At 42.1% G+C, this 45,322-nt stretch carries 39 protein-coding genes; 22 read left to right on the plus strand and 17 right to left on the minus strand.

Features of this window, described 5'->3' with window-relative positions:
• Positions 1–1,218 (minus strand): NADP-specific glutamate dehydrogenase (gene gdhA / locus PR833_RS18480; protein WP_272526408.1); only part of this gene is annotated, 1,218 nt, incomplete at its 3' end.
• 265 nt (positions 1,219–1,483) lie between these two features.
• Positions 1,484–1,918: a universal stress protein UspA gene (gene uspA / locus PR833_RS18485; protein WP_004916030.1), complete on the minus strand. Its 435-nt coding sequence runs from the start codon at positions 1,916–1,918 to the stop codon at positions 1,484–1,486.
• 473 nt (positions 1,919–2,391) lie between these two features.
• On the opposite strand from uspA, the gene uspB reads away from it, so the two are divergent.
• Positions 2,392–2,727, plus strand: coding sequence for a universal stress protein UspB (gene uspB, locus PR833_RS18490; RefSeq protein WP_004916033.1), 336 nt, complete (start codon positions 2,392–2,394; stop codon positions 2,725–2,727).
• A gap of 120 nt (positions 2,728–2,847) precedes the next feature.
• Here the strand turns inward: uspB and pitA are convergent, their stop codons facing one another.
• Positions 2,848–4,335, minus strand: a complete 1,488-nt coding sequence (pitA, locus tag PR833_RS18495) for an inorganic phosphate transporter PitA (protein WP_004916035.1) — start codon at positions 4,333–4,335, stop codon at positions 2,848–2,850.
• Positions 4,336–4,812: 477 nt separating this feature from the next.
• Between pitA and PR833_RS18500 the strand changes: the two genes are divergently transcribed.
• Positions 4,813–6,015, plus strand: a complete 1,203-nt coding sequence (locus PR833_RS18500; RefSeq protein ID WP_040132638.1) for an NAD(P)/FAD-dependent oxidoreductase — start codon at positions 4,813–4,815, stop codon at positions 6,013–6,015.
• A gap of 538 nt (positions 6,016–6,553) precedes the next feature.
• Positions 6,554–7,252, plus strand: coding sequence for a pirin family protein (locus PR833_RS18505; protein ID WP_004916039.1), 699 nt, complete (start codon positions 6,554–6,556; stop codon positions 7,250–7,252).
• Between the two features lie 86 nt (positions 7,253–7,338).
• Here the strand turns inward: PR833_RS18505 and pckA are convergent, their stop codons facing one another.
• From pckA to PR833_RS18525, 4 genes are all read right to left on the minus strand, one after another.
• Positions 7,339–8,958, minus strand: coding sequence for a phosphoenolpyruvate carboxykinase (ATP) (gene pckA / locus PR833_RS18510; protein ID WP_004916041.1), 1,620 nt, complete (start codon positions 8,956–8,958; stop codon positions 7,339–7,341).
• Positions 8,959–9,162: 204 nt separating this feature from the next.
• The gene (hslO, locus tag PR833_RS18515; RefSeq protein WP_272526409.1) at positions 9,163–10,035 is read right to left on the minus strand and encodes an Hsp33 family molecular chaperone HslO; all 873 of its coding nucleotides are present in this window, start codon (positions 10,033–10,035) and stop codon (positions 9,163–9,165) included.
• Positions 10,036–10,120: 85 nt separating this feature from the next.
• On the minus strand, positions 10,121–10,528 hold the full coding sequence (gene hslR, locus PR833_RS18520; protein WP_004916047.1) for a ribosome-associated heat shock protein Hsp15: 408 nt from the start codon (positions 10,526–10,528) through the stop codon (positions 10,121–10,123).
• A gap of 51 nt (positions 10,529–10,579) precedes the next feature.
• Positions 10,580–12,673: an IgaA/UmoB family intracellular growth attenuator gene (locus PR833_RS18525; RefSeq protein WP_272526410.1), complete on the minus strand. Its 2,094-nt coding sequence runs from the start codon at positions 12,671–12,673 to the stop codon at positions 10,580–10,582.
• 421 nt (positions 12,674–13,094) lie between these two features.
• Between PR833_RS18525 and nudE the strand changes: the two genes are divergently transcribed.
• Positions 13,095–13,646, plus strand: coding sequence for an ADP compounds hydrolase NudE (gene nudE / locus PR833_RS18530; protein WP_004916049.1), 552 nt, complete (start codon positions 13,095–13,097; stop codon positions 13,644–13,646).
• Between the two features lie 128 nt (positions 13,647–13,774).
• On the opposite strand, the gene mrcA is transcribed toward nudE, so the two are convergent.
• Positions 13,775–16,306 carry a peptidoglycan glycosyltransferase/peptidoglycan DD-transpeptidase MrcA gene (gene mrcA, locus PR833_RS18535; RefSeq protein WP_014657121.1) on the minus strand — a complete coding sequence of 844 codons (2,532 nt, stop codon included), beginning with the start codon at positions 16,304–16,306 and terminating at the stop codon, positions 13,775–13,777.
• A gap of 116 nt (positions 16,307–16,422) precedes the next feature.
• On the opposite strand from mrcA, the gene pilM reads away from it, so the two are divergent.
• From pilM to PR833_RS18595, 12 genes are all read left to right on the plus strand, one after another.
• Entirely contained in the window at positions 16,423–17,265 is an 843-nt protein-coding gene (gene pilM, locus PR833_RS18540) for a pilus assembly protein PilM (protein WP_014657122.1), read from the plus strand.
• On the plus strand, positions 17,252–17,791 hold the full coding sequence (locus tag PR833_RS18545) for a PilN domain-containing protein (protein ID WP_040132636.1): 540 nt from the start codon (positions 17,252–17,254) through the stop codon (positions 17,789–17,791). The genes pilM and PR833_RS18545 overlap by 14 nt, the downstream gene beginning before the upstream one ends.
• Positions 17,784–18,332, plus strand: coding sequence for a hypothetical protein (locus PR833_RS18550; protein WP_272526411.1), 549 nt, complete (start codon positions 17,784–17,786; stop codon positions 18,330–18,332). Before PR833_RS18545 ends, PR833_RS18550 begins: the two co-directional genes overlap by 8 nt.
• Positions 18,322–19,359, plus strand: coding sequence for a secretin N-terminal domain-containing protein (locus PR833_RS18555; protein ID WP_014657124.1), 1,038 nt, complete (start codon positions 18,322–18,324; stop codon positions 19,357–19,359). The genes PR833_RS18550 and PR833_RS18555 overlap by 11 nt, the downstream gene beginning before the upstream one ends.
• 503 nt (positions 19,360–19,862) lie before the next feature.
• Positions 19,863–20,384 carry a shikimate kinase AroK gene (gene aroK / locus PR833_RS18560; protein WP_004916057.1) on the plus strand — a complete coding sequence of 174 codons (522 nt, stop codon included), beginning with the start codon at positions 19,863–19,865 and terminating at the stop codon, positions 20,382–20,384.
• Positions 20,385–20,418: 34 nt separating this feature from the next.
• Positions 20,419–21,513, plus strand: a complete 1,095-nt coding sequence (gene aroB / locus PR833_RS18565; RefSeq protein WP_004916059.1) for a 3-dehydroquinate synthase — start codon at positions 20,419–20,421, stop codon at positions 21,511–21,513.
• Positions 21,514–21,832: 319 nt separating this feature from the next.
• Entirely contained in the window at positions 21,833–22,738 is a 906-nt protein-coding gene (locus tag PR833_RS18570) for an SPOR domain-containing protein (protein ID WP_272526412.1), read from the plus strand.
• Between the two features lie 80 nt (positions 22,739–22,818).
• Complete coding sequence (gene dam, locus PR833_RS18575; protein WP_004916061.1) at positions 22,819–23,703, plus strand: adenine-specific DNA-methyltransferase; 885 nt, start codon at positions 22,819–22,821, stop codon at positions 23,701–23,703.
• Positions 23,704–23,737: 34 nt separating this feature from the next.
• On the plus strand, positions 23,738–24,412 hold the full coding sequence (gene rpe / locus PR833_RS18580) for a ribulose-phosphate 3-epimerase (RefSeq protein ID WP_004916064.1): 675 nt from the start codon (positions 23,738–23,740) through the stop codon (positions 24,410–24,412).
• On the plus strand, positions 24,409–25,101 hold the full coding sequence (locus PR833_RS18585) for a phosphoglycolate phosphatase (protein ID WP_061064560.1): 693 nt from the start codon (positions 24,409–24,411) through the stop codon (positions 25,099–25,101). Before rpe ends, PR833_RS18585 begins: the two co-directional genes overlap by 4 nt.
• Before the next feature lie 19 nt (positions 25,102–25,120).
• Positions 25,121–26,164 carry a tryptophan--tRNA ligase gene (gene trpS / locus PR833_RS18590; protein WP_004916068.1) on the plus strand — a complete coding sequence of 348 codons (1,044 nt, stop codon included), beginning with the start codon at positions 25,121–25,123 and terminating at the stop codon, positions 26,162–26,164.
• 174 nt (positions 26,165–26,338) lie between these two features.
• Positions 26,339–27,076: a 3-oxoacyl-ACP reductase family protein gene (locus PR833_RS18595; protein WP_272526413.1), complete on the plus strand. Its 738-nt coding sequence runs from the start codon at positions 26,339–26,341 to the stop codon at positions 27,074–27,076.
• A gap of 57 nt (positions 27,077–27,133) precedes the next feature.
• Here the strand turns inward: PR833_RS18595 and PR833_RS18600 are convergent, their stop codons facing one another.
• The 3 genes from PR833_RS18600 to PR833_RS18610 all read right to left on the minus strand — a co-directional run bounded on the left by PR833_RS18600 (position 27,134) and on the right by PR833_RS18610 (position 29,706).
• On the minus strand, positions 27,134–28,312 hold the full coding sequence (locus PR833_RS18600; RefSeq protein WP_223854875.1) for a lactate oxidase: 1,179 nt from the start codon (positions 28,310–28,312) through the stop codon (positions 27,134–27,136).
• Positions 28,313–28,364: 52 nt separating this feature from the next.
• The gene (locus PR833_RS18605; protein ID WP_004916073.1) at positions 28,365–28,931 is read right to left on the minus strand and encodes a YceI family protein; all 567 of its coding nucleotides are present in this window, start codon (positions 28,929–28,931) and stop codon (positions 28,365–28,367) included.
• Between the two features lie 97 nt (positions 28,932–29,028).
• Positions 29,029–29,706, minus strand: a complete 678-nt coding sequence (locus PR833_RS18610) for a hydrolase (protein ID WP_004916074.1) — start codon at positions 29,704–29,706, stop codon at positions 29,029–29,031.
• Between the two features lie 266 nt (positions 29,707–29,972).
• Here PR833_RS18610 and PR833_RS18615 point away from each other — a divergent pair, with 266 nt between their 5' ends.
• Entirely contained in the window at positions 29,973–30,848 is an 876-nt protein-coding gene (locus tag PR833_RS18615) for a pirin family protein (protein WP_004916075.1), read from the plus strand.
• Positions 30,849–30,904: 56 nt separating this feature from the next.
• Here the strand turns inward: PR833_RS18615 and PR833_RS18620 are convergent, their stop codons facing one another.
• Positions 30,905–31,816, minus strand: a complete 912-nt coding sequence (locus PR833_RS18620; RefSeq protein WP_004916076.1) for a LysR substrate-binding domain-containing protein — start codon at positions 31,814–31,816, stop codon at positions 30,905–30,907.
• A gap of 186 nt (positions 31,817–32,002) precedes the next feature.
• Here PR833_RS18620 and PR833_RS18625 point away from each other — a divergent pair, with 186 nt between their 5' ends.
• Together PR833_RS18625 and PR833_RS18630 are read left to right on the plus strand one after the other, a co-directional pair.
• Positions 32,003–33,685: an ABC transporter ATP-binding protein gene (locus tag PR833_RS18625; RefSeq protein WP_014657129.1), complete on the plus strand. Its 1,683-nt coding sequence runs from the start codon at positions 32,003–32,005 to the stop codon at positions 33,683–33,685.
• The gene (locus PR833_RS18630; RefSeq protein ID WP_014657130.1) at positions 33,682–35,313 is read left to right on the plus strand and encodes an ATP-binding cassette domain-containing protein; all 1,632 of its coding nucleotides are present in this window, start codon (positions 33,682–33,684) and stop codon (positions 35,311–35,313) included. Before PR833_RS18625 ends, PR833_RS18630 begins: the two co-directional genes overlap by 4 nt.
• Before the next feature lie 5 nt (positions 35,314–35,318).
• Here the strand turns inward: PR833_RS18630 and yiiM are convergent, their stop codons facing one another.
• The 4 genes from yiiM to sodA form a co-directional block, all read right to left on the minus strand.
• Positions 35,319–35,999 (minus strand): 6-hydroxyaminopurine reductase, encoded by a 681-nt coding sequence (gene yiiM / locus PR833_RS18635; RefSeq protein WP_014657131.1) that lies wholly within the window; start codon positions 35,997–35,999, stop codon positions 35,319–35,321.
• Between the two features lie 71 nt (positions 36,000–36,070).
• Positions 36,071–37,534, minus strand: a complete 1,464-nt coding sequence (locus PR833_RS18640) for a J domain-containing protein (protein ID WP_060561501.1) — start codon at positions 37,532–37,534, stop codon at positions 36,071–36,073.
• Positions 37,534–39,231: an Hsp70 family protein gene (locus tag PR833_RS18645; RefSeq protein ID WP_014657134.1), complete on the minus strand. Its 1,698-nt coding sequence runs from the start codon at positions 39,229–39,231 to the stop codon at positions 37,534–37,536. Before PR833_RS18645 ends, PR833_RS18640 begins: the two co-directional genes overlap by 1 nt.
• Positions 39,232–39,438: 207 nt before the next feature.
• Entirely contained in the window at positions 39,439–40,065 is a 627-nt protein-coding gene (sodA, locus tag PR833_RS18650; RefSeq protein WP_014657135.1) for a superoxide dismutase [Mn], read from the minus strand.
• A gap of 423 nt (positions 40,066–40,488) precedes the next feature.
• Between sodA and acs the strand changes: the two genes are divergently transcribed.
• From acs to actP, 3 genes are all read left to right on the plus strand, one after another.
• Complete coding sequence (acs, locus tag PR833_RS18655) at positions 40,489–42,444, plus strand: acetate--CoA ligase (RefSeq protein WP_004916080.1); 1,956 nt, start codon at positions 40,489–40,491, stop codon at positions 42,442–42,444.
• A 67-nt stretch (positions 42,445–42,511) separates the two neighbouring features.
• On the plus strand, positions 42,512–42,823 hold the full coding sequence (locus PR833_RS18660; RefSeq protein ID WP_004916081.1) for a DUF485 domain-containing protein: 312 nt from the start codon (positions 42,512–42,514) through the stop codon (positions 42,821–42,823).
• Entirely contained in the window at positions 42,820–44,469 is a 1,650-nt protein-coding gene (actP, locus tag PR833_RS18665; RefSeq protein WP_004916106.1) for a cation/acetate symporter ActP, read from the plus strand. Before PR833_RS18660 ends, actP begins: the two co-directional genes overlap by 4 nt.
• Positions 44,470–44,547: 78 nt before the next feature.
• Here actP and PR833_RS18670 read toward each other — a convergent pair whose 3' ends face one another.
• Positions 44,548–44,976 carry a hypothetical protein gene (locus PR833_RS18670; RefSeq protein ID WP_014657136.1) on the minus strand — a complete coding sequence of 143 codons (429 nt, stop codon included), beginning with the start codon at positions 44,974–44,976 and terminating at the stop codon, positions 44,548–44,550.
• Positions 44,977–45,322 lie beyond the last annotated feature (346 nt).

Consider the following 45,322-nt stretch of genomic DNA (forward strand, 5'->3'; position numbering starts at 1 on the left):
ATGGATATCTAACATAATATGATGCAAGCGCGCATCAACCTTCTCTGCTTTCCATCCCATACGGGCTGCGTTTTGTGCCATCTCTAAACCGGATGTCGCCACTCCTCCCGCATTCGCGGCCTTACCTGGTGCAAATAAAACACCGGCCTCAAGGAAAAGCTCAGTCGCTGGGATTGTCGTTGGCATATTCGCGCCTTCAGCAACCGCTTTAACACCATTTTTGATCAGCAATTCTGCGGCAGCAGTATCTAATTCGTTTTGTGTCGCACATGGTAGAGCAATATCAACAGGTACACACCAAGGTTGCTGACCTGCTAAGTAGGTTAAGCCAAACTCTTTTGCATAGGCCTCTACACGACCATAATTGTTTTTAATTTCTTCCAAACGCGCTAATTTTTCTGGTGTAAAGCCAGCTTCATCAACAACAGTACCATTTGAGTCGGATGCCGTGACGACCGTTGCGCCAAGCTCCATACATTTTTCAATCGTATACTGCGCAACGTTACCAGAGCCAGATACCGCTACACGCATGCCTTCAAAACCTAAACCATGGCGTTTTAACATCGCATTTGTGAAATACACTAAACCGTAACCGGTTGCTTCTGGGCGAATTAAGCTCCCCCCGAAAGAGAGTCCCTTACCCGTGAAAACACATGAAGTATCATTCGATAATTTCTTCATCATCCCAGCCATAAAACCAACTTCACGACCACCAACCCCGATATCACCCGCGGGTACGTCAGTATCCGCGCCTAAATGGCGATACAATTCGGTCATCAGTGCTTGGCAAAAGCGCATCACTTCACCATAGCTTTTGCCTTTCGGATCAAAGTCAGAGCCACCCTTGCCACCGCCCATTGGTAAGGTTGTCAGTGCATTTTTTAGTGTCTGTTCAAAGCCTAAGAATTTTAGAATGGAAAGGTTAACTGAAGGGTGGAAACGCATACCGCCTTTAAATGGGCCGATAGCAGAGCTATATTGAACCCGCCAAGCCCTATTCACTTGCACTTTACCTTGGTCATCCACCCAACAAACACGAAACTGAATCACTCTTTCAGGCTCAACAAAACGCTCAAGTAGTGCTTGTTCACGATATTTAGGATTATTTTCTAAGAATGGCCAAAGTGAGGTAAAGACTTCGCGAACAGCCTGGAGGAATTCAGGTTGCTGAGGGTCTCTTTTTTGTACAGACTCCAAGAACGATGATAGTGAATTCATCTATATCTTCCTTTTTAAATTTTTTGTTGTGATATTCCTCACTCTTTCTTGTGATAATTTTTGGGGAAATGTGAGGTTGATTTGCATTTGCCTATTGAATATATCACTAGTTTGTATTCAAGTTTCAAGGTTTTTTTTACTCTAATACAAAAAAATTTTTCTTGACCTGACAATAAGTAACTTAATTTAAATTTTTTAAGCCAAAAAAAACGCCTGCATAAGCAAGCGTTTTTAGCGAATAGTTTTTCATTTTTAACTGAATGGATTATTCATCATCGTCATTCAGTGGAACAATCAACATATCAACATGGACAGTATTAATCAACTGGCGAGCTGAAGACATCAACTTGCTCCAAAAATCTTGGTGGTGACCACAGACCACTAAGTCCATATCATATTTTTTAATTGCATCAACCAAGACCTGACCAAGATCACCACTACCGCTCAATGTTTCTTGAATTTCATAACCTGCGCCTGCGGAGAGGTCTTTGAGTGAATTACGAGTTTCATCCGTGATACGCTGTTGCATGTCGCCCAAATTCACATCAATAAGGCCAGTGTAGAGATCTGAGTAGTTCACATCAACATGGATCATGGATACTTTAGCCCCGTAAGGTTTTGCCATAGAGACGGCTTTATCCAGTAATATTTTACTTTCAGGTGATAAATCTACCGCTACGAGAATATGTTTGTACGCCATAAAGTAAACTCCTTCCGAATGCTGATTTTGTGATAAGTTAAGAGCCTATCCTATTCTTAGCCTCTTAACTCACCAATCGCTTATAAATACTATACCTGCATACTATGATAGATAAGTGTCGTTTTGATCACATCTGTGCAGATTAGCCTAGTGAATCTTTCATCACATAACATTTTAGAAAACAATAACATCATCTCTACAATATTAATATATAAACGAGAGTTATGTGTGATATTTTTCAATATAAACAAGCAGTAGCCTATTTCTTAGATAATCATTCTGTTATTACACACTTTTACCCAATATCTCTTTTTTATCAGCTTAAATTCGGATAAAAATCGCTCAAAAATCCTCGAGTTTGCACTTTTTTTAGGCAACTTATTATCCTACAATAAACAATAAGCTAGCTTAACACTGTGTTTGCTTTATTTCCTTTGTAGCAACAGCGCAAGCTGATACCTAAGGAGGTGAGTATGTTCAGTATGGTTGCCTTGTTCTGGGCTTTATGCTTTTTGTGTATCATCAATATGATACGCTACTTTTCTTCCATCCGTGTTTTGCTTTATATCCTACGGGATACCGACCCGTTGCTTTATCAATCTGTCGACGGTAATGGCTTTTTCACAACCCACGGCCAGTTAAACAAACAGCTAAAACTGGTTCGTTATATCAATAGTAAGCAATACCTTGAGCATTTTGACGATGAGGTCATATTACGGTGTGAGAGGATACGCAAACAATTTCTACAAATTAGTCAGCTAAGCATCTTAGTGATTGTTAGCTTAATTTACCTACTTATTTTTGCTTAATAGCAGGGTAAAAAAACAAACTCGATACTCCACGGTTTTCAAGGCAAAAAAATAGTGATGAACTGAGCAGCTCATCACTATTATGTTGTATTCATTCTATCAACAGTTTGTGAAACTGTTCTAGATAATCATCAATGCAATCCAGTACAAACCACCAGATAGACAGATAGAAACAGGCAGTGTTAATAACCATGCCAAAGCAATACTCTTAATTGTCTTGCTCTGAACACCCCCACCGTCAACGACCATGGTTCCCGCAACTGCGGAAGATAATACCTGAGTCGTCGAAACAGGCATCCCTGTGTAGCTCGCAACACCGATTGAAACAGCGGCAGTCACCTGAGCAGAAACACCTTGCGCATATGTCATGCCTTTCTTACCGATTTTCTCACCGATAGTGACAGCAACGCGTTTCCAACCAAACATTGTTCCGAGAGACAGTGCTAAAGCAACTGAAATAATGATCCACAATGGCGCATACTCAACGGTATACAGTAAGTCATTACTCAATTTTTTCAGCAAGCTTGCATCTTGAGAGCTAGTTTCTGGCAGCTTAGCAACCGCATTTGCGGTATCAGAGATACACATTAATAAGCGACGCATATGATTACGTTGCTCTGGTGATAACTCATCGTAGCTTTGTACGCCATTCAACAGCTTTTGAGCTTGGCTCAGAACGATAGCCGTACGTGAGCTATCACAATGGAACTCTTCGCCAATTTCATCGGTGCCAGTCACTGCTGGTGTATTTTCAATTGCATGGTTGAGTGCTGGTTTATGTGTCTCATAGTATTGTTGCAAGTGAACAACAGCATCATGCGTTCTTGCGATATCGTAACCGCTTGAATTCATATTGACGACAAAACCGGCTGGCGCAACACCAATCAGTACTAACATGATAAGACCGATGCCTTTCTGACCGTCATTTGCACCATGTGAGAAACTCACGCCAACGGCGGAAAGAATCAGTGCAGTACGGGTCCAGAATGGTGGCTTGCGCTTACCATCTTTTTTCTCACGCTCTGCGGGCGTTAAGTGAATACGGCGACGTTTTTTCGTACCACTCCAGTAACGGCGTAGAACAAATATCATCAAGCCCGCGATCACAAAACCAATAGCAGGAGAAAGGATAAGGGACATGAAAATACTGATCATTTTGGGTATGTTGAGTGCATCCACAACCGATGAATCAGTCACAATTGCATTGGTTAAACCAACACCAATAATCGCCCCGATTAACGTATGAGAACTGGATGCAGGGATACCAAAGTACCAGGTTCCAAGGTTCCAGATAATTGCAGCCAATAGCAATGAAAAGACCATTGCTAGGCCGTGAGCTGAACTCACATTAAGCAAAAGATCTGTCGGCAATAGGTGCACAATTGCATAAGCAACGCTTAACCCCCCGAGCAGAACGCCAAAAAAGTTAAAAACACCCGCCATAACAACCGCGAACTGAGCGCGCATTGCACGGGTATAAATAACTGTCGCTACCGCATTCGCGGTATCATGGAAGCCATTTATAGCCTCATAGAACAGCACAAATAACAGTGCCAGTACTAACAGTAGGCCGGTGTAAAATTCCAAACCTGTAAAAAGATGTAGCATAGACGTTAAGCCATTTTATGTTGGTCATGAACGCGGCGCATTATCAGTGACAAACGCTAGCGGTGGAAGCAAAATCTAACCTTTTTTTGATTTCACTACTGTTGAAAAAAGTACAACATGATTATTATCCTATAATTATCAGCATATTACACAATTTGTTTTTATTCTGATTTTTTTTCTCTTTTTCGTTAGAATTTCACGCAAATCAGAGTAAATTCATCTTTTTTGGCGAATATCGAACGAACCGCTGATCTTTTAGAAAAACCCTAAAACCAATTTTAGGTCAGCGTCATTGATTAATCACTGACCAAAAAATAAGCCTAAAAGTTCAGCAGACCCTAATTATAATATGTATTCAATACTTTTCATCAGTTGTTACACGATACATGGTATCGCAACGATAAAAGTTTAACGAACTCTAGCCACTCATAAAATTGTAGTGTCTTTTAAAATCAAACAGATAGAGAATTTCTTATTGTGAAAAATTATAACGTCATTATTCTGGGTGCAGGTGCCGCAGGACTTTTTTGTGCATCACTCGCAGGGAAGCGTGGTTTGAATACACTGGTCTTGGATAACGGAAAAAAACTTGGCAGAAAAATCCTCATGTCAGGAGGCGGGCGTTGTAACTTTACCAATATCTATGCCGAACACAGTAATTACCTTTCCGCCAACCCTCACTTTTGTAAGTCAGCACTTGCTCGCTATACACAGTGGGATTTCATTGCGTTGGTTAATAAATATAATATCCCTTACCACGAGAAAACATTAGGCCAATTATTCTGTGACAATAGCGCCCAAGATATTGTTGATATGCTCGAAGAAGAGTGCCGCTTACCCAATATCACCATAAAATTGCGTAGCGAAGTGACTGGCGTTGAAAAAATAGACAACGGTTTTGTGGTAACAGTGAACGGAAATAAAGTGAGTGCACACTCACTTGTTGTCGCAACGGGCGGCCTATCCATGCCCGGACTAGGAGCGACACCTTTTGGTTATCGAATTGCCGAACAGTTCGGTCATCAGATTTTACCGACCCGCGCAGCGTTAGTTCCTTTTACACTGCATAAGCCACTGTTAGAGACGCTACAAGTCCTCTCGGGTGTCTCTGTTGCAGCAACCGTTACCTCCGCCGATGGTACTTTATTTAAAGAAAATATTCTTTTTACTCACCGTGGCCTATCTGGCCCCGCTATTTTACAGATCTCCAATTATTGGAACCCCGGAGAGTTTGTAAGTATTAACTTACTTCCTGAACACTCTCTGACGGATTATTTGGCTGAAGAAAAGCAAACACATCCAAACCAATCCCTTAAAACAACACTCGCCAAATTATTACCAAAACGGTTAGTTGAAGTTTTGCAAACGCTAGGCCAGATACCTGATTGCGCACTCAAACAACTTACCCACCCACAAATTGAGACACTGCATAACAACTTACATCAGTGGCAAATACAACCTAATGGTACTGAAGGCTATCGTACCGCTGAGGTCACTTTAGGTGGCGTTGATACCCGCGAAATTTCATCGAAAACGATGGGCTCACTAAAAACAGAAGGATTATATTTCATCGGTGAGGTTTTGGATGTCACAGGCTGGCTAGGCGGTTATAACTTCCAATGGGCGTGGAGTTCGGCTGCGGCTTGCGCGGAAAATCTGCCGTTACATACAGAGCAATAAACTATTTAAAGGCGTAACCTACGCAAAAAATCATTTAAAGCCACGCAATGGTTTTTGCATAAACATGATTAAACGGGGTAATAGCGAGGCATTCTAACCTCAATAATACCCCTACTTTCCCTATGTATCGTTCAAAAATCTCGCTGAACCTATAAAAAGTTAATCCATTGAAAAATAATGGATATTATTTAATTTGATAGAAATCATATAATTGCGATTTTTATTGTAATTTATACGATTTTGATTAAAAAAAACACTTTACAAACGATAGTGATAACTATTATCATCAAATCACTACCTCGACATCACTGATACAGTCACTGTCTTGGCAGTACGACATTGCTCACATTGCTTCCAGTGTTTAGTTTAGCCAGCCTTGTGCTGGCTACTTTTTTATCTCCTGATCTTGTTCAAACTTTTTGAATTCTATGGTCAATCGTAACGGCTTCTCTCTATTATTAAATTGTTTAAACTGTCATCAACAAATTTAGCACTGTTCCAACATCGGTTGGCGATAGGCTTTTAAGGAGATGACACAATGATCTATTTACGCAAAGCAAATGAACGTGGCCATGCTAATCATGGTTGGCTAGATAGCTGGCATACTTTTTCGTTTGCCAATTATTATGATAAGCAATTTATGGGCTTCTCTGCGCTCCGTGTCATCAACGAAGACGTTATCGATGCAGGGCAAGGCTTTGGTACCCATCCTCATAAAGATATGGAGATCCTCACCTATGTTCTAGAAGGCACCGTTGAACATAAAGACAGCATGGGCAATATGGAGCAGATCCCAGCCGGTGAATTTCAAATAATGAGTGCGGGTACGGGGGTACGTCATTCTGAGTACAACCCTGATGATAAAAACCGCCTTCACCTTTATCAAATCTGGATTTTGCCGGAAAAGGCCGGTATCGAGCCACGTTATGAGCAAAAACGTTTTGATTCAAAGGATGGGAAACAGCTGGTGCTATCACCTGATGCGAGAGATGGCTCGCTAAAAGTGTATCAAGACATGACATTGTGGCGTTGGGCGTTATCGAACAATGACACCCAAACCTATGCGATTGCCGACAAACGCGTTGTTTGGATCCAAGTGGTTAAAGGCAACATCGAGGTTAATGGCCAAACTGCCACAACCAGCGATGGCTTAGCGATCTGGCAAGAAGCTAGCCTCACAATGACAGCGAGTGAAGACAGCGAAATTTTACTGTTTGATTTACCTGCGGCTGACTAATAGATGACTGCATGCAGATTTACCCACTCAATAAAAAACAAAGGCCCTGAATTCAGGGCCTTATAATTATTTGTTCAACAAACCCATTACAGTTTAGGGCCTGCTTTCACTAATGCTGCACCTGCTGGCGTGTCAGTATATTTGTCGAAGTTCTTCACGAAACGATCAGCCAAGTCTTTCGCTTTCTCATCCCATTGTGATTTATCAGCATAGGTATTACGAGGGTCAAGGATATTGGTATCAACGCCCGGTAATGCTGTTGGAACTTCCAAATCAAAGATTGGCAGCTTAATGGTATCTGCTTTTTCGATATCACCACTTAAGATAGCGTCAATAATAGCGCGCGTATCTTTAATAGAAATACGTTTACCAGTACCGTTCCAACCCGTATTCACTAAGTAAGCTTTCGCGCCAGCAGCTTCCATACGCTTAACTAATACTTCAGCATATTGTGTTGGGTGCAGTGATAGGAATGCCGCACCAAAACAGGCAGAGAAGGTTGGTGTTGGTTCAGTGACACCACGCTCAGTACCTGCCAACTTAGCCGTAAAGCCAGATAGGAAATGATACTGTGTTTGCTCTGGCGTCAAACGTGAAACTGGAGGTAACACCCCAAACGCATCTGCCGTTAAGAAAATGACTTTCGTCGCGTGACCCGCTTTAGAGACTGGCTTAACAATGTTTTCGATATGGTAGATTGGGTAAGAAACACGCGTGTTTTCTGTTTTCGAACCATCGTCAAAATCAACGCTACCATCCGCCAGTACCGTGACGTTTTCTAACAGAGCATCACGTTTGATGGCACCATAGATATCTGGCTCAGCTTCTTTAGAAAGGTGGATAGTTTTTGCATAGCAACCACCTTCAAAGTTAAACACACCATCGTCATCCCAACCGTGCTCATCGTCACCGATTAGCTTACGTTTTGGATCTGTAGACAATGTTGTTTTACCTGTACCAGACAGGCCGAAGAAAATAGCGACATCGCCTTTTTCACCAACGTTAGCAGAACAGTGCATTGATGCGATGCCTTTAAGTGGCAGCAGGTAGTTCATCATTGAGAACATACCTTTTTTCATTTCGCCGCCGTACCAAGAACCACCGATTAACTGCATGCGCTCTGTTAGGTTGAAAGCCACAAAGTTTTCTGAGTTCAGACCTTGCTCTTTCCAATTTGGGTTAGTGCATTTTGCACCGTTCATAACGATAAAGTCTGGCTCAAAACCAACCAGTTCTGCGTCAGTTGGGCGAATAAACATGTTTTTAACGAAATGCGCCTGCCATGCCACTTCCGTGATAAAACGCACTTTTAAGCGAGTGTCCGCATTCGCGCCACAGAATGCATCAACGATAAACAAACGTTTACCTGATAGCTGCTCTGTCACTAAATGTTTTAATTCACTCCAAACTTCTTGGGTCATTGGTTTGTTGTCGTTTTTACCTTTGCCCTGATCAGCCCACCAGACAGTATCACGGGTGACATCATCACGCACAATGTACTTATCTTTTGGTGAACGACCAGTAAAAATACCGGTATCAACCGCAACAGCACCTAACGTGGTCACTGTGCCACGCTCATAGCCTTCTAATCCAGGTTTAGTTTCTTCCTTGAATAGCAGTTCATAACTAGGGTTATAGACAACTTCGGCTACATCATGAATGCCATATTGTTCGAGTTCCTTCGGGGTAATACTTTTAGCGCTCATTATTATTGCTCCTGGTAATCATAACTAATCTACAGATGATCATAATTCTTTACGACTAATTAACAGCGATAGCTATCAAAGAATTGAAAATGTATAATTTTTTTTAATTCATTATGAGACTTAGAGCACGTAATAAGCCTTTAAAATTATAAAAAAAGGGTGCAAAATTGCACCCTCGTCACATAATTAGGTTGCTAAATCGTATCAGTGAAGTTGCTGATTTTGCTCATTTTTCAACCCTTGAATATCGGATTCAATAAATACGTAGTGTGAGCCACAATATTCACACTCCATATCAATTTTTCCATCTTTTTGCAACATATCGATAACATCTTCTTCAGGTAAAGTCATTAATGTGCTTTCACAACGCTCCCGTGAGCAAGTGCAACGAAATTCAACGGATTGTGGGTCGTATAGCGTGACATCTTCTTCATGATATAAACGATGTAGCACCTCTTTGACATCCAGCTCACTCAACTCTTCGCCTTTAATGGTCGCGGTCAACTGCACTAAGTGATCAAAGATATCATGGCTACCTTCATCCGCAGCAGGGAGTACTTGCAGTAACATGCCGCCGGCAATCGCTTTACCTTGTGATTCACCAACGCGAATAAACAAGCGCGTTGGTAATTGTTCTGACTGCATAAAGTAAGCATCAATGCACTCTTCTAGCGTTTCACCTTCGATTGCAACAATCCCTTGATAACGCTCCCCTTGATTGGGTGTGATAGTAATGACCATATAGCCATTACCAATCATCTGCTTTAGTGTGCTCCCAGCAACCACGGGGCCATCAACACGCGCAACACCCCGCATTTGTTGTAAGTTATTGCCATTAATAACAGCCAAATTCACTGGGCCATCACCTTGGATTTGTACAGTAATATCACCGTCAAATTTCAATGTTGCGGTAAGCAGGCTGGTAGCAACAAGCAATTCACCTAATAGTCCTTTAACGGCATCTGGGTAGTCATGATTGTTCAGGATCTGCTGAAATGTCTCATCGACAGTGATCATCTCCCCACGTACAGCATGCTGTTCAAAAAGGAAACGGTGGAGTAGGTCTTGTTTAGCCATAATTTCTCTCTATTGCTTATGAGAGGCCTCGTTAAAAACCTCTCACCTTGATTAAAATGTTTTTAAATACGAATAACATCAACGGTTACACGTCATGGGAATTTGTCTGCTTAAATTTTAGCAGGGTTCGACGCTCTTTTTTATCGGGTCGCCGTTCTGGATGCGGCATCGTTAATGCGTTCATCTTCCGAGCTTGGGCCAATTTTTCACGCTGCTCTTGGCTCTCGGGGGTTTCACGATAAAGTAATTGGGCTTCTGGCGCGCCTCTGCGCTGACCACTCACTTCCAATACTTCGACAGTCCGTTCATCATTACCTTGCCTTAGCCTGATTAACGCATTCAGTTCAACAATTTTACCGGGCTTGGTCCTTTGCCCGTTGTAATGAACTTTTCCGCCATCAATCATATCGCGAGCTATCGAGCGTGTTTTGTAAAAACGCGCTGCCCATAACCATTTATCTAGGCGAACTTGTTCTGTAGGTGATTGTTTCATGATGTTATCCTCAGTGCCAATCTTTAAAATGAGGCCTCCATCATTTAGAAACTAACTTTGATTGGAGGGATTGTCTGCCTCAAAGCACTTATCATAATATCGTTTAATATTACGTAATCGCTTTTTATTATTCATGATACGGAATATGACTAAAGTACCATTTAATAACACGCCAATGCCGAGAAAGAGAGTGAATAAGGAACTGATCACATATTGCGACAATACCTTCTCATCCGGTTTGCTATGAAGGGTGATATGTAATGTCCCGTTCGCATCCGTCGACAAATCCGTGATAATACCTTCGACATCAAACGGGGTGTTGATAAGCAAGCCCGCTATCCGTTTAAGCTCCACCCAGCGTTGCAAAGGCGTCATATCGTTGAATGTGCTCCCCACGATAAAATCGACGAGCGCTTTATTTTCATCACTGATCAGTAGCACGCCACCCGGTGGAGGGCTATTCAGTTTTGCAGCCTCTTTTTCAACTTCGACTTTGATAAATTCATATGTGGTGACTTCAACTAGCTTTTCCAAGGCCTCGGCACTACCTGCGCGTAATAAAACATGAGCGCCACTTAATTTCCCTGTGGACGCTTTAACAACAAGTGTTCCCCAATCATCGGTGCTGCCTAAATTGGTTAGCGCACTTTTCAGCTTAGAGCAGGCATGTTCTTGGTAACATAACTCATTGGTTTTCAATATTATTTCAGAGAAATCAAAAATAATATTCATCCCTGATTTCATAATATCACGCTGTAAGCGCGGGTTAACCCCAACACTGTTTTTTTCAGGGTGTAGCTGCTTTTGCACTGTATTAAGTAGCCTAATTGCGCGCTCTATCACTTCAGATTCCGGGTCTGGCGTCAAATTCATATTGTTCCAATACACACCTGAACAATCAAAAGGCGCAAACTGAGCATGATTCGTATCAGACAGATTAGGCGGCCGATAGCACATCCCAACCCCTTTCGCACTTAAACTATCACCAACTTTTAATTTTCGCGTTTCCAGTTCAGCCACATTCATGACCTTGATCTTTTCAGCGCCCTCAAGCCATGCAAACCCGAGTTTGATGGGTAAGCACATGGATTGGTAGGAAAACATCAAAAATAAAACCAGTAAACCAGTTGCGAGTATCAGGAGATTTTTTTTATATCGCCGATAAGGGTAATAGCGCTCCTCTTCGTGCAATGATAGAAATTGCCCATGCCGCAAAACCTGCCCTGACGGGTACATGTCTATCTGAGTCGCTTTGTTTAACTCATGGTGGATATAAGGTTCCCAATGGGAAGGGTAATAGAGATCGATCCCCCCTATAGAGACGGTCGATGATTGCCTTTTATCTAGTTCCCCATACAGTTCCCACCGTTTCGGTTGCCCAAAAACGCACTGCACATCTTGTAATTTCTTAGGGAAGACACGTAAGCGAAAGAGAGCCAATAGGCCCGTAACAAAACAGAAAAAGGCTCCGACAAACCCCCATGACTGCAAAAAAGGAATGGCAATTAGTGCTAAATACCCAAGTAAAAAGCTCAAACAAATCAGTAAAGTGCCTAGCCAACCAGAGGAATGATTTAGCCGATGCTCCTCAATAGTTTCTTTGCGAACACGCAATACTTGAACATTAGGTTCTCCTCTTTCATGAATTGCCGCTTCAGGGGTAACAATTTCCTGAATATCATCAGAGGTCCACTCATAATTAAAATCTTTTAACGAGAAATTATTTAGAGAAATAATTAATGGTAGATGGTTAGTTTCAACTAACTCCATCACATTTTTTTGCTGTAAATAAGGTTCAAGCTGGTGGGGAAGTTTAACTTCAATGGTATCAATAAAATAACGCCAACTATTCGCTTGCTCTTGCCGCAAATTAAATCGAGTGACTGAATTACACACCGTTGCGATCACGGCATTTTTCTTCAATTGCCACGGTGTTTGCTCAGCGCTTTGGGAAGGAAAAGGGTTGGTACGTAAGTACTGAGAGATGATTTGATAGTCGTTATCTATCATCTTCCGGTAAGATGGCTCAGCTTGAGAAGGGATCTGATAGACACCAGAATTCCGCCCCCGCCTGAAATACAGAAAGGAAGCCATTATAGTTAGGCTAATTATAAAAATAGCCATTATAATGACGTAAGTAAGCATTTTTTCCCCAGTGAAATAATATCAAGAAAAGCATAGCAATCACGGCGCTATCGCTATATAAGCCAATTCCTATTCTATTTTTAGTTTTTATGTTAATTTACAATATGTTGTAATTAAAAAATTTTATTTATTAATCTGTGCTCTTTTTATACATTTCATATATACATAAAATAATTCAAGTTGTATGTTTGTATACATGCTAAGTACGCCATTTTAATATAAAAACCTAAGAGACGAAGCACTGTACCTTATTATCATACCTCTCACACAACTAGAAGTGCGATAGGTATACTAACAGCATTTTATCAACCCGATAATCTCTATCAATTTTTTTTGATATGGGTCATAGTTAACAACAGTGTAATAGCGACATTGTAGCGTCGCTGATATTTTTATTCACTCACCCTATTCGGGAATTGTTATGACTGAGCTTAAAAAGCCAAAAATCTTGAATATTCAGGATGTTGCTCATTCCAAGTTATTCAGTATCCAATCTGTTGACCTCGAGTTTAGCAACGGCGAAAAACGCATTTATGAAAGGATGCGTCCAGGGAAACGTGAGGCCGTACTCATTGTTCCTATCATCAATGATAGTTTGATCCTAATCCGTGAATACGCTGTCGGTATTGAAGATTACGAATTAGGGTTCCCTAAAGGCGCTATCGATCCCGGTGAAACCCCAATAGAAGCAGCACAACGCGAGTTAAAAGAAGAAATCGGTTTTGGTGCCAATCACATCACACAAGTGGCGAAACTCACCATGTCACCCTCTTACTTCTCTAGTAAGATGAATATTCTCATCGCAAGCGACCTCTACCATGAAAAGCTAGAAGGGGATGAACCAGAGCCTTTACAACAGGTTAGATGGCCAATTGCACGCATGATGGAGTTACTTGAACACCCTGATTTCAATGAAGCGCGTAATATCAGTGCCTTATTCTATCTTGAGCGTTATTTAAAAAAATACAATTAGCGCCATTTTTCCAAATAGATCACCGATTAATTTTTGCGTTAAAAATAAATAGGAAAATCAATACAACGATTTTCCTATTTAACATTTACTCTCTTGTTAGCTCCCCTTTGAACAGGGAGCCAAACACATTAGAACAGTTCTTGGCTCTCGCCGCCCTCTTCAAAGATAGTCGTTCCAACCTCTTGAATAGCATGCTCTTTAGGCTCAGTACCCTCAATAAAATACTCTTTACGAGAATTGCCTAGCTTACCCGTCCGACTATCAATAGAAACAGCAATGATCCCTTTCGGTGGCTTCATCATCGTAACCGGTACACCTTCTAAGATTGACTTCATAAAGTCATCCCATATTGGTTGAGCGCTTTTCGCCCCCGCTTCACCACCGCTGATTGCAGTGCGCCCTAAGGTACGCCTATTATCATCAAAACCAATCCAAGCCGAGGCGACAACATCAGGGCCGTAACCGGAGAACCAAGCATCTTTCGAGCTATTCGTTGTGCCTGTTTTACCACCAATATCACGGCGACCACCTAGATCTCTCGCTGCACGCCAGCCAGTACCTAACCAGCCTGGTTCACCATAGATATTCGTCATCATTGCATCCCTAATTAAGAACGCTAAAGGTGTGCTGATAACATGAGGCGCATACATATCTTGAGGTGTCGCTTCTTTTGGTGCCGCAGATGTCACTTCCATCGTTGGCTCTTGTTCCGTTGGTTTATCATCTGATTGAGTAATTTCTTCTGTCGACTCGTCATCAACGCCTTTAAGGGCGATCGTACGCTCCGTATTTCCATAAATCACTGGAATATCAGTACAATCAGGGCAAGCTATTCTTGGATTAGCTTCAAAAAGCACCTCACCCTCTGCATTCTCAATTTTTTGGATATAGTAAGGGTCAATCAGATAACCACCATTCACCATCACCGCATAGCCTCGCACCATCTGCATTGGCGTAAATGATGGCGCACCGAGCGCTAAGGCTTCAGTCCGATTGATATTTTCCGCAGGGAAGCCAAAACGTGTGAGGTAATCGGCTGCATAGTCAACCCCCATCGCTCTCATGGCGCGTACCATAACCACGTTCTTTGATTCACCTAACCCTTGTCTTAAGCGAATAGGGCCTGCATAACGAGGCGGTGAGTTTTTCGGCCGCCAATCTGACCCTGCTCCCGCATCCCAACGACTGATAGGAACATCATTTAACAGTGATGCCAGCGTCAAGCCTTTATCCATCGCTGCTGTATACAAGAAAGGTTTGATATTCGAGCCAACTTGGCGTAATGACTGAGTGACGCGGTTAAACTCACTCATATTAAAGTCAAAGCCACCCACTAAGGCGATAATCGCACCATTATTTGGGTTCAATGCCACAAAAGCCCCGTTAACTTCAGGAACCTGTCCCAGCCACCAAATATCTTTTACTTTGCGGATCCAAACTTGCTCACCTGCTTTCATCACCGCATTCACTTTACTTGGCATGGCACCTTGCTGGGTATCGGAAATGAATTTACGCGCCCAACGCACACCCGCTAAAGTGATTTTCTCTGTTGAGCCATCGGCCAATTGTACCGTCGCTTCGCTGTCCGTTGAGGAAAGGACAACAGCAGGTAATAATGGCCCATAAACAGGGGATTTTTTAAGTTTTTCGATAATTTTTTCTGTCGTCCAAGCAGGCTCTCCTGCTGTCCACAACACGTCTGCTGGCCCGCGATAACCATGACGGACATCATAATCAATTAAATTATTGCGTACCGCATCAGTGGCTGCGAGTTGGTCTTTGCGAATAACCGTTGTGTAGACTTTGTAACCGTCAGTATAAGCATCTTCACCATGTTGCTCATACAATGTTTGGCGTGCCATTTCGGCGAGGTAAGGCGCTGAGAAATCAATTTTCGGTGCGTGATAAGACGCTTCAATTCGCTCATTTTTTGCCTGTTCATATTCCGCTTGGGTGATGTATTTTTCTTCTAGCATACGCCCAAGCACCACATTACGACGGCTAATCGCTTTTTCATAAGAGAATAAAGGATTTGATGTCGAAGGTGCTTTTGGTAAGCCCGCGATCATCGCCATTTCACTGAGCGTTAATTCATTGACCGTTTTACCAAAATACACATACGCGGCTGCGCCAACCCCATATGCACGGTTACCAAGGTAAATTTTATTGAGATACAGTTCCATGATCTCATTTTTGGTGAATAACTGCTCAATTCTCACCGCAAGAAAGACCTCTTTTACCTTACGCATTATGGTTCTTTCTGGGCTTAAGTAAAAGTTTCTGGCTAATTGCTGGGTGATTGTACTCGCCCCTTGGGAAGCACGACCCGAAGATGCCATTACCGTAACGGCACGGAAAATACCCACAGGGTCGATACCATGATGCTCATAAAAACGGCTATCTTCCGTTGCAATAAAGGCCTTGATCATCAGGGGTGGGATATCAGCTAATGGCAGCGGAATACGGCGTTTTTCACCATATTGTGCAATTAATTCACCATCAGCACTGAAGATTTGCATCGGCGTTTGTAGGCGGATGTCTTTCATTGTTGCGACGTCAGGTAACTCATTTTCGACATATTTGTACATGCCAAAAATCGAGGCGGTTCCCAAAAAAATGCAACAAATAACAATAATAAAAAAATATTTTACGAACTTCACCGGATAATTCCCATACTCAACAGACAGGAGGGTTTAGATATAGCTGGCGCGTAGTATAAAGCTTATACAGCTCAATAGAAATCGTAATTTATTTGTTGATGATAAGGAAATTATCTATGTATTCACAAAAATGGAACATCGGAATAGACCTTTGCCAAGCCTCAATTCAACTTGTTGCCACAAAACAAAACCGCAAACGGCGGTACTTATGCGAGTGTTGGCAACATAATATTCCAAACGAAATCACCAGCCAATCTGAACATGATAGATACGAGATGCTACTGAAAATTTTAATACAATGGCGTCGGAAATTACCTAAAAATTGTCAGGTCTCAATGGCATTTTCTGCTCTGAGAACATTAAAACAGCAAGTGACTTTACCTGAACAAGTGACTTTAAAGCAACCTGAGCTAGGTTGGTACTTACAAAGCTGCGCCGAAAAATTGTTTCCACTAAGTTCAGAAGATTTGGTGATCGATTATCGTGTGATAGACAATCGAGCCTACCTAAACGGGGTACGTAAGTCAGAGATCGTGTTTTGGCAAAATTTATTACATGACAGTGGCTTCTTGTTAACCGCAATTGATGTCGCCCCTTGTGTCTTACGTTACATTGCACGCTATGCTGGGTTACCCGATGAGAGTTGGCTAATACATTATCGCCAAGGGGAGTGGCTATGGACTGGCCCCGTCAGTCAACCTGCAACTTATAATCAAATCCAAGAAAATGACATCACCACACTTCCACAAATTATCGCTCTACTCAATGAAAACAATGGACCACTAAAATTGCCTCTCTATTATATCGGTGATCACCATAAGTCTCAGGCAGTACATTCATGGAGCCTATTGCAAGCCTTTCATAACCATACCGTTAGGCTCCCTCACCAACTCGGTGATTTTGTGGTTGCAACAGGTTTAGCGTTACGCGATAAGGATCGTGACCATGTATCAAGTTAATTTTTTACCTTGGCGGCAACAGCGTATTACTCGCAATAAACGGCGGTGTTTCGCGCTATTTATTCTGCAAAGTTGTCTAGTCGCGATCGTGGTTATCTACAATTCTTCACAACAGCAGTTCGAACAAACACAGTGGCAGATCACCAAAATGCAACTCGAACAACATGTCGCGCAAAAGCAGCAACAGATAAAGGTGATTAACGAAAAACAAGCCAAGCTCGCTGAATGGCAAACGCACCGACAACACCTTAATCGGCAAGCACAAAGTAACCGAACTCGGTTAAATCTTCTTTATAAGCTACCTGAACTTACACCGCAAAAAAGCTGGCTCGCGAAGGTCTCACTCACTGGTAATAACCTAGAAATAGCTGCTGTTAGCTATGATTTTCACGATATTAGCCAATTGATCACTCGCTTAGAAAGCAACCCGTTATTGCATCAAGTACAACTCATAAAAATGGGGAAAACTCGTCAGGTTAACTACTTGCATGTAAGTGCACACTATCAGGAGGAGACGAATGAATGATAATGCCTCTGGGTTTTGGTATCGCCCTTTTTGGCAACAAACTCTTCCTCTTTGGGTTGCTACGATTGCTATCTTACTGGCTTACACCTTTTTTTATTGGCAGGAAGTGGAGTCTCAACTGACTGAACTTAAAAATAAAACTCAGCATATCGCCTCTCAATCACAACAATATACGCAGGCACTAACACAACTTCCTTCACTCCATCAACTTGAGCAACAAATGGTGGCTCTGGAGCAAGAATTAACATTATCAAAACAAAACGCAACACAATTTGTGGCTCATATACAACACATGGTTACCCAAACAAAGGTCGTACTTAACCGTTTACAACCCTCGCCGGCTGTAGCGGCCAATGAGCAGCGTTATCAGGTTGAAGTTCAAGGTGATTACCCGCAAATTTACCGCTTCATCCATGCCATTATCACGCCCGCATCATACCAAACAGGTCTCATTTCTGAGGTACGTTTTTCGCCTCGCAATGGCGAGTTAACAGCCACATTCACCCTCTCATTTATCAAGGATGATATTAATGAACAATAAACTGTTTTTAGCTGTAATCATTGTTTTTACTATTCCCTTAAACGTGATCGCTCAAGAGATGCGCGACCCCTTCATCCCTCTGCCTTTAGATGAAACTCACCAAAAGCTCGCCTCTCCCTCACCAACTCCCTCTCATCAACCCGTCGAGAATCCATTCATCGAAAAAATCTTTAAACTCACATCCATAAGTGCAACAGATGCCCTCGAACAGTTAAAACACCCTGAAAATGCTTTATTATCGAGCCAAGCTACCGCCATCAGCCACTTTGCAACAAATAGTTTAGTGATAAAAGAGACAAAAACCCGCTTACAACTGATTGAAGAGTGGTTAAAGCAACTTGATGTTCCTAAACAGCAAGTCCAAATTACCGCACACATTATCAGCAGCAGCCGGACAGCCCTGCAAGAGTTAGGCTTGGAGTGGGGAATGTTATCGGGTAGCCCCAATAATAGCCGCTACCAGCGTTATAACCGCTATGACTCTTCATCAGGTCAGTTTAATTTACTTCGGCTGGGCGAAGGGCTGTTAGAACTTAAACTTAATGCTTTAGAAAAAGAAAATTTGCTCTCTATTATCGCAAGCCCTCGTTTGATGGCTTCACACAAACACCCCGCCAGTATTCAGCAAGGGTCTGAAATCCCCTATGTCACTAGCACAGAAAAGAAAACACACGTTCAGTTTAAAGATGCGGTATTAGGAATGGAGGTCACGCCAACTCTCTCACGCGGAGATCACGTTGAGCTACTATTGAAAATCAGTCATAACTCCCCTGATAAAGCGATTACCACCAGTGATGAACACTATTTAGCGATCAATAAGCAAGAAATCGCTACCTCTGTCACGATACGCAACAATGAAACATTGATACTCGGCGGCATTTTTCAACAGAAGCAAGAAAAAACAGAAACAGGCCTACCTTTTCTTTCCAACATTCCCCTTTTGGGAAAGTTATTTACCAATACAGGTGAACATATTGACCGTAGAGTTCTTGTGGTTTTTATCACACCAAAGCTGATCAATATTTAGATAAAAAAATAATATTGATACTTCAAGTAGTTGAATGAATATAAAGGAAATGTGAGCAGAGAAAATTATTTTTTATGCCATAAACTTACCGGATAAATTTGACGCTGACGTCGTTTTAGCATACAAGGTTACCCATTGAGTGTTCTAACTATCAGTAGATTAAAGAACAAGCTATCAGCCGCTTATAAAATAGCCGCAATCAATTTGCTCTATAAATTAACACGTTCCTCTGCTTTTATATGCAGTGGCAATACTGTTAAAACTCATGTTGAACAAAACGTTAGGCAAAATAGACGGCATAATAGAAGAAACCAGTAACACAAATGTGGCACTTTGTTCGCTCAGTGCCACATTTATATAGTTGCAATTCAGGTTGATGTATTGAGATAATTTTCTTATCTGATCTCACTTATCACTCATGAGGTTTCAGTTTAGGTCCCGTCGCTAATTCGATTGGCGGGGCGGGTTATCATTAACGAATAATCGTAGTAATACCAAAAAACATGGCAGAGAAACGCAATATCTTTCTGGTTGGACCGATGGGTGCCGGCAAAAGCACTATTGGTCGTCAATTGGCTCAACAGCTTAATATGGAGTTTTTCGACTCTGATCACGAGATTGAAAAACGTACAGGTGCAGATGTAGGCTGGGTCTTTGACCTAGAAGGCGAGGAAGGCTTCCGCGAGCGCGAAGAAAAAATCATCAATGAGCTTACCGAAAAACAAGGCATCGTACTGGCAACGGGTGGCGGTTCAGTAAAATCGAAAGAAACTCGCAATCGCCTATCTGCTCGTGGTGTTGTTGTGTATCTCGAAACCACTATCGAGAAACAGTTGTCTCGAACTCAACGTGATAAAAAACGGCCACTATTACAAGTGGATGAACCGGCTCGTGAAGTTCTTGAAAAATTGGCATCTGAACGCAACCCGATGTATGAAGAAATTGCTGATATCACCATTCATACTGATGAGCAAAGTGCCAAAGTTGTCGCAAGCCAAATCATTGAGCTGTTAGAAAAAAACTAACTTAACATTACTGATGGCAACAAGGTAAAGCAAGATGGAAAAAGTCACTGTTACTCTGGATGAACGCAGTTATCCAATCACAATTGCTCCGGGTCTTTATAACCAACCAGATGCTTTTTGGCCACTCAAAGCGGGTCAACGAGCTATGTTGGTGACCAACGAGACACTTGCGCCTATCTATCTTGAGAAAGTGACGCGTGCTCTTGAAGCAGCAGGGGTAACAGTAGATTCAATCATTTTACCGGATGGGGAACAGTATAAATCATTGTTCATTATGAACGATGTTTTCACTGCCTTACTCGAAAAACGCCATAATCGCGATACCACCCTCATAGCACTTGGTGGGGGTGTTATCGGTGACCTAACAGGTTTCGCCGCAGCAAGTTATCAACGTGGGGTTCGTTTTATCCAAGTACCAACCACCTTGTTATCACAAGTAGATTCATCCGTAGGCGGCAAAACCGCGGTAAACCATCCATTAGGCAAAAATATGATCGGGGCATTTTATCAGCCCGCCTCTGTCATCATCGACCTTGATTGCTTAAAAACGTTACCGAAAAGAGAGCTTTCATCTGGTCTTGCTGAGGTCATCAAGTATGGCATCATCCTTGATGGGGAGTTTTTCAGCTGGCTAGAAGCGAATATCGACGCTCTAATGGCTCTTGATAATCAAGCCATGGCTTACTGCATCCGTCGCTGCTGTGAATTAAAAGCACAGGTCGTCGCGGCTGATGAGAAAGAGACTAGCGGCTTAAGGGCGCTACTTAACCTTGGCCATACTTTTGGTCATGCTATTGAAGCCCATATGGGCTATGGCGTTTGGCTGCACGGTGAAGCCGTTGCAGCAGGTATGGTGATGGCGGCTAAAACGGCAGAACGCATAGGCACATTCACCGCACACCAAACTCAGCGAATTATCGCCTTGTTAGAACGCGCTGAGCTACCTGTGACGGGTCCTGAGCAAATGAAACCGGATGACTATTTACCTCATATGATGCGGGATAAAAAGGTCATGGGCGGGAAACTCCATCTTATCTTACCTACCACAATCGGCCATGCAGAAATGCGCTCAGATATTGAAACACAAACAGTACGAGATGCGATATCGTCCTGTTTACCCGAAACCTAAGCCATCTTGTGTGATTATCAGCCAGAAACAGATAAAACCATCCAGATAATTTGAGGTTTTAAAATGTTTCTGGCAGATATGTCTTAAAATCGTTAAATTATAAGCTATGCCTAAAGTTTCAGGTTACAACACACTCTCAAACACTTAGACTTTTAGACATGCAATATCATATGTCGTATTAATCATATGAAGACGATATGACAAGTATAAGACTATCCTTTGCAACATCGCGGGTATACACTATTTACTCGTGAAGAGGCCGTAATGAAAAGAGAAATTTTATCTCGATTACAAGGTGATATTTATTCGGGAGGGCAAAATGGACGAATTTAAACCAGATAATCAGCCTAATACACAAAATGATCTACGGCCAGATACATCCGACCGACCGACAGGTCGTAGCCGTCCATCATCAACAGCAAAACCTAAACTCACGATATCTCGCCAACATATTATGATTGGTGTAGGTGTTTTGGTGCTGTTATTACTGATTATCGCCATTAGCTCAGCCTTAAAAGCTCCAACAGAGCATGAAAAGCAGCAAACTGATACAACGGCAAACGAGCGTAATATCGATTTGTCTAGCTCTTCATCGCTTAGCAATAATCAAAGCCCATCAGGCCAGGCACAAGAGATAAACGTACCGCCTGTGAACCCAGTACCTACCCAAGGTACTCAACAGCAACAAACAAATAATTATGGTGAACGGATTGAAATCCCGGGTGATGTTGTCGATGCTCTAAACCAAGGTCAATCACTCAACCAAGGCACGGCGAATACGCCGGCACAAAATATTGCACCACCTCCTGTGACACAAACGCCACCGGCTCAAAAGCCACAAACGGTGCCTGCAAAACCAGAGAGGACGCAAACAAAGCCTGTTGAAACTAAACAACCGGCTCAACCTAAGCAGCCAGCAAAAACAACCACGGCGAACCAAAATCAAAGTGGTAACTTAATGTCAGCGCCTGCGAGTAACTACACATTACAATTAAGCAGTGCAAGCCGTTCTGATACACTAGAAGCTTTCGCTAAACAACATAAACTCAATAACTATAAAGTTTATAAAACAATCCGTAATGGGCAAACTTGGTATGTTCTGATCCACGGCAACTATCGCTCCGTCAATGAAGCTAAAAGCGCTATTGCGACTTTACCAGCCGAAATTCAAGCGAAAAAACCATGGGTTAGAAATATGAAGCAAGTTCAACAGGATCAGAAATAACAACGTTTTATAGCGGGCGCATTATGCTGTCCTGACAGAGTACCCAATACTACTCTAAACGTTTGTAACAATAAGACGGCATGAAAAAAACACGCGCTTTTTTGAAATGGGCCGGCGGCAAATACCCTCTAGTGGAAGATATCAAAAAACATCTTCCACAGGGTGATTGCTTGATCGAGCCCTTTGTAGGAGCAGGTTCTGTTTTCCTAAATACCAGCTACGATGCTTATGTCCTAGCTGATATCAACAGCGACCTCATTAACCTCTACAATACCGTAAAATACCGTACAGACTCTTTCATCGGAGAAGTACGCGAGATCTTTACGCCTGAATTTAATACCGCCGAGCAGTATTACATTAAACGTCAAGAATTTAACCAATCTACAGACCCTATCAAACGTAGCGTATTATTTTTATATCTAAATCGCCACTGCTACAACGGGCTATGTCGTTATAATTCACGCGGCGAATTTAATGTGCCTTTTGGTCGTTATAAAAAGCCCTACTTTCCAGAAGAAGAACTACTGTGGTTTGCCGATAAAGCGCAAAAAGCGACCTTTGTGACCCAAGATTATGAAAGTACGCTGCTATCTGCGGAATCAGGCTCGGTCGTTTATTGTGACCCTCCGTATGCTCCGCTTTCCGAAACAGCGAACTTTACGGCCTATCACACCAATGCCTTTAGCGCTCAAGAACAACAAAATCTTGCGCGATTAGCCCATTATTTGTCTTCAGATCGCAAAATTCCGGTTCTGATTTCAAATCATGACACGCCAGCAACAAGAGAGTGGTATCATCAAGCTAAATTACACATTGTCAAAGTGCGTCGAACAATCAGTCGAAACATACTTAATCGCGCGAAAGTCAATGAGTTGTTGGCACTATATAACGGGGAGCCTGCGCTAAAACTCCCCAAAAACGCTGATAAGAAAAACATCAAGCGCCTCTCGTCTGGCGTGGAATGACTCTCAGGTGACGTTTAAATAATCGGAGACAATAATGAAAGATTTTCTCATTGCCCCATCTATTTTATCTGCAGATTTTGCCCGTTTAGGCGAAGATACCGCAAAAGTACTAGCCGCTGGCGCGGATATCGTGCATTTTGACGTTATGGACAACCACTATGTTCCTAACCTCACGTTCGGTGCACCGATTTGTAAAGCCCTACGCGACTACGGAATTACTGCGCCAATCGATGTCCACTTGATGGTTAAACCTGTCGACAGAATTATCCCTGACTTTGCAAAAGCAGGCGCAAATCATATCAGCTTCCACGTTGAAGCCAGCGAACATGTCGATAGAACACTACAGTTAATCAAAGAACATGGCTGTACTGCTGGCCTCGTTTTCAACCCAGCAACACCATTGAGCCACCTAGAGTATGTGATGGATAAAGTCGATATGATCCTACTCATGTCGGTAAACCCAGGCTTTGGTGGTCAATCCTTTATTCCACATACGCTGACTAAATTGCGCCAAGTCCGTAAAATGATCGATGAAAGTGGCTATGATATTCGTTTAGAAATCGATGGCGGTGTTAAAGTTGATAATATTGCCGAAATTGCCGCTGCTGGTGCCGACACCTTTGTTGCAGGATCTGCAATTTTTGGTCAGCCTGATTACAAAACCGTCATTGATCAAATGCGTAAGGAATTACAAAAGGTATCTCAATGACACAACCGCGTTTAGAAAACATCAAAGCAATTGCCTTTGATTTAGATGGTACTCTCGTTGACAGTGCCGGTGGATTAGCTGAAGCGCTAGATAACGCATTAAAAGAACAAGGTTTTCCACCAGCAGGGAAAGAGCGTGTTTCAATTTGGGTAGGTAACGGTGCCGATGTCATGATTGAACGCGCATTAACATGGGCGGGAGCAACCATCACTCCCGAGCTTCACCAAGCGACCCGTGACAGTTTTGATAAATTCTATGCCACCGCAGTGACAACGGGCAGCGAACTATTTCCAGAAGTCAAAGAGACGTTAGAAAAGCTCGCATTCCATAACATCCCTATGGCCATAGTGACCAATAAACCCACACCTTTTATCGCACCATTACTGAAAAAATTAGCCATTGATCGCTATTTTTCGTTAGTGCTTGGCGGCGATGATGTAAAAGAGAAAAAGCCACACCCAGCGCCACTGTATCTCACCATGGGCAAGCTTGGTTTACGTAAAGAGGAATTGCTTTTTGTCGGTGATTCCCGTAATGATATTATTGCGGCAAAAAGCGCACAATGCCCTAGCGTTGGCCTAACTTACGGTTATAACTATGGTGAATCAATCGCTCTGAGTGAGCCTGACTGTGTATTAACACACTTTTCAGATATCCTGCCTACCATCGGTTTATCTGACACAAAATAATTAAAGGATATAAAAAGAAATGAGTGAACCCACTGAAAAACAAAAGCAAACCCAAAAACCTATCGTATTCAGCGGCGCGCAGCCTTCCGGTGAATTGACCATCGGTAACTACATGGGTGCGCTACGTCAGTGGGTACAAATGCAAGATGATTACGACTGCATCTATTGTATCGTTGACCAACATGCGATCACTGTACGTCAAGACCCTGACGAGCTACGCAAAAGAACCCTCGATACCTTAGCACTCTACCTCGCTTGTGGCATTGACCCGAATAAAAGCACTATTTTTGTTCAATCCCATGTGCCGCAACATGCGCAACTTAGCTGGGCGCTAAACTGTTACACTTACTTCGGCGAACTAAGCCGTATGACACAATTTAAAGATAAATCAGCGCGTCATGCAGAAAACATTAACGCTGGTTTATTTGATTATCCTGTATTAATGGCTGCCGATATTTTACTTTATCAAACTAACCAAGTTCCTGTTGGTATCGACCAAAAACAGCATCTTGAGTTAAGCCGTGATATTGCACAGCGTTTTAACGCGATTTATGGCGATATCTTTACCGTGCCAGATCCTTTTATTCCGACTGGAGGTGGCGCTCGTGTCATGGCTTTGCAAGATCCAATGAAGAAAATGTCTAAGTCTGATGATAACCGCAATAACGTTATCGCCCTGCTTGAAGATCCAAAATCAGCAGCGAAAAAAATCAAACGTGCGGTCACTGACTCAGAAGAGCCGCCTCGTGTTCGTTATGACATCGAAAACAAACCAGGTGTTTCAAACCTGCTAGATATTTTATCTGGCGTAACGGGTAAAAAGATTGCCGAGCTTGAAGCCGAATTTGAAGGTCAAATGTACGGTCATCTTAAAGGTGCAGTGGCAGATGCCGTCTCTGGCATGTTGGCTACACTCCAAGAGCGTTATCATCAATTCCGTAATGACGAAGCGCTGCTCAACAAAATTATGGATGAAGGTGCAACCAAAGCGGCAGCACGCGCGCAAGAAACCGTTGATAAAGTTTATGAAGCCATTGGTTTTGTAAAACGCCCTCAGCTGTAATTCATACACGCCCTTATCTCTTCTAAAAGGTAAGGGCTTTTAATTTAAAAACTCACCTTTCTCTTCACCTTCAATTATTTTCAACAACCTCATCGATTTATCTCTCTGGTGTCTCTGTGCTTTTCTCAGTCAAATAGCTCACTCATTGATATGTAATAACGTTAAGGTGAATCTATGTTATTCAAAAATAAATATGCTTTTGTTCAAGGTGGATCAAGAGGTATCGGTGCTGCTATCGTCAAACAATTTGCTCAAGCTGGGGCCAGTGTCGCTTTTACCTACGCCTCTTCTGACGATAAAGCTAAAGCTTTAGTGGCTGAAATTGAGCAATTTTCAGGTAACGTATTGGCAATCAAAGCAAATAGCGCTGATGAAAATGAAATAAAAGCCGCCATCACACAAGCCGCCAATACATTTGGTAGCCTTGATATCTTAGTTAACAATGTTGGTACTTTAGAGCTAGGAACATTAGATGCCCTATCATTAGAAGCGTTCGATCGCTCCTATCACCTCAATGTTCGTAGCCTATTTATTGCCAGCCAAGCTGCATTAGAAGTGATGAATAATAATGGGCGCATTATTCATATTGGTAGCATTAACGCACAAAGAGTACCATTTGAAGGCGGTAGTGCTTATGCGATGAGCAAAGCCGCTATCGTAGGGCTTACTAAAGGGATGGCTCGTGATGTCGCTAGCCGAGGCATTACTGTGAATAATATCCAGCCCGGTCCTGTCAACACGGACATGAATCCTGAACAAGGTGAGTTTGCAGAGAGTTTAAAACAGATCATGGCATTAAAACGTTATGCCAGCGCCGATGAAATAGCCAGTTTTGTCGTTTATTTAGCCAGCCCTGCCGCTGCTTATATCACAGGTGCAAGCTTAAATATTGATGGTGGATTTAGCATCTAATTATCTTAATAGCATAAAAAAACGGGAGGCATCTCCCGTTTTTTCACTTAATGAAATTTATTGAAAATCCATATCGGTATAAAGCTTCGTTGCTTTTACACTTTCAATATTTTTCGCGCCACCCAACATCATATTAATGGATAATTCTTTATTCAGTTGCTGAATAACGGAATTCACCCCTTCCGCGCCCCCTAAATTTAATCCATATAAAATTGGACGACCCACCGCGACAACATCAGCACCACTTGCTAGCGCTTTAAACACATGGGAGCCACGGCGAACACCACTATCAAAAACAATAGGAACACGTTTGTTGACCACTTTTGCAATGGAAGGCAAAACATCAAAAGAAGCTGGGCCGCTATCTAATTGTCGCCCACCATGGTTAGATACCCAAATCGCATCTGCACCAGCCTTGATCACTCTATCTGCATCTTCAGGTGATTGGATCCCTTTCACTATCACAGGCAAACCCGATAGTTTTTTCACGTAAGCAATATCTGCTGGGGTAAAGGCTTGTTTAGCTTGAGCATAAATTTCGCTGATCCCTGCCCCTTTACCTGTTTTAGAGCCATCATCATTTTGTTTAGCGAACAGTTCTAAATTGGCAAAACCAAGTGGGAATTGGAAGTTATTGCGAATATCATCTTCGCGATAGCCACCAACTGGCGAATCCACCGTTAAAATAATCGCTTTAGCACCACTCTCTTTAGCTCGTTTCAAGGTAAACTCATTGAAAGCATTATTCTTGCTCATATAAAGTTGGAAGAAGAATGGGCTTTCCCCTGAAACTTCGGCGACTTCTTCAATAGTCTTGTTACCATAAGTACTTAATGAAAAAATTGAGCCAGCTTTCGCCATCCCTTTGGCTGTCGCAATTTCACCGTCTTGATGGGCCAAACCTTGAGCTGCCATTGGGGCTTGAATAATTGGCGTTTTTAAATCAATCCCTAAAAATTGGGTTGATAAGTCAATATCTTTAATTTCAATCCCTTGCATTACCCGCGGCATAATGTATTTTCTATCAAAGCTACGCGTATTTTTATCTAAGTTCAGCTCATCTTCGGCCCCACCTCGAATATAGCCAAAAGCCCCTTTTTCCATGTTTTTCGCAACTTGGTCTTCTAGCTCATCTAAATTGATAATTTTAATCGGTCCTTCTTTGGTACTCGCTTGATAATCCGCGGCTTGTACAGCCCCAACAGATAAGGTCAAAGCCAGTATCGCCGATGACATCACCGCGATGGGCTGTTTTTTTGCTCTGTGTAACATACTCCACCTCCTCAACTTATTGTTTGATAGCTTCCGCTTGTATTTTTATCACTACCTCTTTTGCCATTCCCTCTTTTGCAAGGAAATCCACCCCCCATTTTGTACGGTCAATGGTCGTTTCAAAGTCACCACCACAAACATCCGCTTTAAAAATAGGACTGAAATAACAGCCGAATTTCGTTGTTTTCAACTGAACGGGATGAGACTGTCCTTTCATGGTTAAAATGCCATCAATAGAAACAGGTTTATTATCCGCAAAGTTCCATTTAGTTGATTTAAATTCGATGGTTGGGTATTTCGCTACATCTAACATATCGGCGCTCTTAATATGGTTATCAAACGCTGTTAGACCGGTATTTAATGTCTCCGCTGGGATTTTGACATTAATGCTTCCCTTGTTTTTTTCTGGGGAATAGCTCATATCACCACGAATGTTGTAGAAACCACCGCTATTGGTCGATGTATTAAAGTGATCAATATAGAAAACCGCTTTAGTATGGGTTGGATCTAACTGATAATTTGCGGCTTGAGCAGTACCGGCTACCAATAGTGAAGCCAATAATGGCAATACAATCTTTTTCATGGAATACATCCTAATTATTTGTTTTATCTAAATTAATACAGATAGGTAGCCTCTACTTTTAGTAAAGGCTACGGATAATTCGAGTTAAAAATGAGGCTTAGCGTTCTGAATCTAATTGCTCATTGTTTTTCAAAACATCTTGAGCTTTCATATAGCTTTCAATGAGCAGTTGATATGCAGGGAAAATTTGCGTGTAAGCTTGTGCCCATTCTGCCGCATCTTCACGATTCCACGTTTTCTGAATTTCAGACGCGACCGCGGCTGTATCCATTGGTACCACACCAGCTTGGACCATGCGTGCTAAGGTGATTTCTTGTGCCATTTTGCTATAAGTACCAGATGCATCAATGACGACAAAAACTTGGTAACCGTCAGCTACCGCACTAATAGCAGGGAAAGCCATGCAAACACTGGTTATCGTGCCCGCGATAATCAGTTGTTTTTTACCCGTTGCTTTAACTGCTTCAACAAATTCAGGGTTATCCCATGCGTTGATTTCACCGCGACGTGCAATATATTGTGCATGTGGCGCATTTTGGTGAATTTCAGGGATCAGAGGGCCATTCGGGCCTTGTGGTACAGATGCTGTTGTGATGACAGGCATTTTTGCCAATGAAGCTATTTTTGCGAGAACAGCAGCACGCGCTCGCAGCTCTGTCATTGGCATATCACCGACAGTTTGGAACAAGCCGCTTTGATGGTCTATCAATAACATCACTGCATCATCTGGATTAATAACAGGACGCTGTCCATTGAAGTTTGCCGGATTACTCATAATGAAACCTCTCAATCAATAAAATAATGAAATGCTTTTAAACGAGAAATAGAACAATCGTTGCCCCGCTCTCTTGTTATTTACATTAATTCATCGATTTTTTGTTGAGTAGTCCGGTTTTTAGTAAACACTGTTCTAAAAATAGGATAATGGAAACCAGAACTATTGTTCTAGTAATGAAACAATGAAACCTATTTTTACCACTACTGATAACGAAATCGTGCCCCTATGATAAATACATCAGAATCTATTTTAGGAGCATAACCATGAAAAAGATCATTGGTATTTATAACGCACCTCGCAGTCATTGGGTTGGAGATGGCTTCCCTGTTCGCTCATTATTTAGCTATAACAACCACGGGAAATATCTCAACCCATTTCTTTTACTTGATAGAGCGGGGCCTTTTACCTTCCCAAGCTCAGATGCTGAGAACCGTGGTGTTGGAGAGCATCCGCACAAAGGGTTCGAAACGGTAACTATCGTCTATGATGGTGAGGTTGCACATCATGATTCTACAGGTGAAGGGGGCGTGATTGGTCCAGGAGATGTTCAGTGGATGACTGCGGCATCCGGTATTTTACATCAAGAATACCAATCCGATGATTTTATGAAAAATGGCGGCACCTTAGATATGGTGCAACTGTGGGTCAACTTACCGGCTAAAGATAAATTGGCGTCTCCGGGATACCAACTGCTAAAAAGTAGCCATATTCCGAATATTGCTTTACCTAATGATGCAGGCTATTTACGCGTCATTGCAGGTAACTATCTAGGAAATAATGGTGCTGCACGTACATTTACCCCTTTAGATGTTTGGGATCTCAAACTGAAAAAAGGTAAAACAGTAGGGTTACAAACTAAAGCCGGCCGTAATGTTGGTTTAGTGATGTTACATGGCTCGTTAATTGTTGATGGTCACGCTAGTTTAAATGAGGGAGAGCTGCTCATCCTTGATAGTAGTGACAGTAATATTGTTATGGAAGCCACGGAAGATGCTGTTGTACTCTTCTTAAGCGGTGAGCCCATTGATGAACCCGTTGTCGGCTATGGTCCCTTTGTGATGAATAGCGATAAAGAAATTATCGAAGCGGTTAATGATTTTAATCGTGGTAAATTTGGCCGAATCCCTCAAAATCAATAAGATAATAACTCCTCGATAGGGTGACTATTGAGGAGTTATCTTTTTACGGTGATGGATTATGATGATTTAACAGTTGGTGAAATATTCTCAGCCAAATAATTTAATAATAGTTGTACTGATGGCAATAAACCTTTTCTTGATGGGTAAACCGCATGAATAATATCTTCAGGAAAACGCCATTCAGGTAATATCTCAATCAATGCCCCTGAACTTAAGTCTTTTTCCACCACACCATAAGGCAATCGAGCAATACCAATTCCCTTTAATGCGGCTTTATACAAGGTCAAAATATCGGTTGTTGCTAATTTGGGGATAAAGTGCTGAGTGAAGCTTAAGTCCTCACTGTTTTTCAGTGTCACCGTATAATTTTGGGAATGTTCGGTATTTGCCAATATTGGGTAATTCACTAACTCTTCGGGTTGTTGCAGCGGCTCTCCGCCTTTAAATAACAACGGGCTAGCGACCAAAACCCGCCGTGAATAACCCAATACTTTCATCATTAAACCCGAATCATCTAACGGCAGCGAACGCACTCGCAGCGCCATATCTAACCCTTCACTGATCACATCAACGGGCCGATTAACTGCTAAAATTTGTACATCGATCTCCGGATACTTCACCATAAAATCGACTAATAAATCTTGCAGATACACTTGAAGTAAAGCGACAGGACAAGACAATTTAATGATCCCTTTCGGGTCAGTTTGTACAGAGCAGATCAGCTCCTCAGCAATTTTCGCTTCATCGACAACATTTTTGCATTGTTGATAAAAGGTTTGGCCGATTTCAGTCACATGGAACTGGCGTGTTGAACGATAAATTAAGGAAACATTGAGTTTCTGCTCAAGATCAGCAATACGGCGGCTAAGTTTAGATTTCGGGATCCCCAAAGCAAGACCTGCTTGTGAAAACCCGCCATGCTCGACTACTTTGACATAGTAGTAGAGGTCATTTAAATCGTACCGCATCCCTATTCCCCTTTTTACTAAAACCTATTTATATTACTGAAAATCGATAATAAGTCTGCTTAAATTACGCCATTTACCCCGTCAATAAGACCCGTTAGCCAAACAAATAGTTTCGGTATCGAAACAACTCATTGCCAGTTAAACAAGGAAATCAATTAAAGTAACTACCCGGCTATGGAGGTTTCTATGTACCGCGCACTTTGGGCATTGTTACGCCCTTATCGTTTTGTTTTAATATTTGCTGTTATTTTACAAGCTATCGCTGGCATTAGCTCCCTGATCCCTTGGGTTGCAATTAGCCAAATCGCCTTATCCCCTGTTGAACAAGGGAACACTTGGGTCATTATTGCATTTATTAGCGGAGTCGTATGGCTCGTTTGCCAAACACTTGCCCTATACCTAACCCATCAAACGGATAACCAATTGTGCTATCAATTAAGGCTAAAAATACTCAATAAACTCAATCGACTTCCTTTGAGTGAGTTTGTTTATTCAGGTAAAGAAGGGATCCAAAAAATTGTTGATCGCGATGTGCGCTTGCTGCATCAACTCACCGCCCATGCACCTGCCGACTTGGCTCAACTGTTTGTCGTTCCAATAACCGCAACGCTGATCTTATTATGGACCAACTGGGCATTAATGATTTTTTGCCTACTTCCTTTAATCATCACCATTTACCTTTTCCGCCAGCTACGCTCACCACGTTATCAATCGCTATTCACTGCTCGTGACCAGACGATGGGGAATTTATATGCTCAATATGCAGAGTTTGCCGATAACCCATTACTTGCAAGACAGTATCCAAACCGCGCCATTCAACTTGCTGTGACACAAGCACTCTCCGCTTTTCTCGTGGCCTTTAATCGCTGGATTAACAAAATCGGCGCATTCAGTTCACTGACTCAAATTGGAATGAGTACCACATTACTGACGTTATGGGTGATTATTGGGTCGTTGGTAGTGCCGACCTCGGTGTCACTGTCGCAAATGGTGTTGTTTATTCTTTTGATGCATAGCATTACCGCTCCAATCGCTGCCATGGGGCATGGTGCCGATGCCCTCAACCATGCAGTCGCCGCTTCAGAGCGTATTCGCCATTTTCTTGAGCAAACAGAAATGCAGTATGGTGATAAATCACTGCAAGGAGCGCCTTGTGCCGTTCATATTCACGATGTGGATTATTGTGTACAGGATAAAACTTTACTCTCTAACATCAACTTAACCATTCAACCCGGTCAGCTTGTCGCTATTGTTGGTGCATCGGGAGCAGGAAAAAGTACACTTTTACAATTGATGGCACGGTTCCTCGACCCAACTCGTGGCGAGTTATACTTTAATACGACGCCCCTACCTCAATTCTCATTAGCAGGGTTAAACCAGCAAGTATCTATCGTGATGCAGAATACTCAACCTATGCCGTGTTCGCTGAAAGAAAATCTACAGCTATTTGCCCCCGATGCGACAGCGGTCGAAATCACTGACTACCTTGAAAAATTAAATCTACTAACACGGCTCCAGCAATTACCAAAGGGGCTAGACAGTTTAGTCGGTCATGATATCACCTTATCAGGTGGTGAAGCTCAACGTTTAGCTATCGCTCGCGTGCTGCTCTCTAAAGTCCCTATTTTGTTGTTTGATGAGCCAACATCTGCATTAGATCCGCAAAATGCCGAGTTATTTTTCCAGCTTTTAAACCAAGAGCAGCGTACACGAGTCTTGGTCACCCATGATCTGAGCTATTTATGCCATGCAGATACGGTGATCTTACTGGAAGAAGGGCAAATAATTGCTCAAGGTACACACCTACAGTTATCTGAACATACTCCCCAATATCAACAATTACTAAGTGCATTGGAGGACGCCGCATGATCCGTCTGTTCTTAAGTACCGTCCGTCGTGCGCTATTATGGATGATATTCGCTGCTATCTTAGATGGTATCAGCGGGTTGCTACTCGTTCCTGTGATCATCAATTGGGGCTCCGACGATATAAGTGCGCTGATTTGGCTACTGGTGAGTAGCTTAGTGTCATTAACCGTTATTTTTATCGCCACTCAGAAAGGCTACCTTGCAGGTGGCATTGTTATGCGCACGCTCACCAACGCATTAATACGCCATCTACCTGTCTCATTAAAACCAATCCCAAGTGCGACAAGTTTAGTTTCTGGGCCTATTTCCCATGTGATGTCCATTCCTGCTCACTTATTACACCCAATCATTAGCGGTATTGTCACCCCTTTAACCGTGATCTTAGGGGCATTGATTCTGAACTTTTGGCTAGGAAGCATCCTGTTAATGATTGGCTTCATGTTATTACTTATTTTACGTTTTTCCGCCAAACACGTGTCATTCGCCGAAAAGCAAGTACACGCCTCACAGCAGAAGGTTATCGATGAATTAGGCCACTTTGCCACACATCAACCGCTGCTTCGCAGAGCGGGTGTCAGTCAACAGCAACAACAAGGTTTAGAGCAGAGCCTGACTCAGCAATATCAGACACAAAAACAACTTCAACGCCGTAGCTTGCCTTTTCATTTGCTATTTTCATTCGCTATTCAAGTAACCTTTATCGGCTTATTAGCTTTCGGCTTATTGGCGGTCAATCGTGAAACACTTACCCTACCTATGTGGTTAGCCGCCATGCTGTTATTAGCGCGTTTTATTGAGCCACTCTGGTTGCTTTCCCATTTAGACCAAGCATTACGCCAAGCTAAAAAATCGCTCAATCAGATAACCCAAGCACTGGAAACACCTGAGCTTAATTTTGTTCGTTCATCTCAAACCCCATCTGAAAATACCGTGAGCTGTAACGCCTTATCTCAGCGTACAGAGGAGGGGAAAGTCCTATTAAAACCGCTCGACTTAACTTTTAAAGCAAATACATTCACGGCCATTGTGGGGGCGTCTGGCGCTGGAAAAAGCACGTTATTGAATTTGTTGGCGCGCTTGCAAGACCCTTCACAAGGCGTAGTGCGGTATGGCAATAAAGATATCGCTCAATTATCGCAAGCAGTGCTCTGTAGTAAGCGAGGCATATTATTTCAAGATAACCGGCTGTTTAAAGGCAGTTTACGGCAAAATATGACTGCCAGTTCAGAAGAGATCGATGATCCATCAATCATCGCCATGCTTCAACAACTCAATATCGATGCAGATCATACTTTACTAGATGGAGAGGTAGGTGCTGGCGGGCAAATTTTCTCTGGTGGACAAAGGCAACGTTTGTGTATTGCAAGACTACTATTAAGCCGTCCTGATATTATTTTGATGGATGAGCCGACAGCTAGCCTTGATTACATCAATACTGCCGCTGTTATTGAACAGCTACTCACTGCCAACCAGCAGACACGTATTGTTGTGACTCACCAACCGATGCTTGCCAGCCAAGCCGATCATATTATTGTGATGGCATCTGGCGAAATCGTTGACCAAGGAACACATGCAGAATTATTAGCCCGTGAGCCTTGGTATCAACAATTTATCAGCGGCAGCCTTTAAGAATATCAGCCTCGCTTACCAAATAAGCGATGGCTGAACTCTTCAATACGGCGATGCTCAAGCCTATTTTGCATCGTCAGGCTCCAACTTGCAGACAGCCCCGCGGCTCCTAGCAAACGTTGATATAACTCTTCATCGAATGGGGCATGAAAAGCGATCATAATCGCTTCTTGAACAGAAATATCGCTATTACGACTTAAAAGGGTGATCGGTGTTGCGGCACTGACTGACCCCGTCTTTATCACTCGATACAACCAACCACAACGACCATTTTCTTGCATTATTTGAGCAAAGTTTTCAACGCCTGTCAGGCCATTGAGCTTATAGCATGGCGAGCGTGGTTGGGTGACTTGAATACGAACATCACCCCAAGCATAAATATCACCAATAAAGACATTCTCTTCTGTCATACCTTGAGTCGAGATATTTTCACCAAACGCTGGTGGCGTAAAAAGAGATTCAAGTTCAGGATAAGCATTAGCCCAGAATTGATAGTGCTCTGCCGGATAATGGCATAGCGCCCGATCAGGGCCACCATGAAAGCGTTTTTCAGCTTGCTCATCTCCCTCAAGCCCTAATTGCCCTAATGGCAACGGCCCATCCACTTGACGCTTATGAATAGCGCTCTGACCACAATCTAATGTGGCTTTGACTTCGCCGATATAGACTTGAGGATGAATTTGCATTGCGATTACACCTTTATCGTGGCTTTAAATTCAATGAACTCATCATTATCACGTTGAACGAGCATCAGAGTTCAATTTACTAGAAATTCTGTACAATACTTCAATAAGTTATGCATAGCACTATAATAAATCAAATAGATAATAACTAACCAAACGAGTGAAAACCATGAAAACTTAAAGTACTCCAAAAATTTCCATGGACTCGCAAACACCCGATACATCATTATGCCCGGTCTGCGTATACTAGGTTTATCTTTCGGCCATGCATACCAAAAAAGCCACATAAGAATAAAAATCACCATCGCTTGTGCACCATGTGCAGGCCCAATATCCAAGCCAGTGATAAAGAATAAGAGTACCTCAGACAGACCAAGAAAAAAGATCAGGATAACGAATAACGTTATAAAAAATTCACTGACCAAAAATACAGTGAATGCTTTTTTCCTAGAATGAAGCCCAAACATAATCAGGTCATTGAAAAATAAATAGAATAAAATAATCACACCAGCAACTATTGCCACGCCGCTATTAACATCAGGCTGAGTAGCAACCATGTTCAATAACAATCCCCAAAAAATACATAAGAAGACCCCGCGCCAGTTGAACGCTAGCCTAGGCTGCTGTATGAAAGATAAAATAGCAGGGTTAAATTTATCCTTTAGCTCTGGGTATTCACTGGTTCGTTGTTTCACTTGCTCAGCGATTTGAGGGATCAATCCAGGTATCAAGCGAACTTTATAAGAAACTTTCTCATTTTTACTCGTCAGTACACGTAAAGATTGAGAAACGATATAGTCTCCATGGACAGCATCAATCTGACACTGCTTCCATGCTCGAGCCACCTCAGTCTGGCGTAGCTGTTCAGTTAATGCGTTTTGAATATAAAACGGGATAATTTGCTCTGAGTTATATTCATCAAGCCGCCAGCCTAATAGAGACGAAACATGTTCCACAACAGCTTCGGTTAAACCTTCTTGCTCTGATAATGCCCACGCAAAATCTTGATGAAATTGCTGATGTGTCTGCAAACTGCCTTTTTGAGAGACGTTTTCCCACAATTCGACTAATTCACGTTTTGCCGCGTTTTCATCAATAATAAACAGCTTCGCGAGCCAATCAATTAACTCTTGGGTATAAGCTGTTTCAACAACCGGTAATTCATTAATCGATGGTTGATAATCATCTAACAACACATCTGAAAATGGGTAAGTAATCCGAATTTCAGACAGCTCTTGCTGTTGTTGATCATCATTAACGGCTTCTTCATTAACAGCCTCTTGGTGTAAGAGGCTTTCTAAATGAGGCACATCAACGTCTATATTCGCCTGCTCTTCAACATATTCATCATCGGCAGATTCATCATCATAAATAGCGTAAGCGGCATATCTTTTTGCCTCCTCAAAAGCTTCACGTAATTGTTGATACTCTTCAGGGTGGCTATCGGGTCGATATTTTTTTACCTGCCGCGCATAAGCACGCCGAATTTCCTTTTCATCGTTTGTTTGAGTGATTCCCAATGTTTGCCATATACTCATTAATGCGAGTCTCCCTCATAGCGACTCAAAAATTGTTCCACTTGTTGACGAATGGCCGCAATACGACGTGGATCTTGGCTATCGAGTGCTCTTTCAAACTCCGTTGTGACTTGATCCATCCAATAGCGATCCTCACCCAGTAAAAACTCATATAACCGAGCACAGCGTGACAATAACACGCGATTCTCTTTTCTATCCCTCGGATGCTGTTTTAAATCAGCAATTTTTAATAAGCTTTGTTCGATTTGCGCTTCATTCATTTGCCCCGGAACTTTCTCTATCACTAGCCGAAACACCTCAGGGTTACCTTGATAACGACACTCAACTTCTAGTAATCCATCAACGGTATAGGTAAACCGGACATCAATATCCACTTCTCCAGCAGGCTTCTGAGGGATATCAATCGCCATCTCCCCCAAAAATACGTTATCTTGGACGCGACGCGCTTCCCCCTGATAAATCTTTAATAAAATCATTTTTTGGTTATCTTCAATCGTGCTGACCGTTTGCATCTTGCTCACAGGTAAAAAGGTATTTCGCTCAATTAAAGGTAAAAAATAACCCGAATCATAATGGGTTCCGTTTCTTTTTGAGGTTTCAATCCCCAAAGAAAATGGCATTACGTCGGTTAAAATAACATCATCAAGGGCTGTATCTGCCATCACCATACCCGCTTGAACCCCTGCACCTAATGCAACGGCTTCATCTGGATTAAGGTCATGGCGAGGAAAACGTCCAAACAGACGCGCTACCGTTTGTCGGATAAGTGGCATTCGTGTTGCACCACCAACTAATAAGATGTCGTCCAAATCATTGAGAGTAAAACGAGAATCATGCAAAGCCTGCAAAATAGGTTGTTGCAATCGTGCTAATAAAGATTGGCAACAAGAAGCTAGCTCCTGATCTGTCATTGTCCAATGCCAATCCTGATCATTCCACCGTAGCGAAGCCGTCGCTTCATTGCTTTGACCTAATGCGATTTTTAATGTTTCTGCTTGTTTGAGTAATTCCGCGCGAATATCTGCTTGGGCTTCTTTCAGTTCAGGATGCTGCTTTAACATCCACAGATAAATAGCTTCACTGAAATCATCACCGCCTAAACGGACATCGCCACTACTCGCGCAAACCTCAATGACGCCTTCAAACATATCAATTATCGAAACATCAAACGTTCCCCCACCAAGGTCAAAGGTTAGGTATTTGTGTTCTTTGTTTTCGAGTAACCCAAAGGCCAACGATGCCGCAGTAGGTTCATTCAATAACCTTAAAACATTTAGCCCAGCAAGTTGTCCCGCTGTTTTAACCGCCCGACGCTGAACATCATTAAAATAAGCAGGAACCGTGATCACTGCATCTTTAACGGGGTAACCAAGCCAAGCTTCAACATCCTCTTTTAATTGCCGTAATAATAAAGCAGAAAGCTCCTCAGCCCGAAAAGTCAGAGAGCCTAATGATAACGTTGCATCCGTGCCCATAAAGCGCTTAAAGCTGGCTTGGGTTAAATGGGGGTGACTCTGTAGACGTTCACGAGCGAATTTTCCGACCAAGATCTGGTCATCATCATCAAGAGCAACAACAGATGGCGTTAAAACATCACCTTGTTTATTGGGTACCAATACCGCTCGCCCTTCAATCCATAAACTCACTGCACTATTACTGGTCCCAAGATCAATCCCCATAACCATGTCAGCCGCCATATTATCTCCCTTATCATTCACTTTATTGAATTATTACTGGATAGAATATCAATCTGTTTTTTGTACTTATGAGACACATTATGAACAAAACACAAGATATTAAAACGAGACAAAGCTGAGATTAATAGAAAAAAGAAAAAGAGAGGCATAAAAAAAGCGCAACCCCAAAAGGGTTACGCCCATCTAATTATCATTTAATTTAATGAATTATTTAGTTTTTTCTGCAAAACGTTTTGCAGCTTCATCCCAGTTAACGACTGACCAGAATGCTTTGATGTAGTCAGGACGACGGTTTTGATATTTCAGATAATAAGCGTGTTCCCAAACATCAAGACCAATAATTGGATAACCTGAAGTACCAGAAATCGCTTCACCCATCAGAGGGCTGTCTTGGTTAGCTGTAGAAACAACCGCTAGCTTACCGTCATCTTTTAGAACTAGCCATGCCCAGCCAGAACCAAAACGAGAAGCTGCTGCTTTCTCAAATTGTTCTTTGAAAGCGTCAACACTACCAAAATCACGCTCGATAGCTGCTTTCAGATCACCGCTTAGTTCAGTACCTAATTTTAGGCCTTTCCAGAACAGGCTGTGGTTTGAGTGACCACCAGCATTGTTACGAACAAAAGTACGTTGATCAGCAGGAACTTTATCCAATTGTTGGATCAGATCATCAATGTCTAGGTTAGCCAGTTCAGGTAATTTTTCTAACGCAGTGTTAGTGTTGTTAACGTAGGTTTGATGATGCTTGGTGTGATGGATTTCCATTGTTTGCTTATCGAAATGAGGTTCCAGCGCATCATAAGCATAAGGTAAAGCAGGTAATGTATAGCTCATTGTATTTGTCTCCAGTGACTTATTGACATATACCTCTATATCTCTCACTCAATGCCAAGACACATAGGGTATACACTTCAGAAACTTCACACCTTGTGAGTCGGTATCAATTATAGTTATTTTACTGTTAATGAAAATCATTATCAAACCCATGATATTTATATGGTCTTTCTCATCAACTATCATTGTTGATTTATTTAGCAACTAATACCAATATCGCCCTGCTTTGTTTTTCTTTAACTCTACCCTTATACAGATAATCAGATGATTAATCTAATTGACGATTTCGCATCAAATGATAATCCTGTTAAATCCATTACAATTAATACGTGATCTCCCGCTCAAAAGAAAAACAAATTTATATTTCCTGCTTTAGTTAACCATTTTTTGACATAGTATTAACATCTGCAAGGAGATAAAAATATGACTCAAATAACTAAGCATCCCGTTACTGCTGAAATTGCAGAAAATGCCCTGATAAACGAGCAACAGTACAACAATGAGTATCAACTCTCTATTCAAGACCCTGAAACGTTTTGGGGGGAGAAAGGAAAGGTTGTTGATTGGATTAAGCCGTATACCCGAGTAAAAAACACCTCCTTCGATCCTGGCCATATCAGCATTCGCTGGTTTGAAGATGGCACCCTTAACTTAAGCGCTAACTGTTTAGATCGTCATCTGGCAGATAAGGGCGATCAAACCGCAATCATATGGGAAGGTGATGACCCTTCTCAATCAAAAAATGTCACTTACCGTGAACTGCATCATGATGTTAGTCAGTTCGCTAACGTATTAAAACAACATGGTATTCGTAAAGGCGATGTTGTCGCGATTTACATGCCAATGGTGGTTGAAGCTGCCGTCGCAATGTTAGCTTGTGCTCGCATTGGGGCGATTCATACTGTTATCTTTGCTGGCTTCTCTCCAGAAGCGGTATCGGGTCGTGTTATCGACTGTAAAGCAAAACTGATTATTACAGCCGATGAAGGCCTACGTGCTGGCCGCTCAATACCTCTCAAGAAAAACGTTGATGACGCATTAACCAATGCCAATGTCACCACCGTTAAGAATGTCATTGTCTACCGTCGTACTGGGAATGTTCCAAGCTGGGTAGAAGGGCGTGACTTATGGTGGCATGATGTGATTGATGGCGTCAGCGCCGACTGCCCACCTGAAGAAATGAACGCAGAAGACCCATTATTCATTCTGTATACTTCAGGCTCAACAGGTAAACCAAAAGGTGTACTGCATACTACTGGCGGTTATTTAGTCTATGCAACACTCACCTTTAAATATACTTTCGACTACCATCCCGGTGAAGTGTATTGGTGTACTGCCGATGTTGGCTGGGTAACGGGTCACAGCTATTTGTTATATGGCCCTCTATCTAATGGTGCCAAAACATTGATGTTTGAAGGCGTGCCTAACTACCCTGCGGTCAATCGCATGAGCCAAGTGGTCGATAAGCACCAAGTTAATATCCTGTATACCGCGCCGACTGCTATCCGCGCCCTAATGGCTGAAGGTGATAAAGCCATTGAAGGCACCAACCGTAGCTCGTTGCGTATCCTAGGATCCGTTGGTGAACCTATCAACCCTGAAGCATGGGAATGGTTCTATAAGAAGATTGGTGATAGTCGTTGCCCAATTGTTGATACATGGTGGCAAACAGAAACTGGCGGCTTTATGATCACTCCGCTACCGGGAGCGACCATGCTAAAACCAGGCTCAGCAACGTTACCTTTCTTCGGGGTTCGTCCTGCTCTTGTTGATAATCTTGGGGAACCATTAGAAGGTGCAACAGAGGGTAACCTCGTCATTGTTGATTCATGGCCTGGTCAAGCACGTACCTTATTTGGTGACCACGAGCGTTTTGAGCAAACCTACTTTTCTACTTTTAAAGGTATGTATTTCAGTGGCGATGGTGCTCGCCGCGATGAAGATGGCTATTTCTGGATCACGGGCCGTGTTGATGATGTATTAAATATTTCCGGTCACCGCCTAGGTACTGCTGAAATTGAATCTGCATTAGTTGCACACCCAAAAATTGCAGAAGCAGCCGTTGTTGGTATTCCTCATAATATTAAGGGGCAAGCTATCTATGCTTATGTCACCTTAATTTCGGGGGAAGAGCCTTCACCTGAGCTATATACCGAAGTTCGTAATTGGGTTCGAAAAGAAATCGGTCCAATTGCAACACCTGATGTTCTACACTGGACGGACTCTTTACCTAAAACCCGCTCCGGTAAGATCATGCGCCGTATCCTACGTAAAATTGCCTCAGGAGATACTAGTAACTTAGGAGATACTTCCACACTGGCAGATCCTGGCGTTGTCGAAAAACTACTCGAAGAAAAACAATCAATGAGTATGTCATAAGCCTGAATGTCGCCTTTATGGCGACCTTACATACATTCCAATAAGACGATAACAGAGGAGAACTCTGATGAATGCTACTGCTTATCAAGAGGTAGAGAATAACCCTCGCTTTAAAGAATTGGTAAGGAAACGCGGTCGATTTTCATGGTTGTTGTCAGCTATCACATTAATATTGTATGTCGGTTTTATCTTTCTTATTGCTTTTAACCCAAGTTGGCTTGGAACGCCGATTAGTGAAGGATCCTATATCACACGAGGTATACCTATTGGTGTAGGATTGATTGTCATCTCTTTCTTATTAACTGGCCTATATGTTATTCGGGCAAATGGTGAATACGACCGTTTAACGGCTGAAATCTTAAAAGAGGTGCAAAAATGATAAAACTCCTTCCTCTCATCTTACTTTTCGCCTCTTCAGCCGCATTTTCTGATGCACTGACAGGGGATGTCGAGCGGCAACCTGTGAATATTCAAGCCATTATCATGTTCTTGTTATTCGTCGGGTTTACTCTCTATATTACTTATTGGGCATCTAAAAGAACGCGTTCTCGCTCAGACTACTACACCGCAGGCGGTAAAATTACAGGTTTTCAAAATGGGATGGCCATTGCGGGTGACTTTATGTCCGCAGCCTCATTCTTAGGTATTTCAGCACTGGTTTACACCTCCGGTTATGATGGCTTGATCTACTCCATCGGCTTCTTAATTGGCTGGCCTATTATTCTTTTCTTAATTGCAGAACGCTTACGTAACCTCGGTCGTTATACCTTCGCCGATGTTGCGTCATATCGATTAAAACAAAGACCAATACGGATACTGTCTGCCGTTGGCTCTCTTGTTGTCGTTGCACTCTACCTCATTGCACAAATGGTTGGTGCAGGGAAGTTGATCGAACTACTGTTTGGTCTTAATTACCATGTTGCCGTCGTAATTGTAGGTATTTTGATGGTGTTATACGTCCTATTTGGTGGAATGTTAGCCACTACATGGGTACAAATCATCAAAGCAATTCTCTTATTAGCAGGCGCAACATTTATGGCCGTAATGGTCATGAAACATGTTGGTTTCAATTTCAATACCCTATTTAAAGAAGCCGTCGAAGTACATAAAAATGGCATTGCCATTATGAGCCCAGGAGGATTAGTTTCAGATCCTATATCGGCTTTATCACTTGGGCTAGCGCTGATGTTTGGTACAGCAGGGCTACCTCATATCATTATGCGTTTCTTTACGGTCAGTGACGCGAAAGAAGCTCGTAAGAGTGTGTTCTATGCAACAGGTTTCATTGGCTACTTCTATATTTTAACTTTCATTATCGGTTTTGGTGCGATTGTTCTTGTTAGTGCAAACCCTGACTTTAAAGATGCAGCAGGCAAATTGATCGGTGGAACAAACATGGCCGCCGTACACCTTGCAGATGCCGTCGGAGGGAACTTCTTCCTTGGCTTTATTTCTGCTGTTGCTTTCGCCACGATATTAGCTGTTGTTGCGGGGCTAACACTCGCCGGCGCCTCAGCGGTTTCCCATGACCTTTATGCCATGGCAATCAAAGACGGTAAGGCAAATGAAAAAGAGGAGTTACGTGTATCCAAAATTACGGTAGTGATATTAGGCTTTGTTGCTATCGGGTTAGGTATTTTGTTCGAAAACCAAAATATCGCCTTCATGGTAGGCCTCGCATTCTCTATTGCTGCAAGCTGTAACTTCCCTATCATCCTGTTATCGATGTATTGGAAGAAATTAACAACACGTGGTGCCTTAGCAGGCGGATGGTTAGGACTTATTACCGCCGTTGTGCTGATGATATTAGGGCCAACTATTTGGGTAAGCATCTTACATCATGAGAAACCTATCTATCCTTATGAGTATCCTGCATTCTTCTCGATGATAGTGGCATTTGTCGCTTCTTGGTTATTCTCTATCACAGATAACTCAGAAAGAGGCAAATTCGAGAGAGAACGCTTTAGAGAGCAATTTGTACGTTCACAAATTGGCTTAGGTATTGAGCAAGGTAAATCTCACTAACCCTTAATATTCCTCTAGAAAGAAACATAAAAAAAGCGGCTCTTAATAAGCCGCTTTTTTAATCTGTATAAAACCACGTTATCTCGCATAAGTCATTTTTTCAGTGTTTACCCACTCATCAACTAACTCAAAAAAGCGTGCTGGTTGGTTTTTTACTTCGACTTTAAAGTTCTCAAACTCAGATTTGTTATTAGGTACATACATTGATAATAATATATTTAACGATATTTCTTTGTTCGCAAATTTCTGGCTAATATTAAATGCCTTATAGAGGATCGCCGCCAATACAAAACTAACCACTGCTATACCAGCCATAGCAGCAAAACTGTAATCTATGTGTAGAAGCTGGCGAGCCTCATTCAGTAGTAAGAAAGGCGTAAAAAACATCACCAGCAGAGATAAGATAATTGCCCCATCTTGACCATTGTTGAATTCGTGTTCCTTTTGCTTATTAACGGCAACAATATCCCTAAATATTTGGCTATTAACAGATTTTATATTCTTCATTATATTCACCTTGATAAACAAGCGCATTATCGTGTGTAAAAATCATTCATAACATCTAATTAAGTTACTTATTGATAGTATATGTTTAACTTTTTGCAACATCAATTTAACATTTGTTATCTATTTTAATGGGAAAGTATCTTAAGAAGAGTAGGTAAATAGAAGATATAGAACAACAAACCCGATGATCACAAAACCGTGTTTATGGCCTATCTATTGATATTAAAAGTAAAGTTGAAAAATGATCTAACTTAAACGGATTTTATTTAACATTTAAACAAATTAATTTATAAAAAATTAATTATTAAAGTTATAAAGCTTGCTTATCGATGCTCATTGCCTTTTT

It is taken from the genome of Providencia sp. PROV189 (genome assembly GCF_028480065.1).
Taxonomy (GTDB): domain Bacteria; phylum Pseudomonadota; class Gammaproteobacteria; order Enterobacterales; family Enterobacteriaceae; genus Providencia; species Providencia stuartii.

Coding starts and splice junctions, on each gene's coding strand:
- aroK (WP_004916057.1), top strand. CDS start 19,863: ATGGCAGAGAAACGCAATATCTTTCTGGTTGGACCGATGGGTGCCGGC.
- PR833_RS18600 (WP_223854875.1), bottom strand. CDS start 28,312: ATGTCATCGGCGATACTGGCTTTGACCTTATCTGTTGGGGCTGTACAA.
- PR833_RS18645 (WP_014657134.1), bottom strand. CDS start 39,231: ATGGCGGCTGACATGGTTATGGGGATTGATCTTGGGACCAGTAATAGT.
- PR833_RS18625 (WP_014657129.1), top strand. CDS start 32,003: ATGTACCGCGCACTTTGGGCATTGTTACGCCCTTATCGTTTTGTTTTA.
- PR833_RS18525 (WP_272526410.1), bottom strand. CDS start 12,673: ATGCTTACTTACGTCATTATAATGGCTATTTTTATAATTAGCCTAACT.
- PR833_RS18630 (WP_014657130.1), top strand. CDS start 33,682: ATGATCCGTCTGTTCTTAAGTACCGTCCGTCGTGCGCTATTATGGATG.
- PR833_RS18595 (WP_272526413.1), top strand. CDS start 26,339: ATGTTATTCAAAAATAAATATGCTTTTGTTCAAGGTGGATCAAGAGGT.
- sodA (WP_014657135.1), bottom strand. CDS start 40,065: ATGAGCTATACATTACCTGCTTTACCTTATGCTTATGATGCGCTGGAA.
- PR833_RS18585 (WP_061064560.1), top strand. CDS start 24,409: ATGACACAACCGCGTTTAGAAAACATCAAAGCAATTGCCTTTGATTTA.
- hslO (WP_272526409.1), bottom strand. CDS start 10,035: ATGGCTAAACAAGACCTACTCCACCGTTTCCTTTTTGAACAGCATGCT.
- rpe (WP_004916064.1), top strand. CDS start 23,738: ATGAAAGATTTTCTCATTGCCCCATCTATTTTATCTGCAGATTTTGCC.
- uspA (WP_004916030.1), bottom strand. CDS start 1,918: ATGGCGTACAAACATATTCTCGTAGCGGTAGATTTATCACCTGAAAGT.
- PR833_RS18545 (WP_040132636.1), top strand. CDS start 17,252: ATGTATCAAGTTAATTTTTTACCTTGGCGGCAACAGCGTATTACTCGC.
- PR833_RS18640 (WP_060561501.1), bottom strand. CDS start 37,534: ATGAGTATATGGCAAACATTGGGAATCACTCAAACAAACGATGAAAAG.
- PR833_RS18610 (WP_004916074.1), bottom strand. CDS start 29,706: ATGAGTAATCCGGCAAACTTCAATGGACAGCGTCCTGTTATTAATCCA.
- PR833_RS18620 (WP_004916076.1), bottom strand. CDS start 31,816: ATGCGGTACGATTTAAATGACCTCTACTACTATGTCAAAGTAGTCGAG.
- PR833_RS18505 (WP_004916039.1), top strand. CDS start 6,554: ATGATCTATTTACGCAAAGCAAATGAACGTGGCCATGCTAATCATGGT.
- actP (WP_004916106.1), top strand. CDS start 42,820: ATGATAAAACTCCTTCCTCTCATCTTACTTTTCGCCTCTTCAGCCGCA.
- trpS (WP_004916068.1), top strand. CDS start 25,121: ATGAGTGAACCCACTGAAAAACAAAAGCAAACCCAAAAACCTATCGTA.
- PR833_RS18550 (WP_272526411.1), top strand. CDS start 17,784: ATGAATGATAATGCCTCTGGGTTTTGGTATCGCCCTTTTTGGCAACAA.
- PR833_RS18605 (WP_004916073.1), bottom strand. CDS start 28,931: ATGAAAAAGATTGTATTGCCATTATTGGCTTCACTATTGGTAGCCGGT.
- pckA (WP_004916041.1), bottom strand. CDS start 8,958: ATGAGCGCTAAAAGTATTACCCCGAAGGAACTCGAACAATATGGCATT.
- PR833_RS18555 (WP_014657124.1), top strand. CDS start 18,322: ATGAACAATAAACTGTTTTTAGCTGTAATCATTGTTTTTACTATTCCC.
- PR833_RS18615 (WP_004916075.1), top strand. CDS start 29,973: ATGAAAAAGATCATTGGTATTTATAACGCACCTCGCAGTCATTGGGTT.
- acs (WP_004916080.1), top strand. CDS start 40,489: ATGACTCAAATAACTAAGCATCCCGTTACTGCTGAAATTGCAGAAAAT.
- yiiM (WP_014657131.1), bottom strand. CDS start 35,999: ATGCAAATTCATCCTCAAGTCTATATCGGCGAAGTCAAAGCCACATTA.
- dam (WP_004916061.1), top strand. CDS start 22,819: ATGAAAAAAACACGCGCTTTTTTGAAATGGGCCGGCGGCAAATACCCT.
- aroB (WP_004916059.1), top strand. CDS start 20,419: ATGGAAAAAGTCACTGTTACTCTGGATGAACGCAGTTATCCAATCACA.
- pitA (WP_004916035.1), bottom strand. CDS start 4,335: ATGCTACATCTTTTTACAGGTTTGGAATTTTACACCGGCCTACTGTTA.
- pilM (WP_014657122.1), top strand. CDS start 16,423: ATGTATTCACAAAAATGGAACATCGGAATAGACCTTTGCCAAGCCTCA.
- PR833_RS18660 (WP_004916081.1), top strand. CDS start 42,512: ATGAATGCTACTGCTTATCAAGAGGTAGAGAATAACCCTCGCTTTAAA.
- uspB (WP_004916033.1), top strand. CDS start 2,392: ATGTTCAGTATGGTTGCCTTGTTCTGGGCTTTATGCTTTTTGTGTATC.
- nudE (WP_004916049.1), top strand. CDS start 13,095: ATGACTGAGCTTAAAAAGCCAAAAATCTTGAATATTCAGGATGTTGCT.
- PR833_RS18570 (WP_272526412.1), top strand. CDS start 21,833: ATGGACGAATTTAAACCAGATAATCAGCCTAATACACAAAATGATCTA.
- hslR (WP_004916047.1), bottom strand. CDS start 10,528: ATGAAACAATCACCTACAGAACAAGTTCGCCTAGATAAATGGTTATGG.
- PR833_RS18670 (WP_014657136.1), bottom strand. CDS start 44,976: ATGAAGAATATAAAATCTGTTAATAGCCAAATATTTAGGGATATTGTT.